We start from the raw sequence: 56,577 nt of genomic DNA, 5'->3' as shown, positions 1-56,577 counted from the left end.
GAAGTCATCTATGACCGGGTCTGAGGGGCACACAAGATGGACGACCAGCCTTTGGACTTCACACGCGACGCTGCCGGCGAGACGGCCCTTTCGGGGGACGACGGACACTTTGCCACTGCCGCCGGGTGCCATGGTGGTGTCGAACTGTCGCGTGCCGCCGCCCGTGCGGCCGGCAATGACGAGGTGATGGACCGGCTGGAACGCGATTACCCCAAGGGGCCGCACGACCAGCCGCAATCCATGTGCCCGGCCTTTGGGTCATTACGGGTGGGCCTGCGCATGCGGCGGGTGGGTACCATTCTGTCGGGCTCAGCCTGCTGCGTCTATGGCCTCACCTTCACCTCGCATTTCTATGGCGCCAAGCGCTCCGTTGGCTATGTGCCGTTCAGCTCGGAGACGCTGGTCACCGGCAAACTGTACGAGGATATCGTCGAGGCGGTGCATCTGATGGCCGATCCGGGTCGGTTCGATGCCGTCATCGTCACCAATCTCTGCGTTCCCACCGCCTCTGGCGTGCCGCTGAAAATGCTGCCGAAGGAGATTGACGGGGTCCGCATCATCGGGATCGACGTGCCGGGTTTCGGTGTGCCCACGCATGCGGAGGCCAAGGATGTGCTGTCGGGCGCCATGCTGGCCTATGCACGGCAGGAGGCGGAAGCCGGGCCGGTGCAGATGCCACGTGCGGGCCTGAAGGACAAGCCGACGGTGACGCTGGTGGGCGAAATGTTCCCCGCCGACCCGGTGGTGATCGGCAGCATGCTGGACCCGATGGGGCTGGCCGTGGGGCCGACCATTCCGGTGCGCGAATGGCGCGACCTTTATGGTGCGCTGGACTGCGCGGTCGTGGCCGCCATCCACCCGTTCTATACGGCGACCTTTCGGGAATTCACCGCTGCCGGCCGGCCCATCGTCGGCTCTGCCCCCATCGGCCTGGACGGCACCGACGCCTGGCTGTCGGCCATCGGGCAGCAGTGCGGAGTGCCACAGGGCCGGATCGATCAGACCCGCAACGCCATGCGCGCTGCCATTTCGGCGGGCCTTGCCGCCAACCGCATCAAGGGGCGCATTACCCTGTCGGGCTATGAAGGGTCGGAATTGCTGGTTGGGCGCCTGCTGGTCGAACTGGGTGCGGACCTGCGCTATGTCGGCACGGCGTGTCCGAAGACGCCCTACAACAGTGACGATGCGGAATGGCTGGCGGCCAAGGGCGTGATCATCCGCTTTCGCGCCTCGCTGGAACAGGATTTGGCGGCGTTTGCGGAATTCAAGCCCGATCTGGCCATCGGCACCACGCCGGTGGTGCAGAAGGCCAAGGAGGCAGCAACGCCGGCACTTTACTTCACCAACCTGATCTCCGCCCGTCCCCTGATGGGTCCGGCCGGGCCGGGGTCCCTGCCGTCGGTCATCAACGCGGCCATCGCCAACAAGCCGCGTTTCGATGCCATGAACGCGTTCTTCGAAGGGGTCGGCACGGGCGATGCCGCCGGCATCTGGGAAGACGTGCCCCAGGACCGCAGCGCATTCCGTCGCAAATACGGCGCCCGTGTCAACCAATCGCGCAATGCGGTCGAGAATGGAGATAGCGTCGGATGCTGATCCTCGACCATGACAGAGCCGGCGGCTATTGGGGCAGCGTCTACGCCTTTACGGCGATCAAGGGGCTGCAGGTGATCATCGACGGCCCGGTGGGCTGCGAGAATCTGCCCGTCACCTCCGTCCTGCACTATACCGACGCCCTGCCCCCGCATGAGCTGCCCATCGTGGTCAGCGGCCTGTCGGAAGATGAGCTGGGCCGCCATGGCACCGAAGGGGCCATGAAACGGGCACGGCTGGCGCTGGACCCGAACCTTCCGGCCGTCGTCGTCACCGGGTCGATTGCCGAGATGATCGGCGGTGGCGTGACGCCGGAAGGGTCGAATATCGTTCGCTTCCTGCCACGCACCATCGATGAGGATCAGTGGCAGAGCGCCGACCGCGCCCTGAAATGGCTGTGGACGGAGTTCGGGCCGAAGGGCGGCAAGGTCCCTGCCCCGCGCCGCCGCCCGGAAGGGGCCAAGCCGCGGGTCAATATCATCGGCCCGATCTATGGCACCTACAACATGCCGTCCGACCTAGCCGAAATCCGCAGGCTGGTTGAGGGGTTGGGGGCGGAGATCAACATGGTCTTCCCCCTGGGAAGCCATGTGGATGATGTGCGTAAGCTGGCTGATGCCGATGCCAATATCTGCCTTTACCGCGAATTCGGACGCCTGCTGTGCGAAAGCCTGGACCGGCCCTATCTGCAGGCACCCATCGGCATCCATTCCACCACGGCCTTCCTGCGCCAGTTGGGCGAGATGCTGGGGCTGGACCCGGAGCCCTTCATCCGCCGTGAAAAGCACACGACGCTGAAGCCGCTTTGGGATTTGTGGCGTTCGGTGACACAGGATTTCTTCGGTACGGCCAGTTTCGCCGTGGTGGCGGGCGAGACCTATACGCGGGGCGTGCGCAATTTCCTGGAAGAGGAGATGGGCCTGCCCTGCGCCTTCGCGATACAGCGAAAGCCGGGGGTCAAGACCGACAATGATGCGGTGCAGGACATGGTCACGGGCAAGCCACCGATGATCATGTTCGGGTCGTTCAATGAGCGCATGTACATGGCCGAACGCGGCCAGCGCGGCAAGTTCATCCAGCTCTCCTATCCCGGCGCCATCGTCCGCCGCCATACCGGCACGCCGGTCATGGGCTATTCCGGGGCGTCCTGGTTGATCCAGGAGGTCTGCAATTCCCTGTTCGACATGCTGTTCGACATCCTGCCCCGGGCGGGAGAACTGGACGCCATCGAGCCCACGACGACACGTGCCGGCAGCGCGCTGCCCTGGTCGCCGGATGCCCAGGCGCTTTTGGAACAGCGGATCAGCGCTGAGCCCGTCCTGGTCCGGATTTCGGCGGCCAAGCGCCTGCGCGAGGCGGCGGAGCGCGAGGCGCGCCGGGATGGCGCGCATTTGGTCACGGTGGGCCATGTCAAAGGGGCCGCCAGCGTACACGCGTAAAGACGTAATCAAGATGCCGTCGGGGGACGGCAGCGGGAGGATGAGATGACATTCAGCATCGGACACGGCGCGGCAAGGGACCGCCAGTTGGAGCGCGTGGAAATGCGCCTCGTCTTCCTGATTTTCTACCCGCTCTGCCTGGTCGCCGCGATGATGGGCCGGATCACCCTGGTTTTCGACCGCGAAGGCGCACACCCCGCGCACTCTATCTTTGCCGAGGCCCGCTCGTCGGCCCACGCCGCCATCGGTTACGCGTTCAACGTGTAACTCCTTGCTTGCCGGTGTGCTCGACACCGTCAAAAACCCGGCAGCGCTGCTTCGGCGGCACCGCCGGAACCCCGCCGCGGGGGTGCCGCGGCATTCGAGACTAGGAGGTGAATTTGATGGCTGACTCATCAAACCTCTCACTTTCGGGTCTGACCGAAAGCGAAGCTCGCGAGGTCCATTCGTTCTTCATCCAAGGCTTCCTGATCTTCACGGTGATCGCGATCGCCGCGCATGTTCTGGTCTGGATGTGGCGTCCATGGATCCCTGGGCCGAATGGCTATGCCTCTCTCGAAGGCATTTCCCAGACGGCACAATCACTTCTGCCGATGATCGGCTAGGGAGAAAGCGACATGTGGAGAATCTGGCTGATGTTCGATCCGCGCAAGACGCTGGTCGCACTGTCCGTGTTTCTGTTCACGCTCGCCATCCTGATCCATTTCATCCTGTTGAGCACTGAACGGTTCAACTGGCTGGAGGGCAAGCCCCTCAAGACCAGCGCGATCGAACATTCGCTTTTCCAGGATGCGGATCAACAGAGCATCGGCTGAGACCCAGGACGGCAGCAGGCGTGGCCGGTGACGGCCCCGCCCGCCGCCAACCTTCATCAAAAGACATCGCCAACTGGATGACCAACTGGCTGGCCTCTCTCGGAGGGCACGTACATGGCGCTGCTCAGTTTTGAACGCAAATATCGCGTGCGTGGTGGAACGCTGATCGGCGGCGACCTGTTCGACTTCTGGGTCGGGCCCTTCTATGTCGGGTTCTTCGGCGTCACCACCGCCTTTTTCGCCACCTTGGGCACGGCCCTGATCCTGTATGGCGCGGCCATCGGCCCCACCTGGAACATCTGGCAGATTTCCATCGCCCCACCCGACCTCTCCTACGGTCTGGCCCTGGCGCCCCTGAAACAGGGCGGGCTCTGGCAATTGATCACCGTCTGCGCGCTGGGGGCCTTCATCTCCTGGGCATTGCGGGAGGTGGAGATCTGCCGCAAGCTGGGGATCGGCTATCACGTACCGTTTGCCTTCTCCTTCGCCATCTTCGCCTATACGACGCTGGTGGTCTTCCGCCCGCTGCTGCTGGGCGCCTGGGGGAACGGTTTTCCGTACGGCATCTTCAGTCACCTCGACTGGGTGTCGAATGTCGGGTACCAGTATCTGCACTTCCATTATAATCCCGCGCACATGATCGCCGTGTCGTTCTTCTTCACGACGACATTCGCGCTGTCGCTGCATGGCGGTTTGATCCTGTCGGCCGCCAATCCGGGTGCCGCCCTTGATGAACCGGGCGGCCAAGCCGAGGTGAAGACTCCGGAATATGAAGACACCTTCTTCCGCGACATCATCGGCTATTCGATCGGCACGCTGGGCATTCACCGGCTGGGCCTGATCCTGGCGCTGAATGCCGGGTTCTGGAGTGCGGTCTGCATCATCATCAGTGGGCCCTTCTGGAACAAGGGCTGGCCCCAGTGGTGGAACTGGTGGCTTGAACTTCCGATCTGGCGCTGAGGAGGACGTGTGATGGCACAATATCAGAACATCATCACCCCGATCCAAGTCAGCGGCCCGGCCGAAGAAGGCATGCCGCTGCCCCGGGGGGACAGTCCGCGTAGCGGAAAACCATTCTTCGTGCGTCTGTTCGGCATCATCGGCAATGCCCAGATCGGGCCGATCTATCTGGGATATCTGGGCACCCTGTCGCTGGTCTTCGGCTTCATCGCGTTTGAGATCATCGGTCTCAACATGCTGGCCTCGGTCGGCTGGGATCCGATTGAATTCGTCCGGCAGCTTTTCTGGCTGGGCCTGGAGCCGCCGGCGGCCAAATATGGGCTGAAGGTGCTGCCGCCCCTGGCGGAAGGCGGATGGTGGCTGATCGCCGGCTTCTTCCTGACACTGTCCGTGCTGCTCTGGTGGGTGCGGGTCTATCGCCGCGCCCGGCAGCTGGAAATGGGCACGCATGTCGCCTGGGCCTTTGCCTCGGCCATCTGGCTGTTCCTGGTGCTGGGCTTCATCCGTCCGCTGCTGATGGGCAACTTCTCAGAGGCGGTGCCGTTCGGCATCTTCCCGCATCTGGACTGGACGGCGGCCTTCTCAATCCGCTACGGCAATCTCTATTACAACCCGTTCCACTGCCTCTCCATCGTCTTCCTCTATGGCTCCGTCCTGTTGTTCGCCATGCATGGCGCGACGATCCTGGCGGTCGGCAAATATGGCGGCGAGCGGGAGCTGGAGCAGATCACCGACCGCGGCACCGCCTCGGAACGGGCTGCCCTGTTCTGGCGCTGGACGATGGGTTTCAACGCCACCATGGAATCCGTGCATCGCTGGGCCTGGTGGTTCGCCATCCTCACCCCGCTGACGGGCGGCATCGGCATCCTGCTGACCGGCACCGTGGTCGACAATTGGTACCTGTGGGGCGTCAACCACGGGCTTGTCTCACCGCTGCCCGACATGTGGCCCAACGTCGTCGATCCGGCGCAATAAGGGAGGGAGGACCATGAAACTCTGGTTACCATTCGCCACCTCCGCCGGCGCCTTGCTGGCCGTGGCCAGCTTCGTCGGCGCCGGCTGGGACGCACCGCCCGTGGCCAGCGAACAGATCGGTTTCCGCGGCACCGGCATGTACCACCATCGCGACGTGGAGACGGAGGCAGCCTTGAAGGCTGCCAATGTCGCCCCGCCCGCCCCATGGCAGGCCGATCCGTTCGGCGACAAGGCCTCCGCCCTTTATCAGAATGTCCAGGTTCTGGGCCATCTGTCCGGCGACCAGTTCAACCAGTTCATGGCCTCCATCACCGAATGGGTGGCACCGGAGGCGGGTTGCAACTACTGCCACAATCCGGAAAACCTGGCGTCGGATGAGGTCTATCAAAAAGTTGTCGCCCGCCGCATGATCCAGATGACCCAGTCGATCAATGTCGACTGGAAGGCGCATGTCGGCGAAACCGGCGTCACCTGCTATACCTGCCACCAAGGCAAGGGTGTGCCGGCGCAGGTCTGGAGCACCACCCTGGATCCGAAGCCGGCGGGCAACATGACCTCCAACCGCAGCGGCCAGAATGTCGTCGCGGTCAATGCCGGCAAAACCGCCATGTCGCAGAACGCCCTTTTGGACTATCTGGTGGGCGACAAGCCGATCCGGGTCCATTCAACCACGGCCCTTCCCACCGGCGGCAACACCGCCGGCACCAAGGAAACCGAAGAAACATGGTCGCTGATGCTGCACATGTCGGAATCCCTCGGTGTGAACTGCACGACCTGCCACAATACCCGCGCCTTCAATGATTGGGACCAGAGCCCGCCGCAGCGGGTCACCGCCTGGCACGGCATCAAGTTGGCCCGCCATCTGAATGTCAATTACATGCAAGGGCTAACCCCCGTCTTCCCCGCCAACCGCAAGGGACCGGAGGGTGATGTCCTGAAGATTGGCTGCGGGACCTGTCACAATGGCGTGCAGAAGCCGCTCTATGGCGTGTCCATGCTGAAGGACTATATCGACGCCGTGGCGGTCAAGGGCTCGACCGACGTGCCCAATTTCAGCACCTATATTCCTGGCAAAACCGAGATGCTGGGCGGCGGCGCCACAACGTCCATAACCCAGCCGTAAGGGACCTGCGGGCCGGGCCCGCAGCGACCCTGTCATGGGCCGCGTCGTTCCCCCATGACAGCGACAACTCCAAAGGGGGAGCCCCATGTGGCTCCCCCTTTTTTCTTCTTTGCAGGGCGCTTGTCAGGCAGACAACGCACAATGTCGTGCGGGTCCGGAACCTGTCCGGCTGACAGGTCTTCGGTTTTCATCAGGCGGGAATAGGGGCGATCAGGCTGCCTGATCGAAGGACAGGTCCGGAAACCGGTCCAGATAGATCCGCAGCCAGGGTGTGAAACGCTGCGGATCGCGCGCGATTTCGCGCCGAAGGTTGCTCAGGCTGATCCAGCGCGTCGCCTCAACCTCTTCAGGGTTGGGCGACGGCACCAGACGGGTGCGGTCAGCCGATGCGCTGAACAATGTCACCCGCTCATGCTCGCGCAGGCCGTCGCCGACATCGGCCTCATAATCGACGGTCAGGTGCCGGTTCAGCGGCAGCGAGATGCCCAGTTCCTCGTTCAGCCGGCGGGCGGCGCAATCTTCCACCGTCTCCCGCCAATGGGGATGGCTGCAGCATGTATTCGCCCACAGCCCACCGCAATGATACTTCCCCCGGGCCCGCCTCTGAAGCAGCAGCAGGTCGCCGTCAAAGACGAAGACCGAAACCGCCAGATGAAGCTGGCCCGTGATATGGGCATGCATCTTCTCGATCGGATAGAGCGATCCGTCGGCGGCCACCGCCGGAATGACGATCGGCCTCTCGATCATGCCCATGGCTGTCTCCCGTGATCAGGCGACTTGCCGTGCCAACGCACATTGCGACCAGAGCGACGACAGTGCATTGGCCAAGTGGCGAATGTCGGCGTCGGTATGCAGCGGCGTCGGCGTGATGCGCAGCCGTTCCGTACCCACCGGCACGGTGGGGTAGTTGATCGGCTGCACATAGATGCCGAACTGATCCAGCAGGATGTCGGAGATCCATTTGCACTTGGCGGCGTTACCCACCATCACCGGCACGATATGGCTGGGATTGGACATATGCGGGATGCCGCGGGCATCAAGGGCATGACGGACCTGGGCCACCACGGCCTGGTGGCGCGTGCGTTCGATCTGGCTTTCCTTCAGATGCCGGATGGCCACCGTGGCACCTGCCGCCAGTGCCGGCGGCAGGGCTGTGGTGAAGATGAAGCCCGACGCGAAGGAGCGGACGAAATCCACCAGAACCTCTGAACCGGTGATATAGCCGCCCATGCAGCCATAGGCCTTGCCCAGCGTGCCCTCGATGACCGTGATCCGGTCCATCAGCCCCTCGCGTTCGGCCACACCGCCGCCGCGAGCCCCGTACATGCCGACGCCATGCACTTCGTCCAGATAGGTGATGGCGCCGAACTCATCGGCCACATCGCAGATCTCGCGCATGGGGGAGATATCGCCATCCATGGAATAGACGGATTCAAACGCCACCATCTTGGGCAGCTTGGGATCGTCGGCCGCCATGAGTTGGCGCAGATGGCGGTAGTCATTGTGCCGGAAGACGCGCCGCTCACAGCCGGAATGCCGGATGCCCTCGATCATCGAGGCATGGTTCAGCGCATCGGAATAGACGATGATCCCCGGAATACGCGACAGCAGGGTGCCCAGTGCGGCCCAGTTGGAGACATAGCCGGAGGTGAAGATCAGCGCCGCCTCCTTGCCATGCAGGTCGGCCAGTTCCTTCTCCAGCTGGACATGGTAATGGTTGGTGCCGGAAATGTTGCGGGTGCCGCCGGCCCCCGCCCCGCATTTGGCGATGATCTCCGTCATCCGGGCCGTCACCTTCGGGTGCTGGCCCATGCCCAGATAATCATTGGAGCACCAGACGGTGACCTCCCCCGTCTCGCCCTCGGCCCGATGGACGGTCGCCCTGGGAAAGGCACTGCACTGACGCTCCAGTTCGGCGAAGACACGGTAATTGCCCGCTGTCTTCAAGTCGCGCAATGCCTGTTGCATGTGAGCGAAAACGTCCATTTTCAATCCCCTTTCCGTCCCTGTATCCCAGATTTATTGCCGTTTGTCGGCCGCCGGCCCGACGATGGGCGGGCGGCCATGTTTGCCCCCACCCGGCACCGCCCAGCGCCAGAGCGCCGTATCGGAAACGGGAAGGACAAGAACCAGATGTTCAAGGATGGCCAGCGCCATGAAGGTCGCCAGCAATGAGTGCCCGACCACAGAATGATCCTGTGTCGCCTCGTTGGCCGCGATGACCAGCAGCGTGAACAGGCCCACCGCCCCCGCCATCAGCAGGTAGAAAAGCGGTGTCAGGCGATCCGTCCTGAAATAGCTTTTCAGATGGGCGATGCGGCTTGGCATCAACTCACTCACCGCGTTGGGCGCACCGAAGAAGATCAGCAGCTTGGCGGAAATCCGCATGCCCCACAGCAGACCGAAGGCCGCCAGACCGAACAGGTTGGGGTTGTCTGCCAGCAGCAGCCAAAGCCCAAGCCCGGTGATCAGAATGGCGATCTCATGATCGCAGATCGCTTCCCACGCCGCCCGAAACCGGGCGAAGCCCGACAGGGCCGGCGGGCATTCGCCCGACCGTCCACCCATCAGCACGCCGGTCAGAAACGCCGCCTCATGCCAGGCCCACACCAGCAAGGCCCCGAAGAACCCGGCATAGGAGCCGAAGGACGTCATCTCCTGCGCGCCGATCCACATCAGGCCAATGCCGGCGACACCGAACAGTGTCATCAACGGCATCACCTGTCCCGGCCCCCAGTTGCCGCGCTCGGTCCGATGCACCATGGCCAGCACAAGCCCGGTCGACAGCCACCAGACCATGATGGCGATCAGCACAACGATGACCGGGTTGGTGATTTCCATGGCGCCCTACCAGACCGGCAGCAGGCGCGAGGTTGCGGGGATCGCGTTCGTCTTGGCCGGTATCGCATACATGCGCAGGAAGTTGATACCCGCCGCCGCCGCCCACCAGGCCTTACCGACCGCGCCCACCACGCCGCCGCGCTGCCTGGCGGCCATCATGCGGCGGTTGATGCGCTCCATGCGCCGGAACCCCTCGCACAGGGCCGGGCTGTCCAGATCCAGGACCAGCGGGAAGCATTGGCGCGAAATCTCCGACGTCAGGCGGAAGACCCGCATATCGTAATCATCGATATCCACGCCCATGGCGGCGTGAAAGGCCGGCCGCATATGGTCGCGCACATACATGGTGGCAAAGACGGCCAGCAGGAAGAACTTGATCCACAGCTTGTTGACCCCCTGCATATGCCGCGCATCGGAGCGGATGATCAGGGAGAAGGCCTCGCCATGTGAGAATTCGTCATTACACCATTCCTTGAACCACTTGAAAATCGGGTGGAACCGGCGGTCCGGGTTCTTCTCCAGATGGCGGAAGATGGTGATGTAACGGGCATAGCCGATCTTTTCCGACAGGTAGGTGGCGTAATAAATGAACTTCGGCTTGAAGTAGGTGTATTTCTTGGCCTTGGCCAGGAAGCCCATATTGACGCCGATGCCGAAATCCTTCAGCGCATCATTGATGAAGCTGGCATGGCGGGACTCATCCCGGCTCATATAGCCGAACAGCTCACAGATTTCTTTGTTGGTGCCCCGGCGCTTCATTTCCTTGTACAGCACGCAGCCGGAAAATTCCGATGTCAGGGAGGAAACCAGGAAATCGATCAGCTCTTCCCGAAGCGCCGGCTCAAGATCGTTGATATTGATATTGTCCCAATCGGCATTGCGGCGGAAATGTCCGCGGTTGGGGTCGCTGCGCATCTGGGCGATCAGGGCATCCCATTCCGCCCGCACCGGCTCCACATCGATCCGATCCATTTCGTCGAAATCGGTGGTGTAGAAACGCGGCGCCAGCATGGTGGAAACCAGCGCGCTGCGCGTGGTGTCGTTCACGGCCGCCAGCTTTTCCTCGATGGAGGATTCATGGTCCTGGAGATCGGCCTTCAATGCGTGGCTCATGACAATGCCCTCTCCGTGAAGTTGAATTCGCACAGTTCCAGCATGTCCAGGTCGCCCGTGGCCCGGGTCCAGGCCCGTTCCAGCGCGCCGGCCCGGGTGATGGTGGCCTGCCGGCGGAAGCTGCGGCTTTGGCCATAGGGGACCTGCACCGGTGCGCCATGGACCAGCACCTCGTCACCCGGATGGATGATGGTGCCATTGTCGAAGCGCAGATGCGCACCCAGCGCCTCGAAATTATTGTTGATCTCGACCGTGCAATCGACGATCTCGCGCCGTCGCATCAGGGCAAAGACAGGGTTCATGGCTTTGGTCCCCCTTGTTGCAGGCCCAGCAGGGCGGCAAACGCTGCTGCATTGTCGCGGCCGAAAGCGTCAAGATAGATGCGCTCACCCGTCGCCGTGTCAGACAGGCTGACCCGACCGGACTCCCACCGGATCAGACGGTAGGGCGCGTCCTTGGGTGCTGCGGCCACATCGCGCATCCGTTCAAAGGCGCGCAGCGATCCCCGCACGAACCCACCCTGGTCAACGGGATAATCGGCGATCACCGCCCCCGTTGCGGCATCCGTGACCATCACCCTGTCGCCCGGTGCGCGGGTGATGGTGATGTCACGGATGGCGACCGGGCGGCTGGCCTCCTCACGCACGACGCCGATCCCGGTCTCCTGACCGAACATCACGGCGGCAGTGGCGAAGATCAGAAGCGTGGCGGTGGACAGCAATATCCAGCGCGGGAACCGGTTCGTCCCCCGCCGCTTCCGGCTGTCGAGATAACCCAGGCTGAGCGCGGATCGCATCATCCCCTCCTATTCCGCATCGACAGTGTGCAGGACGGTAGCAACCGAATTGGCCGCCACCAGCAGGCGCGGATGGTCGGACCGGGCGCTGGCATGCCGGCCATAGGCCAGCGTCAGAATGGCGGCGACGGCTTCGGCATCGGGCAGGCAGATCAGGCTGGGTTCCGGCGAGGCGAAGCGCCAGCCGCGCACATGCGGCCATTGCACCATCCAGGACAGGCGGTACCCCTTGCGCAGGGCCATGGCGATGGTGCCGCTCCTGCCCCCCAGACGGCCCAGCGCCACCGTGCCGATCTGGGCGAAAGGCAGGTTCAGGGTCATCGACAAGGCGACGCCGAACCGCATCACTACGCGCTCGCTGGTCACGGTGTACAGCGTCGTCCGCTCCACCGCCCAGGCGAACAGTTCCAGCAGACCCAGCGCCAGTGCCGCCAGACCGATCAGGACGGCGACCGAAAACAGGATGCCGCCCGCCGGCTGGCCATCGGCCACACCGGCAACCGCGGCCCAGAGCGCCAGCACGACGAAATAGCCACCGATCCAGGTGCCTTTCAGCACATGCTTGACCACCAGCCGGGCCGATGGGCGCCCCTGCCAGAGGATGTCCTCCCCCGCTGGAAGATGCCCCGGCAGGCCGGGAACCGGCTCGATCTCATGTTCACGGGCGATGAACTGTTTCACAGCAGCGACTCCTGTCTGTCACTGACAGCGTACAGCAGACCGGCGCCGTAATAGGCGGCGATCTTGTCTTCCTCCCGCAGGGTCACGGTCGCCGCCTGGGCCGTGGCCGGCACGTCGGCGAACTGTGCCGCCGTGATGGCGTGGACATAGAGCTGACGGCGGTTGCCGCGCCCGGTCCGGATCACCACGAAATTGTTGGGCAGCAGCACGGTGTGCGGCACACCGCCTGAAACGACCGCCACCTCGTAATAGCGGATCAGATGCTCGGACCGGTCCACCCAGACATCGCTGACGGTGCCGGCCACCTGGCCGTCGCAGGCGATGACCGACAGGCCGCGCGGGTCGGTCTGCCCTGGCGCGATGGCAAAACCCTCGGCATGGCGCAGCGGCACGATACGGGGATCGCCATGGGCGGTCATGTCGGGCCGTTCCGCCCGCTCCGCCCAGGAACCGGGGCCGATGCCGGCCAGCAGCGGGTTGCCCACGGGCTCCACCGGATAGCCGGGCGCCTTGGCAAAACGCTTGGCCGACAGCGGCCGTGTGTCACGCACAAAGTCCGGCGCCTGCTTGGTGCCCTGACCATGCGGCAAGACGAAGGTCTTCTTCGGCGGGATGAACAGGAACGGCTTCTTGTTGTACCGCCCGGTCGCATCCTCCTCCAGCGGGTAACCCTCCCGCCGGTCCTCCTGGCGGAGATACCAGAGGAGGCCCGCGAAGAAAATCCAGAAGGCGTAGAGCACCATCTGCGCCACATCAAGGTTGCCGCCGAGAGAACCGGTCATGTTTTTCCCTCCATTGATGGCGCAGGTACCGGCGGTCAGCCGGGCATCTCCACCAGGCCCAAACGCATGTCACCAGAATTGCTGGCCCGATAGCGCAGCCCCGTCAGGGGGCCGATCACGGCCAGGCAGACGAACAGAAGCACGATTTCAAACGCATAAACGGTGAGATAGCCCGCCGCCCGGGTCACCATCGCCTCGCCCAGACGGCCATCCAGGGCCAGGGCATTGACGCCGTTCTTGATGATGCCGCCAGCCAGCAGGCTGCAGCCCATGGCCGTGGCCTGAACCGCCCCCCAGGCACCCACGACAATGCCGCTTTCCGATCGCGCCGACAGCGCCATGGCGCCCAGCAGCGTGCCCACGGAAAACAGCCCGCCGCCCAGGCCGACAGCGGCAGCGCCCCCATAGAACAGGCCACGCATCCCCAGCGGTTCGGCCAGGATGATCAGGGAGAAGGCGGTGATACCGATCAGCAGGCCGCGCGCGGCGATACGGTACATCTCCCCACCCGCCTGCAGGCTGTGCGCGGCCCAGGCGAAGCCGGCCATGGTGCCCGCCGCCCAGAAGCCGGTCAGCAGCGTGGTCCGCCCCACCGACATGCCCAGGATTTCACCGCCATAGGGTTCCAGCAGGATATCCTGCATGGAAAAGGCCGCCGATCCGACCGCGACGGCCAGCAGCAGGCGGACGGTGCCCGGATCGCTGCGATACTGGCCTAGCGCTTCCCAGAAGCCGGCGCGGGTGCCGCGCTCCGCAATCCGGGCGGGGTTGCGCGCCTCCTGCTTCCAGATGGCAATGACGTTCAGCGCGATGGTGAAGACCGCCGTCCCCTGGATCACCTGGATCAGGTGCATGGCGGAGAAATCCACCAGTGCTACGGAGTAGAAGGCCGATGCGCCGATCATCCCGACCAGCAGCATGACATAGAGCAGCGCCACCACCCGTGGCCGCTTTTCCGCCGGGACCAGATCGCTGGCCAGGGCCAGCCCCGCCGTCTGGGACATATGCATGCCGAACCCGGTCAGCATGAAGGCCAGGAAAGCCCCAGCCGCCCCTGCCCATTCCGGCCCCACCGTCTGCGATTGCAGCAGCAGCAGGGCAAACGGCATGATGGCCAGCCCCCCGAACTGCAACAGGCTGCCCAGCCAGATATAGGGGACACGCCGCCAGCCCAGCACCGACCGGTGCGCATCGGACCGGTAGCCGAAGAACAGCCGCAACGGGGCCGCCAGCACGGGAATGGCGATGGCGGCCGAGACCAGTTCCACCGGCACACCCAGTTCAACGATCATCACCCGGTTCAAGGTGCCGTTCAGCAGCACCAGCACGCAGCCGACCGAGATCTGGAACAGGGCCAGCCGCAGCAGGCGCGACAGCGGCATGTCCACCGACGCCGCATCCGCAAACGGCATATAGCGGGTCCCCAGCTTCTGCCAGAGGCCGATCATTCTGCGGTTGGCGGCGCCCATGCTCATGGCCGGAAGATCTCCATCGCCTGGGATTTGTAAAATCCGATGGAGACCCGCTCCGTCCGCCCGACCAGCCAGCCCTTCATGTCCGGTCGGGCAACAAGGGCCTCGACCAGATCGTCGGTATCCACCGGATAGATGGAGGGGGAGCGGTTGCCACGCGGGAAGGCGCGGCCCGCCGCCAGCATGGTGCGCAGGAAGCGCGACCCAGGCGCCAGAGTGAAAACCATCTTGCGACCGGTACGCGATGCCAGCTGTTCCAGCACCTGCGTGGCATGTGCGGCGTCATAATGGATCAGCACATCCATGGCCACCACGGCATCGAACCGGCCATGGCGCGCATCCAGCATGTCGCCGCTGTCGAACCGCACCGTGCCCCCGCGCGCGCCGGCGGGGCGATGGTCGGCCGCGCGCTGACGGGCGAAATCCACCATCTGGGCCGACAGGTCGATGCCCAGCACATCGGCGCCACGATCCATCAGTTCCAGCGACATCACACCCGACCCGCAGCCCGCATCCAGGATGCGCCAGCCCGTCAAATCCTTCGGCAGCCAGCCCATCAGGTTCTGGCGCATCGTGTCGCGACCCCGGCGGACCGTCGCACGGATGCCGCTGACCGGCTGTTCACCCGTCAGCTTCTTCCAGGCGTCCAGCGCGGTGCGATCGAAGTAATGTTCGATCTCACCGGTCCGGCGTATATGGTCGACTTGCATCATCGCGGGCTCCCCGTCACTCGAACCCAAGGAAATCAAAGATCTGCCGATCCTTCATCGGCTCCACCAACAGCCCCGGCGTTCCGGCCCACAGCGTCTCGGCCAGTTGCAGATATTCCTGCTGAATGGCCAGGATCTCCGGGCTGTCCCCCATCTCGAACAAAGTGCTTTTCTTCAGGCGGCTAAGGCGCACCTGATCGCTGTCCGGGATATGGGCCAGGCGCCTCAACCCGATGGCGGCGTTGTAGCGGTCGATCTGGTCGGTTTCCCGCGACCGGTTGGCGATGACACCGCCCAGCCGGACCTCGTAATTTTTTGACTTGGCCTTGATGGCGGCCACGATACGGTTCATGGCGAAGATGCTGTCGAAATCATTGGCCGCCACGATCACGGCCCGTTCGGCATGTTGCAGCGGTGAGGCAAAGCCGCCGCAGACCACATCGCCCAGCACGTCGAAGATCACGACGTCGGTATCATCCAGCAGATGATGTTCCTTCAGCAGCTTGACCGTCTGCCCCACCACATAGCCGCCGCAGCCGGTACCCGCCGGCGGTCCGCCCGCCTCGATACATTGCACGCCGTTATAGCCCTGGACCATGTAATCCTCGGGCCGCAGCTCCTCCGAATGGAACCCCACCTTCTCCAGCACGTCGATGACGGTGGGGATCAGGCTTTTGGTCAGGGTGAAGGTGGAGTCATGCTTGGGATCGCAGCCGATCTGCAACACCCGCTTGCCGAGCTTGGAGAAGGCCACCGCGAGGTTGGAGGAGGTGGTGGATTTGCCGATCCCGCCCTTGCCATAGACGGCAAAGACCTTGGCGCCGTCGATCTCCATGGTCGGGTCGAGATGGACCTGAACGCTGCCCTCCCCGTCCGCGCGTTCGCGCAACGACTGGATCAGCCTTGCATCGCGCTCCACGGTCTTTGTGTTGATCTGTATGTTCATTCGGCAGCCTCCCTTGCCACGCCTTCCAGACGGTCCTCAAGCTCCTCACCGGCCCGTTTCAGGGCGGCGAGGGTCTCGGTGTCCGGCTGCCAGTAATTGCGCTCATGCGCCTCCATCAACCGGGCCGCGACGCGGGCCGTGGAGGCGGGGTTCAGGCTCGACAGACGCTGGCGCATCTGGGGGTCGAGCACGAAGGTCTCGGTCATCTGTTCATATACCCAGGGGTCCACGCCGCCGGCGGTCGCCGACCAACCCAACGTGTTGGTCACCTGCGCCTCGATATGACGCACGCCTTCGTACCCGTGCTTCAACATACCCTCGAACCATTTCGGGTTCAGGGTGCGGGTGCGGGTTTCCAGGGCCACCTGTTCACCCAGCGTGCGGACCTTGCCTTCGCCCTGCGTCTGGTCAGAGATGAAGACCGGCAGGGTGGCATCACCCTTGGCCCTTGAGACCGCCTTGGTCAGACCGCCCAGCGTATCGAAATAATGTTCGATGGTGGTGACACCGACCTCAACAGAGTCGAGATTCTGATAGGCCATGTCCACGTCGCTGAGGATGGAGTCCAGCACGGCCGCCTGGTTGCTGGTCTTGCCCTTGTGGTTGATGGCGAAGCTCTTGCGCTGGGTATAGGTCTCGGCAATCTCCTCATCATCCGTCCAGGCGGATGAACCGATCAGCATGTTGACATTGGCGCCATAGGCCCCTTCGGCATTGGAGAACACGCGGTAGGAGGCCGCCTCCAGCACGCAGCCATGCGCCGCGCAATAGGCCAGGGCATGTTTGCGGATATAGTTCATCGATACCGGCTCATCCGCCGTGGCGGCCAGATAACTGGCCTCCGCCAGCATGCTGGCCTGGACCGGCAGCAGGTCGCGGAAGATGCCGGACAGGGTCATGACGGCATCGATGCGGGGCCGCTTCAACTCCGCCAGCGGGATCAGTTCCGCCCCGCACACCCGGTTATAGGCATCCAGCCGAGGGCGCGCACCCATCAGGGCCAGAGCCTGCGCCATGGGCGCACCGCCGGTCTTCAGATTGTCCGTCCCCCACAGGACGATGGCGACCGTTTCCGGCAGGCGCCCATCAATCTGACGGTAACGCTCCAGCACCTTCGCCGCCTGCCGTTCCCCATCCTGCATCGCATAGGCACTGGGGATGCCGAACGGGTCGAAGCCATGGATATTGCGGCCCGTGGGCAGCAGATCGGGCGTGCGCAGCAGGTCGCCCGAGGGCGACGGCATGATAAACCGCCCATCCAGGGCGCGGACCAGCCCGTCCAGTTCCTCATTGTGCAGCAGGCCCGCATTCAGGACCGACAGGCGGGCCACGGTGGCGCTCCGGGCGTCATTCGCACCGCGCAGCGCCCTGTCGATGGCGCTTCCATCCTGGTCCACAATGGCGGCGGCCAGGGCCGGATCGTCGCGCAGGAACGCCGCATCCTCCATGCCGGCGGCGACATGACCCAGCAGTTCCAAGCGTTCCGCGCGACCCATACCCTGGCCCGCGACATGCAGCCCATGCGGGATCAGCGCATATTCAAGCTCCATCATCTGCTGCATCAGATATTGCACCACCTGCGCCTCGTCGGCGTCGGGCGGGGCGGGGCTGAGGTCCAGTTGTTCGGCCTGCACCCGGATCAGGGCCATCATGCGGCTGCGTTCGGCCACCGCATCGGGCTCTGTCGCGCGATAACGGTCCAGGCCGGCCTTCAGCTCCGACAACCCCTTGTACAGCCCGGCCTGGGTGATGGGCGGGGTCAGGTAGGAGACCAGCGTCGCCGCCGACCGGCGCTTGGCGATGGAGCCTTCCGACGGGTTGTTGGCGGCATAGAGATAGAAATTAGGCAAGGCGCCCAGGATACGATCCGGCCAGCAGGTGGCCGACAGGCCCGTCTGCTTGCCCGGCATGAATTCCAGCGCGCCATGCGTGCCGAAATGCAGCACGGCATCGGCGCGGAACGTTTCGCGCAGATAGGTGTAATAGGCGGCAAAGGCATGGTTGGGGGCGAACCCGCCCTCAAACAGCAGCCGCATCGGGTCGCCCTCATACCCGAAGGAGGGTTGCAGCCCGACCAGCAGATTGCCGAACTGCCGGCCCAGCACGAAAATGCCGCGCCCATTGCTGAGGATGCGGCCCGGTGCGGGCCCCCATTGCGCCTCGATATCGGCCAGATGGCGTTCGCGGCGCACATGGTCGTCCGCCGTCACGACGGCATGGACATTGGCCTCCATCCCGTGAAAGACGGCATTGCCTTCCAGCAGCAGGGTGCGCAGCGTGTCCACGCTGTCGGGAACCGTAACATCATAGCCTTCGGCGGAAAGCCGCTTCATCGTGGCATGCAGGCTTTCGAACACGGCCAGGAAGGCGGCGGTGCCGATGCTGCCGCTGTTGGGCGGATAATTGAACAGGGTGACGGCGATCCGCCGCTCCCGCCGCTGCTTGCGACGCAGATCGACCAGGGCGGCCAGGCGGTCGGCCAGCAGGGACACACGTTCCTCATCCGGCTGCATGCAGGCGCGGGCGGCGGGGCATTCGCCCAATTGCCGGGCGCAGGTGCAGGGCTTGGCCTTGGCTCCGCCTTCGGACCGACCGCCTATGACCATGGCGCCCGTGGCCCCATCCAGTTCCGGGATCGCCACCATCAGGGTGGTTTCGATGGGGGTAAGGCCCTGGCTCGACTTCTGCCAGCCTTCCTTGGACTGGAACTCCGTCACGAAGGCCGAGAGATAGGGCACGTCCAGCTTGCCCAGCGTGCGCGCGGCTGCGGCACTGTCGCTATAGGCAGGGCCGCCCACCAGCGAAAACCCGGTCAGGGAACACAGCGCGTCGATGGATGTCCCGCCGCCAGCCCGGTCCATGTACCGGTCGATGGCGCCGCGCATATCCAGACCGGCGCAGAAGGCGGGCACCACACGGTATCCCCGCCCCTCCAGCGCCGCAATAACCCGGTCGTAATGCGCGGTATCGCCGGACAGGATGTAGGTACGCATCAGCAGCAGGCCGATTGTCCCCTTATGGGCCGGCGGCTGCGGCAGGCAAGACAATTGCGTGGTAACACGCGGCTTCAGGCGCGGATGGTACAGGCCGACATCGGGATATTCGACGGGATCGCCCACGGTGACCTTGCCCTGCAGGCCCTTGCGGTCGTCCTTGGCATATTTGGCGACCAGCAACCGCACCATGTTGGCCACATTCTCTTCCGAGGCGGCGATGCGGTATTGCAGGGTCAGGAAATAGTTGCGCACATCCTGTGCGGTGCCGGGGATGAAGCGCAGAAGCTGCGGCAGGCGGCGCAGCATGGCCAGTTGGCGTTCACCCGCTGTCTTGCCGCTGTCCTTGCCGCCGCGCGAACTGGACCCGCGCAGCTTTTTCAGCAGGGCCAGCGGGCCCTTCTGCTCACCGCTCATCCGGAAGCGGCCCATGGTGGTGAATTTCATGATCATGCCGACGGACATGCAGCAGACCATGGCGTCACATTCACCGTGCCGGGCCTCCAGCACGTCGGCGATGGCCTTCACATGCTCTTCCACGAAGATCATTGAGACGATGATGATGTCGCCCACCAGAATATCCGACCGGCAGGCAGCCAGCCGGCCCGCATTCTCCGCCCAATCGGTGGCGGCATGCACCGTCAGCGTCAGCCCCGGCAATTCCCGCGTCAGCGCCAGACGGGCGGCATCCACGGCCGCCACAATGTGATTATCCAGCGTGACCAGCACCACCCGAACCGGGGTGCTGTCAGCGGGCGAAATGGGCTTTCGCGTCATACAGCGTCTCCACGGTGATAGGGTGTATCCCCTTGCCCTTGGCAAAGAGCTCGGTATTGCGCCGGGCCTTGCCCCGGACAAAGAACGGAACCTTCTGCAGTTCCCTCTCGGCCTCCAGCGACCAGGTGGCGATGGCTCCAGTGGCGGCAGCCACGACTGCCGCCGGCTCGACGGCGGGTGCCTGCGGATGCAGGTGCGAGGCGGCGGCACCGTCATTGAATTCGAAATCGTCGCGGAACATCTGCAGCAGATGCTCCTCCAGCCCCATCATCAGCGGATGGACCCAGCTGTCGAAGATGACATTCGCCCCTTCGAACCCCATCTGCGGGGAATAGCGGGCCGGGAAATCCTGCACATGCGTGGGCGCTGAGATGACAGCGCAGGGCACGCGCAGCCGTTTGGCGATGTGGCGTTCCATCTGTGTGCCCAGCACCAGTTCGGGCCGGGCGGCAATGATGGCAGCCTCCACCTCCAGATGGTCGTCGCTGATCAGCGGCTCCACCCCGTATCTGGCCGCCGCGTCGCGCACATCGCGGGCAAATTCGCGCATATAGGTGCCCAGGCCGCAGACGCGGAACCCAAGCTCCTCCGACGCGATGCGGGCAGCGGCGATGGCGTGGGTGGCATCGCCGAAGATGAAAACCCGCTTGTTGGTCAGATAGTTGCTATCGATGGAGCGGCTGTACCAGGTCAGGCGGTCGCGGCATGGGGCCTGCCGCGCCGGCAGGCCGGCCAGGGCCCGCACTTCGGCCAGGAACTGTTCCGTGGCCCCCACGCCGATGGGAATGGTGGAAATGAACGGCATGCCATGCGCGGTTTTCAGCCAGCGGGCTGTGACATCGGCGATTTCCGGATAAAGGACGATGTTGAAGGCCGCTTCCGGCAGGCGGGCCAGATCGGCCGGCGTCGCACCCAGCGGGGCCACGACACGCACATCCAGCCCCTCCTCTGCCAGCAGCCGGACAATCTCCGTCACATCATCACGGCAGCGGAAACCCAGCGAGGTCGGGCCCAGGATGTTGCAGCTGTTGGCCGGAATGTTCTCCGGGCGCGGCGCACGGCCCACGAAGGCGCGGACCAGACGATAGAACGTCTCCGCAGCACCCCAGTTTTCCTTCTTCTGATAGGATGGCAGCTCCAGCGGCACCACCGGCACCGGCACATCCAGCGTGCGGGCCAACCCGCCGGGATCATCCTGCAGCAGTTCCGCCGTACAGGACGCGCCCACCAGCAGCGCATCGGGCGCGAAGCGGGCCACGGCCTCACGGCAGGCGGTCTTGAACACATCGGCCGTCGATCCGGCCAGATCGCGGGCCTGAAAGGTCGTGTAGGTGACAGGCGGACGCGATTGCCGCCGCTCGATCATGGTGAACAGCAGATCGGCATAGATATCGCCCTGCGGCGCGTGCAGCACATAATGCACACCCTGCATTGAAGCGGCGATGCGCATGGCGCCGACATGCGGCGGGCCTTCATAGGTCCACATGGACAGCTTCATCGCACCACCTCCCGACGGTCGCCGCCGCCATTGAGGATGGCGTTGCGCATCAGGGGACGGGCAAACAGCTCGGCCAGATCACCGGCCTGCTCAAAGCCCTGGATGGGCGTGAAGCTGAACTCGATGGACCATTTGCTGACCCGCCCCTCCGCCTCGAACGGGTTGGCCAGGCCGAGGCCGCAGACGATCAGATCGGGATTGGCATCGCGGCAGCGCTCGATCTGCCGATCGACATCCTGCCCTTCGGAGATGACCACACTCGCCGGCAGCAGGGCCAGTTCGCCGGCCACATGCTCGCGATGCAGATAGGGGCTGCCGACCTCGATCAGGTCCGCCCCCATCTCCCGCGACAGGAACCGGGCCAGTGACGGCTCCATCTGGGAGTCGGGGAAGAAAAAGACGCGGCGTGCTTCTAGCCAGGGCCGGTAGTGGGCCATGGCCTGCGCCGCGCGACGGCGCGGCTGTGCCGCCACGGCATCAAACCGCGCCATATCCACCCCGAAAGCGGTGCAGATGGCACGCAGCCAGGCCGACGTCCCTTCCGCACCCAGCGGGAAAATGGCATCGATACGCCGGGCCCCGCGCGCTTCCAGGGCGGCAGCCGTGGCCCCCAGATAGGGTTGGGCCAGGATGAAGCGGGTATTCGGCCCAATCGCCAGCCCCTTGATGGCGTCACGGCCCGGCAGGAACAACACGCCGGTCAGGCCCAGTTCGGCAAACAGGCGGGAGAACTGATCCTCCACCACATCTGCCAGACAACCGACCACCAGCAGTTTGGCAGGCGCGGCACCAGACGGCATCGCCGTCTTGTCGGCGATCAGGGCGGCCAGGAAATTATCCTCCCCCTGGGTGAAGGTAGTTTCGATGCCGCTGCCGGAATAGGCGATGACGCGGTGGCGCGGGGCGTGCGCGGCGTTGAGCCGGGTGGCGGCCAGTGTCAGATCAAACTTGATCACTTCCGACGGGCAGGAACCGACCAGCACCAACATGCGGATATCGGGCCGGCGTTCCAGCAGCCGGGCCACCACCGCGTCCAACTCGTCATGCATGTCGGCCATCCCGGCCAGATCCCGTTCTTCCATAATGGCGGTGGCGAAGCGCGGTTCGGAAAAGATCATCACGCCCGCCGCCGATTGCAGCAGATGCGCACAGGTCCGTGACCCCACGACCAGGAAGAACGCGTCCTGCACCTTGCGATGCAGCCAGATGATGGAGGTGAGGCCGCAGAATACCTCATGCTGACCGCGCTGGCGGATGGGCTGAGCGACGGCCGGCGGCTCGGTGCAGGTGGCAAGTTGGGGCAGGCTCATCAAACCCTCCCCGCCGCCGACAGGCCGGCAGCCATGCCACCGGCCGCTGCAACCGCCCGCCGCGCCGCATCCAGCCGCGCCAGCCGCAGTTTCCAGATAAACTGTCCAGCATTGACGATGTAGGTGGCATAGGCGGCGAGTGCCAACAGCATCAGGCCGCCAGCATTCAGCGCGCCGGCCCACAGCGCCACCAGATAGGCGGTGTGCAGAGCCAGGACCAGCATGGAAAAGACATCTTCCCAGAAGAAGGGCCGGGCGAAGAGATAGACGCCGAACACCTCCTTCTCCCAGATCGAGCCGGTGATCATGATGGCGTAGAGGGTCAGCGTCTTGACCACCACCGACATCTGCGCCATCGCCAGCCCGTCACCCGTCGACAGGTAGCGGGCGATCAATCCCAGACTGATCAGAAAGACCAGGAACTGGACAGGAGCCAGAACACCCTGAACCAGGGTCCATCCGCTCGCATCGCGCCGCTGCCTTTCCTCGTCACTGTAAAGTGCCGGGCCGGGACGCTGTTGCTGGATCGTGCCGATCACGCTCTCTCCTTCTCCCCGCCCGCATGTCGCAGGGTCATCGAGATGGATAAGAGTATCCTCGTCACGGCAAAAGTGTCAATCTAAGTTGACGTAAATATTTATTTACATCTCCCGTTAAGCCGGCCATTGTCTGAGGGCTCGCTCGTGTGTCGGCCGCACTCATCACGTCCGCACCTTGCGTCGCGCAAGCTCTGGGTTGATAGGGGGGCGTTCATGCGCGAGCAGATGGGCAGGATATTTGCCGACGCCAACGGCCACTGTTATGATCACACCTTCCTTAGGCTCGATGGACCGACAGGCGTGGTAAAGCTTGCCCGCCAAGGCCAAGAAGGGTACCTAGCATCAAGCGAACGGGAAGAACTCAGCCGCATCATCCAGAGGACCGTGGCTTCAATGACGGCCGAAAAGCTGGCAATGCGGTATGAAATGGGGTTGGAGCATGATCGTCGGTACGACACAGCTCTTTCGACCTTTTGTGCCCAGGTCGTCCAGCCGACGGCACGCGCCTCAGCCCTGCGCGCGCTGATGCGGCGCGAAATTCCGGCCGATCAGCCTGAAATCGTCTCGGTGCTTTTTATTGAAGCCGCAGCACGCCTGCTCGGTCAGAAATGGATCGATGACGATTGTAATTTCGTTGATGTCACCATCGGCTCTGCGCGTCTTCAGGAAATCATTCGGCTTCTTTCGTTTGAATTCAGGGGCAAGCGGTCGCACGCATGGACTCCCTTTGTCGTCATAACGACACCCGTGGGCGAACAACATACGCTGGGCCCGCATATTCTCGGGCTTCTTTTCGACTCCATGGGCTGGTCATGCCAAATCATTGACGGCACGGTATCTCAAGGAACGGTACTACGCGCTGCCCTCAAGCGCGCCGATCTGGTCTGCATCGGCTGGAGCAACCTACGTCTGAAAAAAGGATTCCAGGATGTTGTCGAGACGATCAGGTCCGTGACGCCCGGCGCGCGGCCACCCATCGTCGTGGGGGGCAGAGCCGCCTTGGATTCCATTGATTTTCTTGTAAGTTTGGGGATTGACTGCATTTGTGACAGTGTTTACTCCGCCTCAAGGATATGCGAGAAGTTTTGCGAACTTGAAGCGCACGGCCATAAGGCGGAAGCGGTTGGCCAACGGGTCGTTATCAATGCTGGAAGACCTGATTGGCTGATACAATGAAGCCCCCTAACGGTAAAAACGCAATGTATGGTGCCGAAGTTGCAGCCAGCCTGCTGAAGTCGCTGGATGCCGATTCAATTGTGGCTTTGGTCGGCCTCGGCGCCGATATCGTCCTGCTGATTGATCAAGACCAGAAGATTGCCCGAATCCATTATAACGATCCGGAAATTGGCCGCTGTGGCCTGGACAAGGCCGTCGGCCAGCGCCTGCAGGATCTGGTAACGATCGAGTCTGTTACGAAGGTCGATGCCATGCTTTGCGGCCGCGACAGCGCGCGGCAGGCCAGGGGATATCAGATCAACCACAGCTGTGAGGGCAAGCCTGACCTGCCGGTACTCTATTCCACTTTCACTGCCCAGGGCTTTGCCTATACGCTCGTCGTCGGTCGTGAACTGCGCCAGCAGATGCTGGATCAGCAGCGCCTGGTCGAAACCCAGATGGAACTGGAAGCCGACTATCGCGAGCTGCAGGAAGCCGAAGCCCGCTACCGTACCGCCTTTCGGGTGTCCGGTATCGCGCATGTCATGCTCGACGGGGAGCGCAAGACCGTTCTGGATGCCAATGCTGCCGCGCTTGGCCTGGTCGGCGGCGGGGCCAGTGGAATTGTCGGCAAGCCGTTCCGCGATCTTTTCCGCAAGCAGGACCGGGAGGCGCTGGGGGATGCAATCAGCGAGGCACGGCACAGCGCCAGTCCCGTCCGGCTGGATACGCTGAAAACGGCGAAGGGTGATGGCGTCTCGCTCAGCCTGCGCTCCTACCGTGAGAACGGCGTCACCAACCTGATCATTTCCGCCTGGCAGAGCGGCGATGCCCAGGAAGCGGGCCTCACGCAGGTAGAAAGGCGCAACGAGCGCCCGGTCGATCTCGCTGATGTCCCTGAACCCGCTATACAGACAAATGATCAGGGTCAGATCGTCGGCGCCAACACCTTCTTCCTCGACCTGACGCAGGCACCATCCATCTCACAGGTCGTCGGCCGCAGCCTGGGAACCTGGTTCTCCAAAACCTCGCTCGATCTGCATGTATTTTATTCCCGGCTGGCGGAAGAGCAGGTGGTACGGGGCTTTACGACGACCTTGACGGACAATCTCTCCGGCGACCGCCCGGTGCTGATGTCCGCCCGGCGCAATCCCGAAACCGGCCTTACCCAGGTGATCTTCGTCGCCCAGCCCGCCAATGTTGAGCGGCGGGCGATTCCGGCCCCCGGCTCACCCGATCAGGCCGACGGGTTTGCCAATCTGGTCGGCCGCGTGCCCCTGAAGGATCTCGTCCGCGAGTCGCTGGAAGTGATCGAGAAAATCTGTATCGAGGCAGCACTGGACCAGACAAACAATAACCGCGCCTCCGCGGCTGAGATGTTGGGCCTTTCCCGCCAGAGCCTCTATATCAAACTGCGCCGGCACGGTCTGGAAGATTACCGCCCGTCGAATTGACGTTGCTTTTCCGCCCCTTGGCAATCGTTTGGCTGTGTGCAGGCGCGCACGGCGATGGTGCGTGTTGTCGAGATAAGTGTCAATTTTAATAGTGTCAATTCAGATTGACACTTCCGGTGAGGCGGGCATAGCATCGCCTTATGGAGATCACCCACACCCACCCACAGAAGCGTGATTGGCCGGGCCCCTCCGCGGTGCTCGCGCTGCTGAAGCCCATCACCTGGTTCCCCCCCATGTGGGCCTATGCCTGCGGGGTGGTGTCGTCGGGTCAATCATTGAGCAGTGCCGCACTCGCGGCAGCGCTGGGTATTTTTTTGGCCGGTCCCTTGCTCTGCGGTACCAGCCAGGCCGTCAATGACTGGTTCGACCGGCATGTCGATGCCATCAACGAACCAGACCGGGTCATTCCCTCTGGTCGGATGCCGGGGCGCTGGGGTCTTTATATCGCCCTGCTGATGTCCATGCTGTCGGCCGCCGTCGCGGCCCTGCTGGGGCCGCTCGTCTTCATGGCGGCCCTGGTGGGACTGGCGCTGGCCTGGGGGTACAGTGCGCCGCCCTTTCGCTTCAAGCAGAATGGCTGGATCGGCAACAGCGCCGTGGGCTTAAGCTATGAAACGCTGCCCTGGATCACGGCGGCAACGGCCATGACGGGGCTGATGCCGGACACCAATCTGCTTCTGGTCGCCGCACTCTATGGCATCGGCGCGCATGGTATCCTGACGCTGAACGATTTCAAGTCGATCCGCGGCGACCGGGAAATGAACATTTCCACGCTACCCGTTCTGCACGGTGCGCCGGCGGCGGCGCGCATCGCCTGCATCGTCATGGCGTTGCCGCAACTCGCCGTGCTTGGACTTCTGGCCTCTTGGTCCCTGCCCTATCACGCGGTCGGCATAGCACTTTTGCTGGCTGTTCAATTGGCCTGCATGCGCCGTTTCCTGCGTGATCCGGTGGGTCTGGCTGTTTGGTACTCCTCGGTCGGCGTCGGTCTTTATGTCACCGGGATGATGGTGGCTGCCTTTGGCCTGCGCAACGTTGCGCTCATCAACTCTCTTGGTTGAGGACACCGTCATGAGCATCGATGCACGGGCAGTTTCCCACCGCGACGGTTTGCGGAAATCAAGCGCGGGCGTTGGGCTCGGCTGGTCCGACATCCTGCGCCTGGGGCTTGTGCAGGCAGCGCTGGGCGCGATCGTGGTTCTGACCAACTCCACCTTGAACCGCGTGATGATCGTCGAACTGGGACTGGCCGCTGTTATCCCGGGCTTGCTGGTCGGGGTGCATTATGGTGTGCAGATATCACGGCCCCTTTGGGGACATCGGTCCGATACCGGCGGGTCACGCACCATCTGGATTCTGATCGGTCTGGCGCTGTTGGCATTCGCAGGCACGCTGGCCGCGGCCACGACGCTGATCTTCACGCAAAGCCACGCGCTGGGGCTGGCCGTTGCGTTTATCGCCTATGTGCTGATCGGTATCGGCATCGGGGCCAGCGGCACCTCCCTGTTGGCGCTCATTGCGACCCGCACGTCACCGGAACGGCGCGCCACGGCGGCCACGATCACCTGGATGATGATGATCCTGGGCATCATTGTGACCTCGATCATCACCGGCATCGCGCTGGAACCCTATTCGCATCTGCGCCTTGTCGAGGTTACAGCGGCAACCGGCGCCGTCGCGTTCTGTATCGCCTGGCTGTCGGTGCGGGGTATCGAACGCAAACCGGCCATCACGCCGGCCCTGGCCGCCGCTGCGCCACCGGGGCGGTTCAGCGACAGCCTTCGCGAGGTTTGGTGTGACGGGGAGGCCCGCCTGTTCACCTTGTTTATCGCCATGTCGATGCTGGCCTATTCGACCCAGGACCTGATCCTGGAGCCCTTCGCTGGCATGCTGTTTGGCATGACGCCGGGCCAATCCACGCAGCTATCCGGCATGCAGCATGCCGGGGTTTTCGCGGGCATGGCTGTCGTCGGTCTCGGCGGTTTCTTCTTCAGCCGCCGGATGCCGGGCCTGCCCAGACTGTTCATCATCACGGGCTGTATCGGTTCCGCTGCCGCACTGGCGTTCCTCTGTATGGCGGCTGCGGCTGCCCCCCATTGGCCACTCAACCCGCATGTTTTCATCCTGGGCTTCGCGAATGGAATGTTCGCGGTGGCTGCCATCGGCACAATGATGCAGCTGGCGACACAGGGCAGGACGGGAAATGCTGGCATGCGCATGGGCGTATGGGGCGCGGCACAGGCGATCTCCTTCGGGCTTGGCGGCCTGTTGGGCAGTGTCGCGCTGGATATCGGCCGCGCGATCACGGGCAATGACGGCAGCGCCTTTGGCATGGTTTTCGCCCTGGAAGCCTTGCTCTTCCTGGCCTCCACGATTGTCGCCCTACGGATCGGACGGCAGCGCCTGCCATCGGTCGCGTTGAGGTCCGCACCGTCCGCCATCCAGGCAGCGGAGTAAATCATGGCCACCTCCCAGACCCAATCCAACCCGGCGGATGGCACCACCGTGTGGCCGGAGATGTATGACGTCGCCGTGATCGGCGGCGGTCCCAGCGGCGCGATGGCGGCGGAAAGTCTGATGAAGGCGGGTCGCAGCGTGCTGCTGGTTGATCCTGGCAACCGCATCAAGCCCTGCGGCGGAGCGATCCCGTCGCGCACCCTGCGGGATTTCGCCATACCGGAGGACATGCTGGTGGCCCGTGCCAATGCTGCCCGGATCATTGCCCCGTCCGGCCGCACGGTGGAGATGCGGATTGGTGACATCGGCTTTGTCGGAATGGTCGATCGGGCCAGCTTTGATCCCTATCTGCGCAGCCGGGCGGAACAGGCGGGCGCCCACCTGTTCAAGGGCAAACTGGTGGCGATGGAAGAGCGGGTTGACCGCACCTTGCAGCTGTCTATCGCGCAGGCCGACGCCGATCCCGCATCCCCGCCGCTGACCTTGTTTGCCCGGGTGGTGATTGGCGCGGATGGGGCCAATTCCACTGTGCGCCGGCTGATGTTTGCCGCAAACAAGCGCCCTCCCTATGTCTTCGCCTATCATGAGATTGTCGAAAGCCCGGCAGAGGGCGAAACCGGGGCCTTTGCCCCGGACTGCTGCGACGTCATCTATGATGGCCGCATTTCGCCGGACTTTTATGGCTGGGTCTTTCCCCATGGCAGCCATACCTCGGTTGGCTGCGGATCGGGTATAAAGGGCCATGATCTGCGCGGTGCTACGGCGGATTTACGACGCTCGGCCGGCCTCGCCGCCTGCAGGGTCGTTCGTCGGGAAGGCGCACCCCTGCCATTGAAGCCCATGCGGCGGTGGGACAATGGACGCAATGTCCTGCTGAGCGGGGACGCGGCCGGCACGGTCGCCCCGGCCTCCGGGGAGGGTATTCACTATGCCATGCTCTGCGGCCGGCTCTGCGCCGATGCCATCGATTCCTTCTTGAAAACCAGCAAGCCTTCCGACCTGAAACAGGCCCGGCGCCGTTTCATGCGCGCCCATGGCCGCGTGTTCTTCATCCTGGGCATCATGCAGGCTGTCTGGTACCGCAATGACCGCTTTCGGGAAAAATTCGTCGCCATGTGCGCCGACCCGGATGTGCAACGTCTGACCTGGGAATCCTACCTGAACAAGGCGCTGGTGCGGCACGATCCACTGGCGCATGTCCGGGTGTTTTTCAAGGACCTGCGGGCCTTGCTGGGCTTTCGGGCGAGTGGACATGACCCTGTTGCTTGACGCGCTCAACCATGGCTGGGTCTGCCTTTTCGCCACTCTGGTGCTCTGGGTGGAAACAGCGGTCCTTTCGCTGCGGTCCAGCGCCCCGCTGCGGCGCTTTCGTGACCTATGCGCCAATGCCGGTTCCGGGACCTGCCTTCTCGCCGCCCTGGGACTGGCCCTGCGCGGACAGGGTCCCATTTGGATACTGGTCCTGCTGGCCGCGTCCCTTGTGGCGCATGCCATCGACATCGTGACGCGCGGACCCGCTCAGGAACGGCTGTTCAGCCGGAGGACGGAGTAATTGAGCAGCCCGGCAATGGTCACCCATACCAGATAAGGCAGGAAAAGGAGGGCAGCAGTTTCTGAGACCGGCCAAGAGGTCAGGATGAAGCCCAGGATCGACGCCCACAGCGCGATGATATCCCCCAAGGCCAGGCGCATCCGGCGTAATCCGAAAAACATCCATGACCACAGGGCGTTGACGATGATTTGCATGCCCCAGAATGCCATCGGCAGGGACCAGCCCGACAGGGTCCAAACCCGCCAGCCGGCATAGGCGATCGCCGCGTAAAGCAGGGTCCAAACAACCGGAAATGCCCATTTTGGGGGTGTCCAGGACGGTTTGCGTAGCCCCTCATACCATTCGCCGGGCTTGAAAATGGCCCCGCTGGACGCGGCGATCACGACGATACCAATGAAGACAAGGACCGCCATGAAATTCTCCTTCGACCCGATGGGCAGTTGAGACACTAAACGAATGGACGCAATCCGCAATGATCTCGCCGGTCTATGCGGCGTCACACAGTCAGATCCAACTGACTGCTTCTGCTCAATCGATTGGAAAACTTATAACTTCTCCACGGGAGGTAAGCATGTTTAGATTCCTGACGCTCGCCGGCTTCATGGCGCTCATCGCCTTGCCAATGACGGCCCATGCTGAGGAAGGTGACGCGACAGCGGGCAAGCTGGTGTTCAACAAATGCATGGCCTGCCACAACGCCGATAATGAAAAACCCAAGGTTGGGCCATCGTTGTTGGGGCTTTTCGGCCGACAGCCGGGAACGGTCGCAGGCTATACATACTCCAAATCAATGGTGGAGTTTGGTGTAGGCAAGATCTGGGACGAGACGCTGCTGAAAACGTATCTTCCCAATCCCAAAACCCTGGTCACCGGCACCAAGATGGCCTTTCCCGGCCTGAAAACGGACAAGGAGATCATCGACCTGATCGCCTATCTCAAACAATTCAGTCCCCGGAAGTGAAACGGCTTTGGTGCCGCTCGGCAAACCGATCAGCACCAAAATCCCTGAAAGTGTAAATAAAAGTTTACACTCTAGCCCGTTTCCCCGACAATCAATCTTGACACGCCCTACCGGAATGGCTGGGGGCACCCATAGAGAATGACGGCAGGGATCACCTGCGGGCGCATGCTCATGCGCGGGAGGGTACGCAATGGGCCAGTTATCCATATCTTCATTGACCCCGTTGCTGGATGGCATCCGGGAGCCGGAGAATCTCCGCACATTGTCGGATGATGATCTGGTGCGCCTTGCCCAGGAGCTTCGGTCGGAAACGATCTCCATCGTCTCCGAAACCGGCGGGCATCTGGGGTCGAGCCTTGGTGTGGTTGAATTGACGATCGCGTTGCACGCCGTCTTCGACACGCCGCATGACAAGCTGATCTGGGATGTCGGCCATCAGTGCTATCCCCATAAAGTGCTGACAGGCCGTCGCGATGCGATGCGCAAGTTGCGCAAGAAGGACGGGCCTTCGGGGTTCACGCGACGGGCCGAAAGCGCACATGATCCGTTTGGTGCCGCCCACTCCTCCACCTCCATTTCCGCTGGATTGGGCTTTGCGGTGGCGCGGGAACTGGGCGCTGACATTGGCGATGTCATCAGTGTCATCGGTGACGGTGCCCTTTCCGCCGGCATGGCATTCGAAGCCATCAACAACGCGGGCGCGCTTGGTCATCGCCTCTTTGTCATCCTCAATGACAATGCCATGTCCATCTCGCCCCCCACCGGCGCCCTGTCCACCCATCTGGGTCACCTCGCCGGGGCATCCCGGCCCGGTACCGGTGATGGCGCACCAACGGGTGTGACCAGCCTTTTCGAACAGATGGGCTTCTCCTATCATGGTCCCGTGGACGGCCATGATTTGAAAGGGCTGCTTGACACACTGCGCCGTTTGAAAAGCGATTCTGCCGGCCCCGTCCTTTTGCATGTGCTGACCAGAAAAGGGGCCGGCTATATCCATGCCGAAAGGGCAGAGGACAAGCTTCACGGTGTTTCCCCTTTCGATATCGCCACCGGGACCCAGGCAAAATCCCCCAGTACAGCACCCAACTTCACCAAAGTTTTCGCCAACGCGCTGATCGCGGAGGCCAAGCACGATAGCCGCATTGTCGCCATCACCGCCGCCATGGCGGCGGGGACAGGCATCGATATCTTCGCCCGATCCTTTCCAGATCGGACTTTCGATGTCGGTATCGCCGAACAGCATGCGGTTACCTTCGCCGCCGGACTGGCTGCCAGCGGCCTACGGCCCTTCTGTGCGATCTACTCCACCTTCCTGCAGCGGGCCTATGACCAGATCGTTCATGATGTGGCCCTGCAAAGACTGCCCGTGCGGTTCGCCATCGACAGGGCCGGCCTTGTCGGCGCCGATGGCCCCACCCACGCCGGGGCTTTCGATATCGGCTATCTTGCCAATCTTCCCGGCTTCACCGTGATGGCCGCCAGTGACGAGGCTGAACTCGTCCACATGGTCGCCACGGCGGCCGCCCATGATGCCGGGCCGATCGCGTTTCGGTATCCGCGCGGTGAGGGCTCCGGCGCCTCGCTGCCCGCACGCGGGAAGATCTTGCCGATCGGTCGGGGACGGTTGGTGGAAAACGGATCAACCGTCGCCCTTCTGTCCTTCGGTGCGCGGCTGGGCCAGTGTTTGGCGGCGCGGCAGGCACTCGCATCCCGGGGTATCTCCGTCACCGTGGCGGACGCCCGTTTCGCCAAGCCCCTGGATTCTGCCCTCATTGAAGATCTCATATCGCGGCACCGCCTGCTCGTGACGATCGAGGAGGGGGCGACCGGGGGATTTGGGGCACTTGTCCTGCATCACCTCGCGGCACGCGGGATGCTTGATGGCCGGTGCGGATTGCGCACCATGACGCTGCCCGACAGCTTCATGGCACACGCATCACCTGAAGAAATGTACAGGATGGCCAGTCTGAACGCCGAGCATATTGAACGTCTGGTCGTCAGCGCCCTGGACCTTGGCGATAGAACCCGCGCATCCCTCCTGCCCTTCTCTGCTGGGGAGGGACAAGGGTCCGATGCGCGCGGCATCGCAGCGGAATGACAATCACAACCGGGTCAATGACACGTATCAATCAGCGATGAAAAAAATTGCAGAATCGTAGGGATGGGGTAATCTCGCGCCATGAGGAAGCCATACTTCCCAGGCCAATCACCAGGGGGGGACATGGCCAACAAAGATAACAAGCGGCCAGGCGGGTTATCAAACTCTGCACGGCATCCGGCGTCACGACACACGAAATCTTCGGCTGAAGAAGCCCACCTGGACACTAATGATCACCGCATGCTGGAGCGTGCGATCAGGAGTTCCGTGTCGAGCATCGTCGGTGCAAGCCATTCAGACACGGCATCCAACCACCAGGACCTGCATTCGGGTGGTGGTGAGGATCTGATGCTCTATCCAGAACATCACCCCCTTGCCCGCCAGATGCCAGGAGTGGATCAGGCGATCGGTTATCGCAGCAGCCTGTTGAGCTGTTTGATCGCCCCGGATCCACGCAAGCATCGTGGCATCACCGAAGAGCTGATACGCGCCTCCATTCCCGTCCGAACGCTTGCCGTACATCTGTTCGCCCCCGTCGCAGTGCAGCTTGGTAATCGTTGGTGTTCGGATGAAGCCGATTTCATGCAGGTGGCTGTCGCCTCCACACGGCTGAGCATGATCGTAAACCATGTCTCCCACGCCGGAGCCGCATCGTCCGTCAACCTGAGTACGCAGCGGCGCATCCTGCTCGCCCGTACGCATGGCGCTCAGCACACCCTGGGTGTGTCGATCGTTGCTTCCTGCTTTCGCGACATGGGCTGGATGGTCGATGGTGGCAGCGATCTTGAGGTTGATGAGGGTCTGTATAAGCGGCTTTCCAGTCAACCCTATGATCTTCTTGGGATTTCCGTTAGCCGTGTCGACGAGGTTACGACCTGTTCGGAGGTTGTACGCCGCGTTCACGCAATCCCCAAGGGTCGGCAGATAAAAATTGCCGTTGGCGGCCCCGCCGTCATCGCAGCACCGTCGGCCTTCAAACGCATCGGGGCAGACTTCGTTACACGCTCAGCCCTCGACGTCATGCAAATCGCAAGTCACGTATAAGGGTTCTTTGCGCTTGGATTATGCGCCAGGCCGACTTTTAGATGGTTCCCTGCATTTCCCAACAGCAGTTTGCCTTCCACACAACCGGTTCCCGCGCGGGAACCGGCCCGCTTCATGGCGTGGCTGAGCCCCTCCTTGGTCAGCAGGAGCCTGTTTTCACAGCGGATACAGTTTGACCTGCTCCCATCTGGTCAGCCCGGTGGGCCGATGGGTCGCCCATTCCGTGACAACGCGTAGCGAGCTTTGGAAACCCTCCTTCCTCAGCCGTTGGTCCCCCTGCATCGGTAGCAGCACGGCCGCAACCTGGGCAGCGTTCAGCGCCTAGGACGGCAAAACACCTGGATCAAAGTGCCGTAGCCAGATCCCGGTGATCGCTGGTACGACCTGATCGGCAGCCCCACCCTGGCCGATACCATCCTTTGCGGTCCAGCCGCAACTTCAGCCACCTCGGACATCCCACGCTCTCTCATAACTCCACAAGCCCGGCCAAGCGATTGCCGATGATGGCTTCCGCTTCCGCCATGATGCGGTCCAGCAGTTCCCGCACCGTGGGCACGTCATGGATCAGGCCTTGGGCCATGCCGGCCCAGAAGATTCCCTGTGCCATATCGCCGGTCTTCAGCAGTTCACGGCCCTTGGCACCGGCGACCAGTTCCGCCACATCCTGGAACACCGCCTCGGGGGCTGACAGGCGGCGCACCACCTCGTCGGAAACGGCGTTCTTGCCGACGCGGGCCGTATTATGGAACCTGCGGAAGATCAGGTTGGTGCCGCGTTCGTCATTGTCCAGATAGGCCTGCTTCACGTTCGGATGGATCGGCGCCTCCACGGTGGCACAGAAGCGCGTGCCCATATTGATGCCCTCCGCACCCAGGGCCAAAGCCGCCACCAGGCCGCGCCCATCGGCGAACCCACCCGACGCGATCAGGGGGATGCGCACCTTGTCCGCGGCGGCCGGGATCAGGATCAGGCCGGGTATGTCATCCTCCCCCGGATGGCCCGCACATTCGAACCCGTCGATGGAAATGGCATCGACCCCCTTGCGTTCGGCCGACATCGCGTGACGGACGGAAGTGCATTTGTGCAGGATCTTGAGGCCATTGGCCCTGAACATCTCCCATATCGGCGCCACGGCCGAGGTACCGGCCGTTTCCACCACCGTGACTCCGCTGTCGATGATGGCCTGGGCATAGGCCTGGTAATCGGGGGAGCGCGTCGTGGGGAACACGGTCATGTTCACGCCGAACGGCTTGTCCGTCATGGAACGGCACCGCGCGATCTCGACCGTCAGCGCTTCCGGCGAGGGTTGCGTCAGGGCGGTCAGGATGCCAAGGCCGCCAGCGTTGGACACGGCCGCCGCCAGCTCGGCATAGCCGACATTCTGCATGCCGCCTTGCACGATGGGGCGTTCGATGCCCAGCAGTTCCGTCAGTCTCGTCTTGATCATCTCGCGTTCTCCTTCACTGGTTTGCCGTCCGCCCCGCGCGCCTCGACAATGGTCAGGCGCAGGGCGGAGGCATGATTGTCATTATGGAAAACTTCCTGCCGGGTCGGCATCAGGTCGGTAGCGGTGGCCAGCGGCCCCTCCGTGCCCTTGTTGCGGGCAAAACGCGGATGGGCACCGCCGGCGATGATCAGGCGCAGCCTGTGCCCGCGCCGGAACCGCCATGCCGTGGGCCAGCAGGAAACACTGATGCGGCGCATGCCCGATCCGTCCCCCACCAGGGCGTCCGGGCGCAGGCGCAGATAGCCGTCGGACACCTGGATCGACCGGCCCTTCGGATCGACATCGCAGAGACAGGCGAAGAAATCTGCCTGTACCCGGTCCGCGCGGACATGCAGGTCCACCGTTACCGGGCCGATCGCATCCATGTCGCCCTGCAAGGGGGCACCGGTATGGACCAACACGTCGCCCCGCCGTTCCAGCGCCGACATCTCGCGCACTCTGGTGCCGCCGATGGTGCGGGGTCCGTGAATGTCGGGCGTCGGATCGGCCGGATCATAGGTGAAACAGCCGCTCCCCTCGCCGGCTTGCGGCGGCTGCCGATCCAGCCCCCCGCGGGCACGCAGAAAGAAATCAACGCCAAGCGCTGCCGGCGGCGGCCAGGATGGATAATCCCGCCATTCCCCCGGCCCCTGCAGGTAAAGCCGCACGGGAGCCCGGCCACCATTCGCCCGATCACCCGCCGCCAGCCGGGCAAACATCGCCAGCGACAGTTTCAGCCCCTCGAACATGCCGCGCATGGACGCGTGCTGCCATGGCCCGATGGTCAGGAAGGCGGGCTTGCCGGCCGCCTGCCGTGCCTCGAAATCCTGGATCTGATAGGGCAGGAACACATCCTGCCAGCCACCGACCATGGTCACGGGCGCGTCCAGCCGCGTCACCGCCCCGGAAAAATCGACCGCCCGCCACCAGGGGTCGGTCGTGTCCTCATGCAGGACCCAGTCGCGCCACCAGGGTATGGGTTGGCCGAACGCCGCCACATCCAGGGTGCCGACGGGCAGGCACCCGTGCACCGCGTCCAGGCTGCCCTCTTTCGGACGGCGCATCTTCCGGCCAGGAACGGGATCGGTCATCTGCCGCATCAGCTCCGCCCAGCCCAGGGTGAACGCCTGGGAGAAGCCGCCGCCATGCAGGATATGGTCACGGAAATTGGACAGGGTCATGGCCGTGCCCATGCCGTCCAGCCGATCCCCCGCCACATCCGCCATCGCCCATTGCACCGTGCCCAAATAGCTGGGGCCAAAGGTGAAGAACGGGCCCTTGAACCAGGGCTGGGCGCGCAGCCAGTCGATGGTGGCGGCTCCGTCATTGCGTTCCTGGCGCAGCGGGTCGAAGACCCCGCCCGATCCCATGGTACCGCGCACGCACTGCACGACGACCGCAAAGCCGCGTTCAGCCAGCAGGCCGGCCATCAGCCCGAACAGGGTCCCCTTGCCATAGGGGCTGCGCATCAGCACGGTGCCCAGCGGCACCCGGCCTTGCGGGAAATGCCGGTCGGCCAGCAGGATGCTGCCATCCGGCATGGCAACGGGCAGGTCGCGCTCTACGCGGACCCGTCGCGTCTGCCGGGGTGGCAGGCCGAAAATCTTCCCGGCGATCCAGCGGGCCACGCCCCAATCTGCCATGACACCTCTCCGGCGGATGATGCATCCGGTCCCGGCCGGCGCGGTTCCTTCCATAAGGGCAGGGTCCGTCCGCTGCCAAGATCGGGAGGGAGGGCCGGCCCCAGCCATCGCGGCCACGATGGCTGGATGGGTACCAATAGCGGCATGCGCGCGGCCCAATCCAGGCAATCAGTCTGAATGATGCAGCACCTGCCCGCCGATCAGCGTCGCCGCCACCTGTCGCCCCTCCCCGTCGCCCGACAGCAGGCAGAGATCAGCCGGCTCTCCTTGACGCAAGCGCCAGCGCGGCTGCCCCGGATTATCGGGCGTCCCTAGATAAAGGCCCAGGGCAGCGCGCAAGCCCAGCCGTTCACCGGCACCCAGCAAAGCCCCTTCCCTGGTCCGCCGCGCCATCGCGGCCCGGACACCGTCCAGCGGCGCCAGCGATCCATAGGGCGCATCGGACCCGGCGGCCACGGCGATGCCACCGGCCCGCAGGCTGCCCAGCCGATAGAGATCATCCGTCTCCGCCGGATCAATCACCGTCCGGTACCGATCGCCCCGGTCATGGATGAAACAGGGCTGGGTCACGACGGTGAGCCGCCTTTCGGCGATCTCCGTGATCAGGCCCGCCGGGATGATCCCGCCATGTTCGATACGGTCACCGGCCCGGGCGCCACCGGCCTGATCCAGGGCCGCCAGATAGACGACCAGTTCGGTCAGAGTCACGCAATGCGCCGCCACCGGCCGGCCGGTCTGTCGCGCGGTCCGGATGCGGTCGGCGACATGCTCCACCGGTGGCAGGTCGCGCTCATCATAGGCGATCTTCACCGGCCCCAGCCGGTACCCTTCCCCCGGCGGCAGGTCGGCCTTGCCCATCAGAGTCAGGCGCTGGGTCAGGCCGGCCGCCGACAGCAGGGCTGCCTCCGCCGCCCCGTTGCCGGCCCCGGCATCGCTGACACCCGTGATCCCGGCCCGCAGCATGGCTTTGCCCAGGGGGGCAAGGTCCGGTACCTGTCCGCCCAGCCGGTCGCGAAGCCAGCCATCCTCCCGCCAGATACGGCCAGTGGGCGCCCCGTCGGCATCCCGTTCCACGCCCGGCGCAAACGGTGCCGGCCCCAGCCGGTCCAGCCCGGTCCGGTTCAGCATCCACAGCGCGCCCGTCCGGTCCTGTAGACGCAGGGGCCGGTCCGCCATCCAGTGTGTCAGCCGGTCCGCATCGGGCAGTCCCGCCGCGCGCTCGTCATATCCGACGGCCCGCAGCCAGCGATCGGGTGCCTGCCCTTTGTCCGCAGCCCGCAGAGCGGCGATGACCGCATCCTCCGTCACCAGCCCCGTCAGGTCGACCGACGCCATCCGTGCCGCACTGGCCAGCAGGTGCAGGTGATGATCGTGGAAGCCAGGCAGCAGCAAACCGCCCCGCCCATCCAATTCCGGCCCTGTCCACCCCGCCCCGTCACCCCAGTCGGCGACCAGCCCGTCCCGGACCACCACCGTCAGGGCCTGCCCGTCAATATCGCGCGTGTTGCGGATGACGAGGTCGGCGCGGGTCATGCGCATCCCCGCATGCGCGCCGCCACCCATGCGGCACTGCCGGCCAAGGACACATCCAGCAGCCCGGCGCGACCGTCGCGCACCGCCTCAAACGTTGCCAGCGCCGCGATCAGGCCGGTGCAGGGATCCGCCAGCGCATCGCCCAGGAAACGCGGAACACCGTCTTCCCACGCCAGCAACCCGCCCGCCGCCGCACAATCATCCCCGAACCCGACCCGCGCCGCCCCCTCCCCCGCCCAGCCATGGGCCGTGACAGCGACCCACAGCAGGCCGGGTTTCAATGCAAACAACCTCTCCGGCGTCAGGCCAACGCGGGCCAGCGCCCGGGGCCGGGCCGACGTGACCAGGACATCCGCCCCGGCGATCAGCTCGATCAATGCCGGATCGTCCAGCGCCATCACCAGCCGCCGCTTGCCCCCGTTCAGCCGCCGGTCCAGGTCCGGGGTGCGAATGGGCGTGGGGTCGGGCCGGTTAGGGCCTTCCACCTTCACCACCTCCGCGCCCGCCGCCGCCAGCAGCCCGCCCGCCAGCGGCCCGGCCCACAGCGCCGAAAGATCAACCACCCGGCGCAGTCTGCCCCACCCCTGTCCGGGCTGGCGCAGTTCCGGCCAGGACGCCAACACTTCCCCCACACATGCCACGGGCAGATGCAGAAGCACGGCGCGCTCCTGCAGCGCCACCTTGTGGCGGACTGGCAGAATCTGTTCAACGATACGCCATGGATTGCCGCCTGCATCCACTTCCAGCCAGGCCGGCACCGTCTCCCGATCGTCCGGCCTGGCCAGGTTGACGGCCACCCAGCCATCCAGCGCCCGGACCAGTCGGCAGTGGCCGTTGGGGGAGGACCGGCCGGGTGGCTGCAAACCCAGCGCCCCATCCCGGCGCAGCAGGGTCTCCGGCTCGACAGGTACCGTCAAGCGTCGGCCCAAGTCCCGCAGGACCGTATGCAGCGCTGCCTTCATGCGGGCAGCACCTGCTGCACCAGCCCCCAGGCCAGCGCCCGCTCCGCCGGCAGGCGGGCGCCCGACAGCACCATCCACACCGTCCGGTGCCGGCCGATGGCGCGTGACAGGCTGACGGTGCCGCCCGCACCGGGGATCAGGCCCATGCGAAGTTCCGGCAACTGGAACCAAGCGCCCGCCCGGGCCACACGCCGGGCCGCGGCGGCGGGCACCTCCAGCCCGGACCCGATGGCGCCGCCATGGAACACCACTTCCAGCCTGTCGCCCAATTCATGACAAAGCCGCGCATTGGCGTGCAGCGTGCGCACCAGATGGGCGGCGGCCGGGTCGCGGGCCGTACCGAATTCCGCCAGGTCCCCTCCAGTGGAAAAGCATTTGCCCGACGCCACCAACCGCACGTCGGGCACACTGGGGTCGGCCAGTGCATTGGCGAGCGCGGTGTAGAGCGCATCGCGCATGCCGGCATTCATGGCGTTGCGGCCGGCGGGATCGTCCAGGGTCAGCATCAGCATATCCTCTTCGCGCTCCACACGCACCCGCTCACCCGCGGGCTGAGGGGGGACGGGCCGCGGTCCGCGGCGCGCCAGCCAGGCCTTGAACGCCGCCCCGCCCAGCAATGTGGAATAGGCAAGAGACTCAACCGTCAGCCCGTCATTGAACGGCAACCGTTCCACCAGCCGCATTGTCTGGCACAGGATCGTCGCCGCCATGGGGAACGAGGCCACCTGCCCGGCCAGCCGCTCCACCCCCTTTACGCAGGACGTCCCCCCGACCCAGGGTGCAGGCGGGTCAGGGGCACTGGTCAGCAGCAGGTCGAAATCTCCCGGATCGACGGACGGCAACGCGCCGCCGGGATCGGTGCCGATCACCACCGACTGGATGGGAACGCGCCCGCGCCGGAAGCGGGCGGCATCGACCACCAGGCAGGGCCGGGCGCCAAGGGCCGAGAATTCGGCGATATCCAGGGGGTCGGGATCGATCATCGGCGCCAGCCTATCCCGGCCGCACCACCCGTGAAAGCCGCCTGCACGACGCCCTGGCGATATGAGCGGCCCCCGGCCCCGATCGGCATTGCCAGTTGCGCCCGATCCCGAAAAACATGGGCGCGCGTCAAGCGGGAGAAGAAGAAATGGCCAACAGCGCCTTCGATGAGATCGTGGATTTCCTGGTGGTGGGCAGCGGTGGCGGCTCCATGTGCGCCGGGCTGGTCCTGCGCGATGCCGGCAAGTCCGTCCTGATCCTGGAGAAGGCTGCCCTGGTGGGTGGTACGACGGCCAAATCGGGCGGCGTCATGTGGATCCCCGGCAATCCCTTCCTGAAACGTGACGGCATCCGGGACAGCGCCGAACAGACGCTCACCTATCTGGACAATGTCGTGGGTGACGCCGCAGACGCGCCGGGTGCCACCCGCGAGCGGCGGGAAACCTATGTGCGCCAAGCCCCGCGCATGGTGGAATTCCTGGTGGCCAAGGGCATCCGCCTGACCCGCGTCGGCCAGTGGCCGGATTATTATGATGAACGGCCCGGCGCCTTGAAGCAGGGCCGCACCGTGATCGCGGAGTTGTTCGACATCAACGAACTGGGCCCCTGGAAGCACAAGCTGCGCCCTGGCTTCATGCCCGTGCCGGCCACATTGGAGGAGGCGTTCCAGATCCCCTGGATGCGCAGGAGCTGGGCGTCGAAGAAGGTCATCGGCCGCGTCATCCTGCGCGCCATCCGGGCAAAACTGACCGGTAAACAATATGTCTCCGCCGGGGCGGCGCTGCAGGGGCGCATGCTGCAGGCGGCGTTGAAAGCCGGGGTGGAACTCCGCACCGACAGCCCGGTGGACGAACTGCTGATCGCGGATGGGCGCGCCGTCGGTGTGGTCACCATCCGGGACGGCAAGCCGTGGCGCGTGGGCGCGCGGCTGGGCATCCTGGTCAATGCTGGCGGCTTCGCCCGCAACCAGGACATGCGCGACCGGTACCAGCCCGGTACCCGCTCCGACTGGAGCAACGCCATCGAGACCGATACGGGCGGCATGATCCTGGAGATGGCGCGCCACGGCGCCGCCCTGGCGCAGATGGAGGAGATGGTGGGATACCAGACCACCATCCCGCCGGGCCAAGAGGCAGCTGACATCAAGCCCCCGGCCCAGAGCCTGACCGCCAAGCCGCACGCCATCCTGGTCGACCAATCAGGCGTGCGGTATCAGAATGAGGGCGGGTCCTACATGCAATATTGCCGCAACATGCTGGCCCGTAACCGGACCGTGCCCGCCATCCCCAGTTGGGCCATCTTTGACAGCCGCTACATCGCCGATTACATGCTGGCCGGCACCATGCCGGGCAAGAAGAAGCCGGCCGCCTGGACCGAACGGAACTATCTGCGCCAAGCCGGCAGCATCGCGGAACTGGCAGCCCGCATCGATGTGCCCGCAGAGGCGCTGTGCGCCACCATCGACCGGTTCAACGGCTTTGTGGATCAGGGGCGGGACACGGATTTTCACCGGGGGGAGCGCGCCTATGATGACTGGCTGGGCGATCCGTTCCACGCCCCGTCCAAGTCGCTAGGCCGCATCGACCAGGGCCCCTTCTATGCGGTTCCCGTGGTGCCCGGCGATGTCGGCACCTATGGTGGCGTCGTCACCGATACCCATGCCCGCGTGCTGCGCGACGATGGGTCGGTGATCGAGGGGCTGTACGCCACGGGCGTTTCCACCGCTTCGGTCATGGGCCGCGCCTATCCGGGGGCGGGGTCCAGCATCGGCCCCTCCTTCACCTGGGGCTATGTCGCGGCCCTGCATGCCGTGGGGGCGTAGCGTAAGCGCTACACCCCCTTGTTCCTTTCCTGCGCCGCCGCGATATCGGCGCGGTAATGGCGGCTGGCCATCAGGTAGGACAGCAGGGCCGGCACCGCCAGCAAGGTGGCGGACAGCAGCGCCCAGCGCAGCGATTCCTCACCATAAACGGGGCGCAGCAGATCGCTGACGATGCCGATGAATTGCGGCCCCAGCCCAACGCCTAGCGAACTGATGATCAGGAAGATGCAGGCGGACGCGGTGGCGCGGGCCTGGACCGGTGCCAGGGTCATGACGATGGCCACCATGGGACCGGCGATCAGGCCGGCCAGCATCACCTGACACGCCAGCAGCCAGAAGACCTGCCCGATGGGGGCCTGGAAGGCGGCGGCGGCCAGCAGGCCCGCCGTGGGCACCGTGATCATCGGCACCCAGAAATGCCAACGCAGGTCGCGCTTGCCCAACAGGTCCAGCGCCGGGCCGCCCACGATATGCCCGATCAGCGACCCCGTGCCCAGCGCCAGGCCCAACGACGCCCCGATCTCCGATTGGCTCAACCCGTGGGAGCGCAGCAGGAAGGCCGGCACCCAGCTGGATATCCCCATGCTGAGCAGTGCCGTCAGCGTACCGGCCACCGTCAGATAGGGGATGGTGCGGATGGCGAACAGCTGGCGCAGCGTGGCGAAGAAGGAAAGCGGCGGCAGCTCTGCCCGCACCCCGTCAGCCATGCCCTTGCGGACCTTGGGGAAGGTCAGGAAGACCAGCGGCCCCAGGATCAGCCCCGGCAACCCGGCCAGCAGGAAGGTGGCGCGCCAGCCGAACTGTTCTACCGCCCAGCCGCCGAACAGCAGGCCGGTGCCGATGCCGATGGGCGAAGCCAGCAGCAGGATCGACATGGCCGTGGCGCGGCGCTGCCGGGGGAAGATGTCGCCGACAATGGCCTGCGACGGGGCGTTGCCGCCCGCCTCCCCAAACCCGACACCGACGCGGGCCAGGAACAGCTGCAAGAAGCTCTGCGCCGTCCCGCACAGCACGGTCATGACGCTCCACACCGTCACGGCGATGGCGATGACGCGCGGGCGGGACCAGCGGTCGGCCAGACGTGCCGCCGGAATGCACATCACCATATAGGTGGCGGCAAAGGCCAGACCGGTCACGAAACCGATCTGGCTGTCGCTCAGCGACAGGTCGCGGCGGATGGATTCGATCAGGATATTGATGATCTGCCGGTCGATGATGCTGACGCTGCCGACCAGGGCCAGCACGATCAGCATGTACCAGCGCCTGGCCGCGGAAATCTCGTCCACGGGCCCGCCGGCCGACGGTTCTGGAATGCCCTTGTCCACGCTGCCTCCCCCATATTCTTTTTAAGGTCACCTGCCGCCTGTCGCGGCGCCCGGCCCACTATTCGGTGCCGGCACCATGACGGCAATGGTCCAAACCCCACTGGGCACTCACGGGCAAGCCTTGGTGCATGCACCACCCTCAGGGCCCGAAATTCTCCACCGGTGCCGGGTCGGGAACCGGGTTGGGGCGGATGGACCCGAAGGGCTGTTCCAGACGGCGGCGCACGCGCGGCCGGTCCAGCGGCAAGGTCAGGGCGTCGGCAGCCTTCTGTGCCACAATGTCGGCCTGGGTGAAGCGGGTGCGCAGGCGCAGATAATCGCCCCAGGTCGGGCAATGATAGCGCTCCGTCCATATCTCCGGATCGCTGATATCGCGGGCCAGCGACCAGTCGAAACCGCCATTGCGCAGCCGCACATGCGCCAGCTTCAGCATGGCGTCATAGAAATCCCCCACCTTTTCTGCCCGCACCTTATAATCCAGCTCCACCACGACGGGGCCGGAGCGCAGGGCCAACTCCAGCGCCACTTCCGGGTCACTGCGGATGTCGGCGGGGGCCAGATCGGCATAGGCATTGCGGATCAGCGGGAACAGGCGGCCCACCAGCGGCAGCACGCCCATCAGGCCGGCCGAGGCGTAAAGCGCCATATCCACGCCGAACCTTGCCGCCACCATCCCCCACAGCGCCGCACCCAACGCGATGCCACCCGTCAGCGCGCATTGGAACAGGGACAGCGCACGCCCCGTCACCCAGCGCGGGGCCGCGAACTGCACCGTGACGTTCAACAGCGCGATGGTCAGGATATTGGTCGCCCCCACCAGGAACAGAGCCCCACAGGACAGGGCCAGATGCCGGCTGAAACCGGCCAGGACCAGTGCCACAACCGACAGGCAGGCGCAGAGGCTGACCGCACCTTCGATCGACAGACGCCGTTCCACCCGCCCCACCATCAGGGCACCCGCCACCGCCCCGACACCGCTGGCCCCCAGCAGCAGGCCGAAGGCGGCGGCATCGCCGCCCAGCAGGTCGCGCGCCACCAGCGGCGCCAGCGCCAAGGCCGCCGCCCCTGCCACCCCGAACAGGAAGGCACGGGCGTGCACGCGGCGGATGGGCTGCGAATAAAGCGCGTAGCGGACACCCGCCACCACGGCCCGGTCCAGCCGCTCCGGCGGCAGGGCGGATGCGGACGCCGGACGCCGCCACAGCAGGAAGGCCAGGAACAGCGGTACATAGCAGACCATGTTCAGCCCAAAGGCCGTCCCTGCGCCCAACGCCATGACGACGCCGCCGCCAATGGCCGGCCCGACGCTGCGCGCAATATTATAGCTGATGGTGCCCAGCGCCACGGCGGCCGGCAGGCGGGGCGGGTCCACCAGGTCCGGCAAGGTGGCCTGCCAAGCCGGCGCGTACAGGGCCACGCCCACCCCGATCAGGCTGGCGAAGCCCAGCAGCAGCCACGGTGTCGTCAGCCCCAGCAGCGACAAACCCGTCAGCAGCGCCGAGGCGCAGATGGCGAAGCCCAGCCCCGCCAGCGCCACCAGCCGCCGGTCGAACATGTCGGCGATGGCCCCGGCCGGCACGGCGACCAGCATCAAGGGCAGCATCAGGGCCGTTTGCACCAGCGCCACCATGGCCGGCGACGGCGACAGCCGCGTCATCTCCCAGGCCGCCCCCACGCCCAGGATCAGTTGCCCGAAGTTTGAGAGAAGGCTGGCCAGCCAGACCCGGCGGAAGGCCACCACCCCCAGGGGCGCCAGGATGCCGCCCCCCTTCCCCGACGCGCTTTCCCCATCAGCCACACGGCACCCCCATCCCCGGCAACCCCGCCAATCTACCGCCCGCACCAGCGCCCGCCAGACATGTCGGGCGCAGTGCCGCATCAATCGCCCCGGCGATTGGTGGTTTGCCGACGCACATGCGATATCCGCTGAAACCTGACATTGAGGGGGAGAAGGCCATGGCCGAGGCATTCATCATCGACGCCGTGCGCACACCGCGCGGCATCGGCAAGATGGGCAAAGGGGCATTGTCGCACCTGCATCCCCAGCATCTGGCCGCCACCGTCCTGTCGGCGCTGCGCACCCGCAACGATCTGGACCCGGCATGCATCGACGATGTGATCTGGGGCACCAGCGCGCAGATGGGCCTGCAGGGCGGCGACATGGGACGCATGGCGGCGCTGGATGCCGGCTTCGACGTCACGGTCAGCGGCGTCACCCTGGACCGGTTCTGTGGCAGTGGCCTGACCGCCACCAGCCTGGCCGCCGCCCAGATCATGGCGGGGATGGAGGATATGGTGATCTCCGGCGGCACGGAGATGATGTCCTATGTCACCCAATATGGTCAGGATCTGCGCGCGGCGGGCGTGAAGTCGCCGGGCGGCCTGGGCAGCGGCAACGAGCGGCTGGCAGCCAGGCACCCGCAATCCAACCAGGGTGTGTGCGCCGACGCCATCGCCGCGCTGGAGGGGATCGGCCGCGCGGCACTGGACGCGTTCGGCGCCGAAAGCCAGCGCCGCGCGGCCCTGGCCATCGCACAAGGCCGCTTCGCCCGGTCCCTGATCCCGGTGGTCGGCGATGACGGTGCCGTGATCCTGGACCGCGACGAACATCCCCGCCCCGGCACGACGGTGGAGCAGTTGGCAGCCCTGGCCCCTTCCTTCGCCGCCATCGCCGATATGCCGGCACAGGCCGACGGCACAACCTTCAAGCAGCTGGTCAACCTGAAATATCCCGATCTTGACATCGTGCCGCTGCACCATGCCGGCACCTCGTCCGGCAATGTCGATGGGGCAGCGGCCCTGCTGCTGGCGTCGGAAGGTGCCGTGAAGCGCAGGGGATTGAGACCGCGCGCCCGCGTGGTGGCCACGGCCAATATGGGCGGCTGCCCGACCCTGATGCTGAACGCGCCCGTGGCGGCCGCGCACAAGGTGCTGGCCAAGGCCGGCCTCACCATCGCCGACATCGACCATTGGGAGGTGAACGAGGCGTTCGCGGTGGTGGTGGAGAAAGTCATCCGCGACCTCGGCCTGGACCGGGCTGCTGTGAACCCCAATGGTGGCGCCATCGCCCTGGGCCACCCGATCGGTGCCACGGGCGCGGTGCTGATCGGTACCGCATTGGATGAGCTGGAGCGGACGGGTGGGCGTTACGGACTGATCACCATGTGCGCGGCCGGTGGCATGGCGCCTGCCATCATCATCGAGCGGCTGTGACCCTGCCCGTTTGCAGCTTTCTTTTGCGCACCCGGTCGCTATCTTGTCGGCCGATGGAGGATCTTGGATGACGAACCAGATGTTCAGGGGCAGCGGCGGCGGTATCCGGCGTGATCTTTCGCTGAAGATCATCGCGACGGCGCGCACCCTGCGCAAACGCTTCGACCAGCGGGTGGCCGACCTGGGCGTGACGCGTTCGCAATGGACCATGATCGCCGCCATCGCCCGCTTTCCCGGCATGACGCAGCGGACCATCGCGGAAACGCTGGAGATCACGGAGGCGTCGGCCGGCCGGCTGATCGACAAGCTGTGCCAGGAAGGCATGCTGCGCCGCACCCCGCGCAACGATGACCGCCGCGCCTATAATGTGGAGGTCACCGAACGCACGGAACCGTTGCTGGCCCAGCTGGGCGTGCTTGCCGAACAGCTGGAGAAGGAGACGTTCCACGGCCTGACGGAGGCGGAGCTGACCCAGCTTTACGCGCTGCTGGGCAAGATCGCCGACAATGTCGCGGAGCCCTGGCCGGCGGAGCTGGAAGTCTGATCCCCATTCCAGGAACGCCTTGTGGACACGGCCCAATGTCAGCGGTATGTCGCCACCGCCCTCAGCGCGGCTGCATGCGGATGGCACCGTCCAGGCGGATGGTGGTACCGTTCAGATAGGCATTGCGCACGATCTCCAGCGCCAGTCCGGCATATTCACCGGCATCGCCCAGGCGCGACGGGAATGGCACCATGGCACCCAGTGCCTGCTTCATCTCCGCCGGCATCCGCGCCATGGCGGGCGTGTCGAAGATGCCGGGCTGGATGGTGCAGCAGCGGATGCCCTCACGCGCCAGGTCGCGGGCGATGGTCAGGGTCATGCCGACAATGCCGGCCTTGGCGGCGGAATAGGCCGCCTGCCCAATCTGCCCCTCCGTCGCGGCGGCCGACGCGGTGTTGATCAGCACGCCGCGTTCGCCGTCGATCGGGTCCAGCGCCATCATCCCCGCCGCCGCGCGCGTGATGCAGCGGAAGGTGCCGACCGTGTTCAGCCGCAGCACCCATTCAAACTGTTCGGCCGGGAACATCTTGATCTCGCCCGTCGCCTTGTCGCGCCGCACCGTAGGGATGGCGTTACCGCCGCCGGCACAACAGACCAGCACGCGTTCCTGGCCGTTGGCCGCCCGCGCCACCGCAAAGGCCGCATCAACCGAGGCATCCGACAGCACGTCGCAGGTCACGAAGACGGAGCCGGTCTGTGCCGCCGCCCTGGCCCCCGCCTCCGCATTCATGTCGAAGATGGCGACCCTGGCGCCGGCCGCGCGCAGGGCCTGGACCGTCGCCAGGCCAAGGCCGGAGGCACCACCGGTCACCACCGCCGCAACGGAGCTGTCGATTTTCATGGGCTTTACTCTCACCGGAATGGAAATGCGTGGGGGCCGCATAAGGCCCTTCCTGGCCCGGAGCATTCCCCGGTCCCCCGTTCCGCTCAACAGCGCAATGCGTTGACGCACCGTGATATCGCCGTGGCGTTAGCTCGGGCGCCAAGGCCCCGAACCGCCCCATCGCGCTTGCAAATGACTGTTTCGTGCGACCATTTTTCGCCACGAACTTGAGGGGACCAGCGGCATAGGCGCCGCCAAGCTTCACCCAGTAAATCCGGAGAAATGGACGGCGATGACACAGGTGATGAAGGGGATCAGGGTGCTGGAGGTGGCGCAGTTCACCTTTGTGCCCGCCGCCGGCGCCATTCTGGCCGACTGGGGTGCAGACGTGATCAAGGTGGAGCATCCCGAGCGCGGCGATGCACAACGCGGCTTCATCAATCTGGGTGGGATGAAGGTCGATCCTAGGCGCAACACCATGATGGAGCATCCCAATCGCGGCAAGCGCAGCGTGGGCGTGGATGTCGGCACCCATGAGGGCCAGCAGGTGATCTATGAGCTGGCGAAAACGGCCGACGTTTTTCTGACCAACTATCTGCCCGGCGCGCGGCAGAAGCTGCGGATCGACGTGGAGCATATCCGCGCCGTGAACCCGAAGATCGTCTATGCGCGCGGCAGTGCTTATGGCGACAAGGGGCCGGAACGCAATGTCGGCGGCTTTGACGGCACCGCCTTCTGGTCACGCAGCGGCATCGCCCACAACATGTCGCCGGCCGAACTGGATGGACCCTTGCAGCAGGGCATCCCGGCCTTCGGCGACAGTATCGGGGGCATGAACATCGCGGGTGGCATCGCCGCCGCCCTGTTCCATCGTGAGCGCACGGGCGAGGCGCTGGAGGTCGATGTCTCGCTGCTGTCCACCGCCTGGTGGGCGTCGGGCACATCGATCGACATGTATCTGGAAACCGGCACGGTCATGCGCAACCGCATGCCGCGGTCCGGTGCCAGCCCCGGCAACCCCTTCATGGGCAATTTCCGCACCCTGGATGGCGGCACCATCAATCTCTGCACGTTGCAGCCGGGGCCGCATGCGCGCAGCCTGTTCACCCATGTCGGCCGGCCGGAACTGGCCGATGACCCGCGCTTCTGCGAGGTCCGGGCATTGATGGAGAACTGGGCGGCGGCCAGCGCCATCCTGGTGGAGGCGTTCGCGGCCAAGCCGTTCGCGTATTGGCGCCAGCACCTGAAGACCTATTCCGGGCAATGGGCGCCGATCCAGAGCCTGCTGGACCTGACGGCCGACGAACAGGCGCTCGCCAACGACATGCTGTTCGAAGTGGAGGCCGCCGACGGCGGCAAGCCCCTGCGGCTGGTGCGCGGGCCGGTGCAGTTCAACGGTGCTGCCGTCACCACCACGCGCGCACCGGAGGCATCCGAACATACCGAAACCGTGCTGATGGAGATCGGCATGGAATGGGAACAGATCAAAAAGCTGAAGGGCGTCGGCGCCATCGCCTGATGCCCCGGTGACAGGAATGACGACATGAAACCGGGTATGAAACTGAAGAGCGCGGCCTGTGACACCGAATTGATGGTGATCAAGTGCGGCCAGGGCAGTGTGGAATGCGGCGGTGCGCCCATGGCGGCGGACAGGCCGGCCAGCCCGGCCGCACTGGACCCCGCCCATGCCGGCGGCACCCTGATGGGCAAGCGCTACGTCGATGCCACCGGCACCTTCGAACTGCTCTGCGTGAAGCCGGGCAAGGGCTCGCTCAGCGTCAACGGCACGGCGCTGTCGGTGAAGGACGCCAAGCCGCTGCCCGCGTCCGACTGACTGACGGGGTATCCATGAACATCTCCCTGATTTTGCAGATGGCGGCGGATGCCGCACCTGACCGTGTCGGCCTGGTCTGCGGGACCGTGCGCTGGACCTATGGCGAGTTGCTGACCGCCGCGCGCGGCGCCGCCGACCTGATCACGACCGGCGGTGCCGCCCATGTCGCCCTGCTGGATGAAAGCAGTGAGGCGGCGGTCATCGCGCTGTTCGGCGCCGCCCTGGCGGGTGTGCCCTATGTGCCGCTGAATTACCGTCTGGCCGACGCCAATCTGGGTCCGCTGGTCGACCGCATCGCGCCGGCCTTGCTGATCGGCGACGGCGACCGCGCCGCGCGTGCCGCCACCCGCAGCGACCTTGTCACGCAGACGCGCACGGGTTTCGTGGCCGAAGCCCTGTCGCGCGGCGCCAGGGTTGAGGCGGCGGAGGGACCTGACGGCGAAACCATCGCCATCCAGCTGTTCACCAGCGGCACGACGGCGGCACCCAAGGCCGCGATCCTGCGCCATTCCAACCTGTTGTCCTATATCCTGGGCACGGTGGAGTTCGCATCCGCCGGGGAGGGCGAAGCGGCCCTGGTCAGCGTGCCGCCCTACCATATCGCCGGCATCGCAGCATTGCTCAGCTCCATCTATGCACAGCGGCGCATCCTGCTGCTGCCGGCCTTCGACCCGGCGACCTGGCTGTCGCTGGCGACGGTGGAGGGCGCCACCAACGCCTTCGTCGTGCCGACCATGCTGGCCCGCATCATTGAGCATATGGACAAGGCGCCCGGCGCCGGCGTGCCCGGCCTGAAGGCGATCGCCTATGGCGGCGGCCGCATGCCGCTGGAACTGATCCACCGCGCGCTCGACCTGTTCCCGGCAACGGGCTTCACCAATGCCTATGGTCTGACGGAGACCAGTTCCACCATCGCCATCCTGGGGCCCGACGACCATCGCGCCGCGCACGGATCGGATGATCCAGTGGTGCGCGGCCGACTGGGTTCCGTGGGCCGCCCCCTGCCCACCGTCGAGATCGAGATCCGCGACGAGGAAGGCCGCGTCCTGCCTGTCGGCGAACGGGGCGAGATCTATGTGCGCGGCGATCAGGTGTCGGGCGAGTATCGCGAACGGTCGGCGCTGGATGCCCGGGGCTGGTTCCCCACCCGCGATGCCGGCTGGCTGGATGATGCGGGTTACCTGTTCCTGGCTGGAAGGGCCGACGATGTCATCGTGCGCGGGGGCGAGAACATGTCGCCCGGCGAGATCGAGGATGTGGTGCTGGAACATCCCGCCATCACCGATGCCTGCGCCGTCGCCATCCCGTCGGTGGAGTGGGGAGAGGCCGTAGGCCTAGCCATCACCATCCGCGACGGCCAGGCGGCACCCACGGATGCGGCCCTGTGCGATCTGATCCGCAACCGCCTGCGGTCGTCCCGCATACCCGAGCGCATCCTGATCGCACCGTCACTGCCCTATAATGAGATGGGCAAGCTGCTGCGGCGCGAAGTGAAGACCTGGTTCAAGGACTGACCTGCCGACAATCGGCCGCCGCGCCGCACAAGGCCGCCCCTGACGCCGGCCACCCCATCCCGAGGGATCACGGCAAATAATTGTTTGCCGGCAGCAGCTTCGCGCCCGGTATATCGAACCGGCGTCATCACCGCGCCTGCGCGACTTATTTTGCGCTGCACCAAAAAATGAGACCATATCATTTTTAATTGACAACCTGCCCGATCCAGACGAATATCCAGGAAAGCACGGGAGGAGTTCAAAATGTCCAACATCCAAAATGGCAACAAAGCAAAAATCGCCAAGCGAGTTGTCGAGATTTTCGAATTCATCGATGAAGAGAACCGCGAAGTTACGGTGATGGATATTGTCCGCCGGTATGACTGGCCGCAATCCAGTACCTCTGAACTTCTGGCAAGCCTTGTCGATCTTGGCCTTCTTTACAAAAATTCCTTCTCCAGAACTTATACCCTGTCGCAGCGGGCGGCCATGCTGGGGTCCAGCTGCCAGCCGGCCATCGTCCGCGACGGGCGCCTGACCCACATGATCGACCGGCTGGTGGTGCAGACGGGCCTGAATGTGGCCACGTTCGGCATCGTCGGCGTGCGGTCCCAGATTTTCTCCTGGCGGGCCGGGGTGGCGGGCCAGATGTCCGGCCCCTCCTCCCTCTATGGCGGCATGCAGGAGCGGCTGACGGATTCCGCGACGGGCTGGCTGCTGCTCTCCACCATCGCGCAGCCGCGCCGCGACGGCATGGTCCGCCGCCTGCTGGCCGACATGCAGGAAGAGACCAAGCCCAGCTTCGCCGACATGACCGCCCGGATCGCCGTCTGCCGCGACCGGGGCCATGCCACCGGCCCCGTCGGCTGCGGTTCCAGCGCACAGGTGACTGCCCTGCTGCTGCCGGGACAGCCGGAAGGCCGCCCGCTGGCCATCGGCTTCGTCTATGAACCGTCGGCCGTGATCGAGGAGGCGGCCCTGCTGCGCTGCCTGCGTGACGCCATTACCGCCCATGTCGAGTTGGACAATACACCAGCCCCGCTTTCCTTCATCCGAACCTCCCGCATGGGGTTTCCCGCTGAGCCTGAACGGATGGCCGTGTGATCCCATGTGGCGCCGCTGCCTCGGGCTTGGGGCCGGCGGCGTGAACTGACGGGCGGTCTTCGGACCGCCCATTTTTTGTGCCTGCCCCATCTTTGCCATCCCCCCCAAGCAAAAGCCCCCGCCGGTCGCCCGGCGGGGGATACGCCATCAAGCCGCTGTCTGCTTGGTCGCGTGGTGCTTGAACATCTTCATCAGGTCGCCCGAGGTGATGGGGCGGCTGACCCCCTCCTCCACCGGCCGGGCACCGCCGGACGGCTTGGGCGTCACATCCACGCCCTTAGCCGCCGCCGCCGCGCGCAGCGCACCGACGGTCAGGTCCTCGCGCCGATGGTGCTTGAACGGGTCGAAGCGGAAGAAGCGGGCGGCGTTCTGGTGAGTGACCTTGTCGATCTGCGTCGGCGTCAGGTGCCTGATGCTGTCCCACAGATGTTCGGGCACTTCCGGCCACAGGCTGTCGGAATGCGGATAGTCACATTCATACGCCACGTTATCCTCGCCGATCGCGTCCAGATTCTTCAACCCGAACCGGTCATCGATGAAGCAGTTCAGGAAATGACGCTTGAAGATGTCACTGGGCTTGGTCTCACCCTGGATGACGGTGTTCGTCCAGGCCCGGTGACGCCAGTTGGAGAAGTCGGCGCGCTCCATGAAGTACGGGACCCAGCCGATGCCGCCTTCCGACAGGGCGACGCGCAGGGTCGGATAGTCGTGCAGCGCCTTCAGCTGCAGCCAGTCGGCGGCACCCGTGGAGATCGACATGGGCATGGTAGTGATCCAGGCCTCGATCGGGGTCTCCATCGACGCATGCGGTGCCGGATTGCCGGCGCCGATATGGGTGCAGATGGTGATGTCATGCTCGACGATCGCCTTCCAGAACGGCGCCCAATATTCATTGTGGATGCTGGGCAGGCCCTGGGAGGTCGGGTTGTCTGAGACGGAGACGGCAGTGCAGCCCATGGAAGCCACGCGCGCGATCTCCTGCACGGTCGCCTCCATGTTCCAGGTCGGCAGGATGGCGCAGGGGATGAAGCGGCCGGGATAGGCACCGCACCAGTCCAGGATGTGCCAGTCATTATAGGCCCGCAGATGCAGCAAGGCGGCATCCTTGTCCGGCGCCTTGTGGAAGCGGTTGCCGTCGAAGCCGACGCAGGAACCAAAATTCAGCGAGGCGGCGATGCCGTTGACATTCATGTCGTCGACGCGGGCATGCACGTCGAAGCAGCCGGGGCGCAGCTGTTCCAGCGCCGTCGGCTCCATGCCGTATTCCTCCATCGGGCGGCCCACCACCGCGTTCAGCCCCACAGACGGCAAATACATGCCCTGATAGGACCAATAGCTGGTGCCGTTCTCCGCCACGCAGAATTTCGGCGCGCTGGCCAGCGCGTCGCCCTTCAGGTGGCGGTCGAACATGTCCGGCGGTTCACTGATATGATCATCCACGCTGATCAGGATCATGTCGTTCATTTGCATGGGTCGTCTCCTCTGATTTTACTAACCTTGTATAGTATTTTTCAGTCCCTGGCGAGCAGCAGGGCCGCCGCCATCGGCCCGCCCCCCGACGTCGCGACCGCCACGCGCGGGCTGCCCGGCACCTGCCGATTGCCACCCTGTCCGCGCAGTTGCACCACGGCTTCGTGCGCCATGCCGAAACCGTGCAACCGGCCGGCGCCCAGCTGGCCGCCACCGGTATTCATGGGCAGCTCCCCATCCAGCGCGATGCGGTGGCCGCCTTCCAGGAAGCGGCCGCCCTCGCCCAGGTCGCAGAAGCCCAACCCCTCCAGCCAGGTGATGGGCTGGAAGGCAAAGCCGTCGTAGAACTGCACCAGATCGACATCGGCCGGCCGGTAATCGGTGTTTCGCCAGAGGTCGCGGCCCGTGGCATAGGCCCCGGCCCATTCCGCCTGGTCCCAGCTGTAGCGGTCAACGGACCCGGCCGTGGCCGCAATACGCACCGGCACCCATGCCGACGCCACCTCGTCCAGCGCATCACCGGCCGACACGATCAGGACCGTGGAGGCGTCGGTGAACCGGTCACAATCGTAAAGGCACAACGGCGTGGAGATCATGCGCGCCGCCATGTATTCGTCCATGGTCAGTGGTTTCTTCACCAGCGCCCGCGGGTTGCGCACGGCATTGGCATGGCCGTTCAACGCCACCTGCGCCAGCTGCTCCCGCGTCAGGCCATAGCGCTTCATGTGCCTTGTCGCGTACTGCGCGGTCCAGTTGGCCGCCGACAGGGCGAAGAACGGGGCGGTCCATTGCGAGGATCCGTCCACCTCCTTGCGGCGCAGCGGCGGAAACTCCTCCGGCCGCGCCAGGGCCGCCGCCTCATAGACGGTGCGAAAGCAGAGGACATGCCGCGCTTGGCCAGCCTGTACAGCCGCCGCCGCCATGGCAACCGCCCCCAGCTGCGCCGTCAACTCCCCGCCCCCCACATGCCAATGCGTTTTCAAGCCCAGCGCCTCGATCAACTCGTCCGTACCAACGGGCGAGAAACCCAGGAAGGTCGGCATGCGGCCGGGATATGTGGCCACCCCGTCGATCTGGTCGAAGCCCAGGCCCGCATCGGCCAGCGCCTCGCGCACGGCGTCAACGGTCAGGCCCAGGGGGGAACGCGCCAGGCGCACCCCCACCTCCGACATGCCGATCCCAGTGATATAGGCTTCGCCCCGTGCCATGGTCAGGCCGCCTTTTCGAACAGGGGGAACCAGATACCGTCCTGTTCCTCGAACCGCACCCGCACGCGGTCACCGACATCCACCTCCTCCACGGGACAGCCCACGATATTGGTGGTCAGGAACACGCCGGGAGCCGCGTCCAACGCCACGCGGGCGATGACGAACGGCACTGCCAGCCCCGGCATCCAGGGCTGGTGGTTGATGGTGTAGCTGTCGATGATGCCGGTGCCGGCCACCGGGGTCGGTGCCACCGCTTCCGACCGGCAATGCCGACAGACCGGCCGGGGCGGATGCGTATGGCCACCACAATCGGCGCAGCAGGTGATGTAGAGGCGGCCTTCCGCCCCCCCCGTCCAGAAGGCGCGATTGTCAGTATCCAGTTTCGGCCGGGGCCGTGGCACGCTCATGACCTGCGGCCCCCGCTGGTCCCCTGACGGTCCGGCGTCATTGGCGAATTCTCCGATAAAGGCTGGGATGTCCGGCAATCATGTTGTCGCCCCACCCCAGGGATGGCAACGCAGGGGTCGGGTGCGGGGCGACATATCGCGCGGGCGATTGACGGGGTGGGGACCGGCATCGCCCCCGCGATCAAGGGCGGCCACCGGTTGATCACCCCGGGGCGCTGATGTTTATTGGGGTCCGACCGGGTGGCGGGCGATGGCCCCCACGACTGCTGTGACAGGAGCGCATCCATGAAAATCCGCATCCGGAAATCCGCCTGCGTGGGCAATGCCCGCTGCGCGGCGGTATCGGAGGTGCTGTATAAGCTGGATGATGAAGGCTATATCGCCACGGACGTCATCGACGTGCCGGAAGGCATGGAATTGCTGGCCAAACGCGGCGCGCGCGCCTGCCCGGAACGCATCATCACCATCGTCGAAGACGACAAGGCCTGAGCGGCAGCATCTGTTCGGCCCCCCTTTCCATCCGCCCAAGGAATGAAAACAAGATGTCAGACACTCTCGGCTACAAGGGCAAGCGCGTCATCGTCAGCGGCTGCTTCTCCGGCATGGGGGAGGCGACGGCCCGGCTGCTGCTGGACCTGGGTGCGG

54 protein-coding genes (2 of these 54 running past the window's edge) are annotated in these 56,577 nt (G+C 64.9%); 27 read left to right on the top strand and 27 right to left on the bottom strand.

What is annotated here, in order from left to right:
- The 9 genes from AC1Q7F_RS15180 to pufC form a co-directional block, all read left to right on the top strand.
- Positions 1-24 carry the end of a chlorophyllide a reductase iron protein subunit X gene (locus AC1Q7F_RS15180; protein ID WP_492508357.1) on the top strand. 948 nt of this gene lie to the left of the window's left edge, so the window shows 24 of its 972 coding nt (coding positions 949-972); its start codon lies off the left edge, out of view; the stop codon is at positions 22-24.
- A 12-nt stretch (positions 25-36) separates the two neighbouring features.
- Positions 37-1,596, top strand: coding sequence for a chlorophyllide a reductase subunit Y (bchY, locus tag AC1Q7F_RS15175; protein ID WP_492508252.1), 1,560 nt, complete (start codon positions 37-39; stop codon positions 1,594-1,596).
- Complete coding sequence (gene bchZ, locus AC1Q7F_RS15170) at positions 1,590-3,032, top strand: chlorophyllide a reductase subunit Z (protein ID WP_492508250.1); 1,443 nt, start codon at positions 1,590-1,592, stop codon at positions 3,030-3,032. The genes bchY and bchZ overlap by 7 nt, the downstream gene beginning before the upstream one ends.
- 45 nt (positions 3,033-3,077) lie before the next feature.
- Complete coding sequence (locus AC1Q7F_RS15165) at positions 3,078-3,299, top strand: hypothetical protein (RefSeq protein WP_492508248.1); 222 nt, start codon at positions 3,078-3,080, stop codon at positions 3,297-3,299.
- 116 nt (positions 3,300-3,415) lie between these two features.
- A complete protein-coding gene (pufB, locus tag AC1Q7F_RS15160) occupies positions 3,416-3,637 on the top strand; it encodes a light-harvesting antenna LH1, beta subunit (RefSeq protein WP_492508246.1) in 222 nt (73 codons plus the stop codon).
- 12 nt (positions 3,638-3,649) lie between these two features.
- The gene (gene pufA, locus AC1Q7F_RS15155) at positions 3,650-3,847 is read left to right on the top strand and encodes a light-harvesting antenna LH1, alpha subunit (protein WP_492508244.1); all 198 of its coding nucleotides are present in this window, start codon (positions 3,650-3,652) and stop codon (positions 3,845-3,847) included.
- Positions 3,848-3,961: 114 nt separating this feature from the next.
- Entirely contained in the window at positions 3,962-4,807 is an 846-nt protein-coding gene (gene pufL, locus AC1Q7F_RS15150; protein ID WP_492508242.1) for a photosynthetic reaction center subunit L, read from the top strand.
- Positions 4,808-4,819: 12 nt separating this feature from the next.
- Positions 4,820-5,782: a photosynthetic reaction center subunit M gene (gene pufM / locus AC1Q7F_RS15145; protein WP_492508240.1), complete on the top strand. Its 963-nt coding sequence runs from the start codon at positions 4,820-4,822 to the stop codon at positions 5,780-5,782.
- Between the two features lie 13 nt (positions 5,783-5,795).
- Positions 5,796-6,905, top strand: a complete 1,110-nt coding sequence (gene pufC / locus AC1Q7F_RS15140; RefSeq protein WP_492508238.1) for a photosynthetic reaction center cytochrome PufC — start codon at positions 5,796-5,798, stop codon at positions 6,903-6,905.
- Positions 6,906-7,115: 210 nt separating this feature from the next.
- Here pufC and idi read toward each other — a convergent pair whose 3' ends face one another.
- The 15 genes from idi to bchF all read right to left on the bottom strand — a co-directional run bounded on the left by idi (position 7,116) and on the right by bchF (position 23,363).
- Positions 7,116-7,658 (bottom strand): isopentenyl-diphosphate delta-isomerase, encoded by a 543-nt coding sequence (gene idi / locus AC1Q7F_RS15135; RefSeq protein ID WP_492508236.1) that lies wholly within the window; start codon positions 7,656-7,658, stop codon positions 7,116-7,118.
- 15 nt (positions 7,659-7,673) lie between these two features.
- Positions 7,674-8,891 carry a 5-aminolevulinate synthase gene (gene hemA / locus AC1Q7F_RS15130; protein ID WP_492508234.1) on the bottom strand — a complete coding sequence of 406 codons (1,218 nt, stop codon included), beginning with the start codon at positions 8,889-8,891 and terminating at the stop codon, positions 7,674-7,676.
- A gap of 33 nt (positions 8,892-8,924) precedes the next feature.
- Positions 8,925-9,746 carry a putative photosynthetic complex assembly protein PuhE gene (gene puhE / locus AC1Q7F_RS15125; protein WP_492508232.1) on the bottom strand — a complete coding sequence of 274 codons (822 nt, stop codon included), beginning with the start codon at positions 9,744-9,746 and terminating at the stop codon, positions 8,925-8,927.
- A 6-nt stretch (positions 9,747-9,752) separates the two neighbouring features.
- Positions 9,753-10,859, bottom strand: a complete 1,107-nt coding sequence (gene acsF, locus AC1Q7F_RS15120; RefSeq protein WP_492508230.1) for a magnesium-protoporphyrin IX monomethyl ester (oxidative) cyclase — start codon at positions 10,857-10,859, stop codon at positions 9,753-9,755.
- A complete protein-coding gene (locus AC1Q7F_RS15115; RefSeq protein WP_492508228.1) occupies positions 10,856-11,161 on the bottom strand; it encodes a hypothetical protein in 306 nt (101 codons plus the stop codon). The genes acsF and AC1Q7F_RS15115 overlap by 4 nt, the downstream gene beginning before the upstream one ends.
- Entirely contained in the window at positions 11,158-11,655 is a 498-nt protein-coding gene (gene puhC / locus AC1Q7F_RS15110; RefSeq protein WP_492508226.1) for a photosynthetic complex assembly protein PuhC, read from the bottom strand. Before puhC ends, AC1Q7F_RS15115 begins: the two co-directional genes overlap by 4 nt.
- Before the next feature lie 9 nt (positions 11,656-11,664).
- Positions 11,665-12,336, bottom strand: a complete 672-nt coding sequence (gene puhB / locus AC1Q7F_RS15105) for a photosynthetic complex putative assembly protein PuhB (protein WP_492508224.1) — start codon at positions 12,334-12,336, stop codon at positions 11,665-11,667.
- The gene (gene puhA / locus AC1Q7F_RS15100; RefSeq protein ID WP_492508222.1) at positions 12,333-13,118 is read right to left on the bottom strand and encodes a photosynthetic reaction center subunit H; all 786 of its coding nucleotides are present in this window, start codon (positions 13,116-13,118) and stop codon (positions 12,333-12,335) included. Before puhA ends, puhB begins: the two co-directional genes overlap by 4 nt.
- Positions 13,119-13,153: 35 nt before the next feature.
- Complete coding sequence (locus tag AC1Q7F_RS15095) at positions 13,154-14,593, bottom strand: BCD family MFS transporter (protein ID WP_492508220.1); 1,440 nt, start codon at positions 14,591-14,593, stop codon at positions 13,154-13,156.
- The gene (gene bchM, locus AC1Q7F_RS15090) at positions 14,590-15,303 is read right to left on the bottom strand and encodes a magnesium protoporphyrin IX methyltransferase (protein ID WP_492508218.1); all 714 of its coding nucleotides are present in this window, start codon (positions 15,301-15,303) and stop codon (positions 14,590-14,592) included. The genes AC1Q7F_RS15095 and bchM overlap by 4 nt, the downstream gene beginning before the upstream one ends.
- A 13-nt stretch (positions 15,304-15,316) precedes the next feature.
- Entirely contained in the window at positions 15,317-16,135 is an 819-nt protein-coding gene (gene bchL / locus AC1Q7F_RS15085; protein ID WP_492508355.1) for a ferredoxin:protochlorophyllide reductase (ATP-dependent) iron-sulfur ATP-binding protein, read from the bottom strand.
- A gap of 107 nt (positions 16,136-16,242) precedes the next feature.
- The gene (locus AC1Q7F_RS15080) at positions 16,243-20,016 is read right to left on the bottom strand and encodes a magnesium chelatase subunit H (protein WP_492508216.1); all 3,774 of its coding nucleotides are present in this window, start codon (positions 20,014-20,016) and stop codon (positions 16,243-16,245) included.
- Positions 19,988-21,514: a ferredoxin:protochlorophyllide reductase (ATP-dependent) subunit B gene (gene bchB / locus AC1Q7F_RS15075; protein WP_492508215.1), complete on the bottom strand. Its 1,527-nt coding sequence runs from the start codon at positions 21,512-21,514 to the stop codon at positions 19,988-19,990. The genes AC1Q7F_RS15080 and bchB overlap by 29 nt, the downstream gene beginning before the upstream one ends.
- Positions 21,511-22,824 carry a ferredoxin:protochlorophyllide reductase (ATP-dependent) subunit N gene (locus AC1Q7F_RS15070; RefSeq protein WP_492508213.1) on the bottom strand — a complete coding sequence of 438 codons (1,314 nt, stop codon included), beginning with the start codon at positions 22,822-22,824 and terminating at the stop codon, positions 21,511-21,513. The genes bchB and AC1Q7F_RS15070 overlap by 4 nt, the downstream gene beginning before the upstream one ends.
- Positions 22,824-23,363, bottom strand: coding sequence for a 2-vinyl bacteriochlorophyllide hydratase (gene bchF / locus AC1Q7F_RS15065; RefSeq protein ID WP_492508211.1), 540 nt, complete (start codon positions 23,361-23,363; stop codon positions 22,824-22,826). The genes AC1Q7F_RS15070 and bchF overlap by 1 nt, the downstream gene beginning before the upstream one ends.
- Positions 23,364-23,576: 213 nt before the next feature.
- Here bchF and AC1Q7F_RS15060 point away from each other — a divergent pair, with 213 nt between their 5' ends.
- From AC1Q7F_RS15060 to AC1Q7F_RS15035, 6 genes are all read left to right on the top strand, one after another.
- Complete coding sequence (locus AC1Q7F_RS15060; protein WP_492508209.1) at positions 23,577-24,539, top strand: cobalamin B12-binding domain-containing protein; 963 nt, start codon at positions 23,577-23,579, stop codon at positions 24,537-24,539.
- Positions 24,524-25,972: a transcriptional regulator PpsR gene (gene ppsR / locus AC1Q7F_RS15055; RefSeq protein WP_492508207.1), complete on the top strand. Its 1,449-nt coding sequence runs from the start codon at positions 24,524-24,526 to the stop codon at positions 25,970-25,972. The genes AC1Q7F_RS15060 and ppsR overlap by 16 nt, the downstream gene beginning before the upstream one ends.
- A 140-nt stretch (positions 25,973-26,112) precedes the next feature.
- Positions 26,113-27,033 (top strand): chlorophyll synthase ChlG, encoded by a 921-nt coding sequence (gene chlG, locus AC1Q7F_RS15050; protein ID WP_492508205.1) that lies wholly within the window; start codon positions 26,113-26,115, stop codon positions 27,031-27,033.
- A gap of 10 nt (positions 27,034-27,043) precedes the next feature.
- Positions 27,044-28,429: a BCD family MFS transporter gene (locus AC1Q7F_RS15045; RefSeq protein WP_492508204.1), complete on the top strand. Its 1,386-nt coding sequence runs from the start codon at positions 27,044-27,046 to the stop codon at positions 28,427-28,429.
- Positions 28,430-28,432: 3 nt separating this feature from the next.
- Positions 28,433-29,698, top strand: a complete 1,266-nt coding sequence (locus AC1Q7F_RS15040) for a geranylgeranyl diphosphate reductase (RefSeq protein ID WP_492508203.1) — start codon at positions 28,433-28,435, stop codon at positions 29,696-29,698.
- Positions 29,682-29,981, top strand: coding sequence for a hypothetical protein (locus tag AC1Q7F_RS15035; RefSeq protein WP_492508201.1), 300 nt, complete (start codon positions 29,682-29,684; stop codon positions 29,979-29,981). Before AC1Q7F_RS15040 ends, AC1Q7F_RS15035 begins: the two co-directional genes overlap by 17 nt.
- On the opposite strand, the gene AC1Q7F_RS15030 is transcribed toward AC1Q7F_RS15035, so the two are convergent.
- The gene (locus AC1Q7F_RS15030; RefSeq protein ID WP_492508199.1) at positions 29,948-30,394 is read right to left on the bottom strand and encodes a TspO/MBR family protein; all 447 of its coding nucleotides are present in this window, start codon (positions 30,392-30,394) and stop codon (positions 29,948-29,950) included. The genes AC1Q7F_RS15035 and AC1Q7F_RS15030 overlap by 34 nt on opposite strands.
- 158 nt (positions 30,395-30,552) lie before the next feature.
- On the opposite strand from AC1Q7F_RS15030, the gene AC1Q7F_RS15025 reads away from it, so the two are divergent.
- The 3 genes from AC1Q7F_RS15025 (at position 30,553) to AC1Q7F_RS15015 (ending at position 34,084) form a co-directional block, all read left to right on the top strand.
- A complete protein-coding gene (locus AC1Q7F_RS15025) occupies positions 30,553-30,942 on the top strand; it encodes a c-type cytochrome (RefSeq protein ID WP_492508198.1) in 390 nt (129 codons plus the stop codon).
- Between the two features lie 190 nt (positions 30,943-31,132).
- Positions 31,133-33,040, top strand: coding sequence for a 1-deoxy-D-xylulose-5-phosphate synthase (locus AC1Q7F_RS15020; protein WP_492508196.1), 1,908 nt, complete (start codon positions 31,133-31,135; stop codon positions 33,038-33,040).
- Positions 33,041-33,163: 123 nt separating this feature from the next.
- Complete coding sequence (locus AC1Q7F_RS15015) at positions 33,164-34,084, top strand: cobalamin B12-binding domain-containing protein (protein ID WP_492508194.1); 921 nt, start codon at positions 33,164-33,166, stop codon at positions 34,082-34,084.
- A 466-nt stretch (positions 34,085-34,550) separates the two neighbouring features.
- On the opposite strand, the gene AC1Q7F_RS15010 is transcribed toward AC1Q7F_RS15015, so the two are convergent.
- From AC1Q7F_RS15010 to AC1Q7F_RS14990, 5 genes are all read right to left on the bottom strand, one after another.
- The gene (locus AC1Q7F_RS15010) at positions 34,551-35,531 is read right to left on the bottom strand and encodes an NAD(P)H-dependent flavin oxidoreductase (protein WP_492508192.1); all 981 of its coding nucleotides are present in this window, start codon (positions 35,529-35,531) and stop codon (positions 34,551-34,553) included.
- Complete coding sequence (locus AC1Q7F_RS15005; protein ID WP_492508190.1) at positions 35,528-37,213, bottom strand: CocE/NonD family hydrolase; 1,686 nt, start codon at positions 37,211-37,213, stop codon at positions 35,528-35,530. Before AC1Q7F_RS15005 ends, AC1Q7F_RS15010 begins: the two co-directional genes overlap by 4 nt.
- 168 nt (positions 37,214-37,381) lie before the next feature.
- A complete protein-coding gene (locus AC1Q7F_RS15000) occupies positions 37,382-38,746 on the bottom strand; it encodes an amidohydrolase family protein (protein WP_492508188.1) in 1,365 nt (454 codons plus the stop codon).
- Entirely contained in the window at positions 38,743-39,708 is a 966-nt protein-coding gene (locus AC1Q7F_RS14995; RefSeq protein WP_492508186.1) for a CoA transferase, read from the bottom strand. The genes AC1Q7F_RS15000 and AC1Q7F_RS14995 overlap by 4 nt, the downstream gene beginning before the upstream one ends.
- Complete coding sequence (locus AC1Q7F_RS14990) at positions 39,705-40,691, bottom strand: enoyl-CoA hydratase/isomerase family protein (RefSeq protein ID WP_492508184.1); 987 nt, start codon at positions 40,689-40,691, stop codon at positions 39,705-39,707. The genes AC1Q7F_RS14995 and AC1Q7F_RS14990 overlap by 4 nt, the downstream gene beginning before the upstream one ends.
- 146 nt (positions 40,692-40,837) lie before the next feature.
- Here AC1Q7F_RS14990 and AC1Q7F_RS14985 point away from each other — a divergent pair, with 146 nt between their 5' ends.
- The gene (locus AC1Q7F_RS14985) at positions 40,838-42,511 is read left to right on the top strand and encodes an FAD-binding protein (protein ID WP_492508182.1); all 1,674 of its coding nucleotides are present in this window, start codon (positions 40,838-40,840) and stop codon (positions 42,509-42,511) included.
- 8 nt (positions 42,512-42,519) lie between these two features.
- Here AC1Q7F_RS14985 and AC1Q7F_RS14980 read toward each other — a convergent pair whose 3' ends face one another.
- Together AC1Q7F_RS14980 and AC1Q7F_RS14975 are read right to left on the bottom strand one after the other, a co-directional pair.
- Entirely contained in the window at positions 42,520-43,836 is a 1,317-nt protein-coding gene (locus AC1Q7F_RS14980) for a spinster family MFS transporter (protein WP_492508180.1), read from the bottom strand.
- Between the two features lie 139 nt (positions 43,837-43,975).
- A complete protein-coding gene (locus tag AC1Q7F_RS14975; RefSeq protein ID WP_492508178.1) occupies positions 43,976-45,634 on the bottom strand; it encodes an MFS transporter in 1,659 nt (552 codons plus the stop codon).
- Between the two features lie 158 nt (positions 45,635-45,792).
- On the opposite strand from AC1Q7F_RS14975, the gene AC1Q7F_RS14970 reads away from it, so the two are divergent.
- The gene (locus AC1Q7F_RS14970) at positions 45,793-47,049 is read left to right on the top strand and encodes an acetyl-CoA C-acetyltransferase (protein WP_492508176.1); all 1,257 of its coding nucleotides are present in this window, start codon (positions 45,793-45,795) and stop codon (positions 47,047-47,049) included.
- 67 nt (positions 47,050-47,116) lie between these two features.
- The gene (locus AC1Q7F_RS14965; RefSeq protein ID WP_492508174.1) at positions 47,117-47,593 is read left to right on the top strand and encodes a MarR family winged helix-turn-helix transcriptional regulator; all 477 of its coding nucleotides are present in this window, start codon (positions 47,117-47,119) and stop codon (positions 47,591-47,593) included.
- A 61-nt stretch (positions 47,594-47,654) separates the two neighbouring features.
- On the opposite strand, the gene AC1Q7F_RS14960 is transcribed toward AC1Q7F_RS14965, so the two are convergent.
- Complete coding sequence (locus AC1Q7F_RS14960) at positions 47,655-48,434, bottom strand: SDR family NAD(P)-dependent oxidoreductase (RefSeq protein ID WP_492508172.1); 780 nt, start codon at positions 48,432-48,434, stop codon at positions 47,655-47,657.
- Positions 48,435-48,708: 274 nt separating this feature from the next.
- Here AC1Q7F_RS14960 and AC1Q7F_RS14955 point away from each other — a divergent pair, with 274 nt between their 5' ends.
- The 4 genes from AC1Q7F_RS14955 (at position 48,709) to AC1Q7F_RS14940 (ending at position 52,847) form a co-directional block, all read left to right on the top strand.
- Positions 48,709-49,935: a CaiB/BaiF CoA transferase family protein gene (locus AC1Q7F_RS14955; protein WP_492508170.1), complete on the top strand. Its 1,227-nt coding sequence runs from the start codon at positions 48,709-48,711 to the stop codon at positions 49,933-49,935.
- Positions 49,936-49,971: 36 nt separating this feature from the next.
- Positions 49,972-50,250: a hypothetical protein gene (locus AC1Q7F_RS14950; RefSeq protein ID WP_492508168.1), complete on the top strand. Its 279-nt coding sequence runs from the start codon at positions 49,972-49,974 to the stop codon at positions 50,248-50,250.
- 14 nt (positions 50,251-50,264) lie between these two features.
- Positions 50,265-51,764: a class I adenylate-forming enzyme family protein gene (locus AC1Q7F_RS14945; RefSeq protein WP_492508166.1), complete on the top strand. Its 1,500-nt coding sequence runs from the start codon at positions 50,265-50,267 to the stop codon at positions 51,762-51,764.
- Positions 51,765-52,007: 243 nt separating this feature from the next.
- Entirely contained in the window at positions 52,008-52,847 is an 840-nt protein-coding gene (locus AC1Q7F_RS14940) for a helix-turn-helix domain-containing protein (protein WP_492508165.1), read from the top strand.
- A gap of 147 nt (positions 52,848-52,994) precedes the next feature.
- Here AC1Q7F_RS14940 and AC1Q7F_RS14935 read toward each other — a convergent pair whose 3' ends face one another.
- The 3 genes from AC1Q7F_RS14935 to AC1Q7F_RS14925 are packed head-to-tail and all read right to left on the bottom strand — an operon-like array spanning position 52,995 to position 55,932.
- The gene (locus tag AC1Q7F_RS14935; protein WP_492508163.1) at positions 52,995-54,317 is read right to left on the bottom strand and encodes an amidohydrolase family protein; all 1,323 of its coding nucleotides are present in this window, start codon (positions 54,315-54,317) and stop codon (positions 52,995-52,997) included.
- Between the two features lie 41 nt (positions 54,318-54,358).
- Complete coding sequence (locus AC1Q7F_RS14930) at positions 54,359-55,525, bottom strand: thiolase family protein (RefSeq protein WP_492508161.1); 1,167 nt, start codon at positions 55,523-55,525, stop codon at positions 54,359-54,361.
- A 2-nt stretch (positions 55,526-55,527) separates the two neighbouring features.
- On the bottom strand, positions 55,528-55,932 hold the full coding sequence (locus AC1Q7F_RS14925; protein WP_492508159.1) for a Zn-ribbon domain-containing OB-fold protein: 405 nt from the start codon (positions 55,930-55,932) through the stop codon (positions 55,528-55,530).
- A 285-nt stretch (positions 55,933-56,217) separates the two neighbouring features.
- Here AC1Q7F_RS14925 and AC1Q7F_RS14920 point away from each other — a divergent pair, with 285 nt between their 5' ends.
- Both AC1Q7F_RS14920 and AC1Q7F_RS14915 read left to right on the top strand, forming a co-directional pair.
- Entirely contained in the window at positions 56,218-56,421 is a 204-nt protein-coding gene (locus AC1Q7F_RS14920; protein ID WP_492508157.1) for a ferredoxin, read from the top strand.
- A gap of 53 nt (positions 56,422-56,474) precedes the next feature.
- Positions 56,475-56,577: the 5' end (the start) of a coniferyl-alcohol dehydrogenase gene (locus AC1Q7F_RS14915; protein WP_492508155.1), read on the top strand. Its footprint extends 716 nt past the window's final position; the window shows 103 of its 819 coding nt (coding positions 1-103); the start codon lies at positions 56,475-56,477; its stop codon lies off the right edge, out of view.

Source organism: Niveispirillum sp. GW835-FHT14G11, assembly GCF_058793615.1.
This window is presented reverse-complemented; position numbering and strand designations above follow the sequence as displayed.

Excerpts from the sequence above, each read along its gene's own strand:
- puhA (WP_492508222.1), bottom strand. The coding sequence starts at position 13,118 with ATGACCGGTTCTCTCGGCGGCAACCTTGATGTGGCGCAGATGGTGCTC.
- chlG (WP_492508205.1), top strand. The coding sequence starts at position 26,113 with ATGGAGATCACCCACACCCACCCACAGAAGCGTGATTGGCCGGGCCCC.
- AC1Q7F_RS15045 (WP_492508204.1), top strand. The coding sequence starts at position 27,044 with ATGAGCATCGATGCACGGGCAGTTTCCCACCGCGACGGTTTGCGGAAA.
- AC1Q7F_RS15000 (WP_492508188.1), bottom strand. The coding sequence starts at position 38,746 with ATGACCCGCGCCGACCTCGTCATCCGCAACACGCGCGATATTGACGGG.
- AC1Q7F_RS15165 (WP_492508248.1), top strand. The coding sequence starts at position 3,078 with ATGACATTCAGCATCGGACACGGCGCGGCAAGGGACCGCCAGTTGGAG.
- AC1Q7F_RS15040 (WP_492508203.1), top strand. The coding sequence starts at position 28,433 with ATGGCCACCTCCCAGACCCAATCCAACCCGGCGGATGGCACCACCGTG.
- puhC (WP_492508226.1), bottom strand. The coding sequence starts at position 11,655 with ATGCGATCCGCGCTCAGCCTGGGTTATCTCGACAGCCGGAAGCGGCGG.
- AC1Q7F_RS15010 (WP_492508192.1), bottom strand. The coding sequence starts at position 35,531 with ATGATCAAGACGAGACTGACGGAACTGCTGGGCATCGAACGCCCCATC.
- AC1Q7F_RS15015 (WP_492508194.1), top strand. The coding sequence starts at position 33,164 with ATGGCCAACAAAGATAACAAGCGGCCAGGCGGGTTATCAAACTCTGCA.
- idi (WP_492508236.1), bottom strand. The coding sequence starts at position 7,658 with ATGGGCATGATCGAGAGGCCGATCGTCATTCCGGCGGTGGCCGCCGAC.
- AC1Q7F_RS14985 (WP_492508182.1), top strand. The coding sequence starts at position 40,838 with ATGGCCAACAGCGCCTTCGATGAGATCGTGGATTTCCTGGTGGTGGGC.
- AC1Q7F_RS14955 (WP_492508170.1), top strand. The coding sequence starts at position 48,709 with ATGACACAGGTGATGAAGGGGATCAGGGTGCTGGAGGTGGCGCAGTTC.
- AC1Q7F_RS14925 (WP_492508159.1), bottom strand. The coding sequence starts at position 55,932 with ATGAGCGTGCCACGGCCCCGGCCGAAACTGGATACTGACAATCGCGCC.
- AC1Q7F_RS15030 (WP_492508199.1), bottom strand. The coding sequence starts at position 30,394 with ATGGCGGTCCTTGTCTTCATTGGTATCGTCGTGATCGCCGCGTCCAGC.
- AC1Q7F_RS14920 (WP_492508157.1), top strand. The coding sequence starts at position 56,218 with ATGAAAATCCGCATCCGGAAATCCGCCTGCGTGGGCAATGCCCGCTGC.
- AC1Q7F_RS15005 (WP_492508190.1), bottom strand. The coding sequence starts at position 37,213 with ATGGCAGATTGGGGCGTGGCCCGCTGGATCGCCGGGAAGATTTTCGGC.
- AC1Q7F_RS15080 (WP_492508216.1), bottom strand. The coding sequence starts at position 20,016 with ATGACGCGAAAGCCCATTTCGCCCGCTGACAGCACCCCGGTTCGGGTG.
- AC1Q7F_RS14950 (WP_492508168.1), top strand. The coding sequence starts at position 49,972 with ATGAAACTGAAGAGCGCGGCCTGTGACACCGAATTGATGGTGATCAAG.
- hemA (WP_492508234.1), bottom strand. The coding sequence starts at position 8,891 with ATGGACGTTTTCGCTCACATGCAACAGGCATTGCGCGACTTGAAGACA.
- pufL (WP_492508242.1), top strand. The coding sequence starts at position 3,962 with ATGGCGCTGCTCAGTTTTGAACGCAAATATCGCGTGCGTGGTGGAACG.
- AC1Q7F_RS15095 (WP_492508220.1), bottom strand. The coding sequence starts at position 14,593 with ATGAGCATGGGCGCCGCCAACCGCAGAATGATCGGCCTCTGGCAGAAG.
- AC1Q7F_RS14935 (WP_492508163.1), bottom strand. The coding sequence starts at position 54,317 with ATGCAAATGAACGACATGATCCTGATCAGCGTGGATGATCATATCAGT.
- bchL (WP_492508355.1), bottom strand. The coding sequence starts at position 16,135 with ATGGAGATCGACGGCGCCAAGGTCTTTGCCGTCTATGGCAAGGGCGGG.
- AC1Q7F_RS14940 (WP_492508165.1), top strand. The coding sequence starts at position 52,008 with ATGTCCAACATCCAAAATGGCAACAAAGCAAAAATCGCCAAGCGAGTT.
- pufC (WP_492508238.1), top strand. The coding sequence starts at position 5,796 with ATGAAACTCTGGTTACCATTCGCCACCTCCGCCGGCGCCTTGCTGGCC.
- puhE (WP_492508232.1), bottom strand. The coding sequence starts at position 9,746 with ATGGAAATCACCAACCCGGTCATCGTTGTGCTGATCGCCATCATGGTC.
- pufA (WP_492508244.1), top strand. The coding sequence starts at position 3,650 with ATGTGGAGAATCTGGCTGATGTTCGATCCGCGCAAGACGCTGGTCGCA.
- AC1Q7F_RS15035 (WP_492508201.1), top strand. The coding sequence starts at position 29,682 with ATGACCCTGTTGCTTGACGCGCTCAACCATGGCTGGGTCTGCCTTTTC.
- AC1Q7F_RS14970 (WP_492508176.1), top strand. The coding sequence starts at position 45,793 with ATGGCCGAGGCATTCATCATCGACGCCGTGCGCACACCGCGCGGCATC.
- AC1Q7F_RS14945 (WP_492508166.1), top strand. The coding sequence starts at position 50,265 with ATGAACATCTCCCTGATTTTGCAGATGGCGGCGGATGCCGCACCTGAC.
- pufM (WP_492508240.1), top strand. The coding sequence starts at position 4,820 with ATGGCACAATATCAGAACATCATCACCCCGATCCAAGTCAGCGGCCCG.
- bchM (WP_492508218.1), bottom strand. The coding sequence starts at position 15,303 with ATGATGCAAGTCGACCATATACGCCGGACCGGTGAGATCGAACATTAC.
- acsF (WP_492508230.1), bottom strand. The coding sequence starts at position 10,859 with ATGAGCCACGCATTGAAGGCCGATCTCCAGGACCATGAATCCTCCATC.
- AC1Q7F_RS14930 (WP_492508161.1), bottom strand. The coding sequence starts at position 55,525 with ATGGCACGGGGCGAAGCCTATATCACTGGGATCGGCATGTCGGAGGTG.
- bchZ (WP_492508250.1), top strand. The coding sequence starts at position 1,590 with ATGCTGATCCTCGACCATGACAGAGCCGGCGGCTATTGGGGCAGCGTC.
- AC1Q7F_RS15060 (WP_492508209.1), top strand. The coding sequence starts at position 23,577 with ATGCGCGAGCAGATGGGCAGGATATTTGCCGACGCCAACGGCCACTGT.
- AC1Q7F_RS14995 (WP_492508186.1), bottom strand. The coding sequence starts at position 39,708 with ATGAAGGCAGCGCTGCATACGGTCCTGCGGGACTTGGGCCGACGCTTG.
- AC1Q7F_RS15070 (WP_492508213.1), bottom strand. The coding sequence starts at position 22,824 with ATGAGCCTGCCCCAACTTGCCACCTGCACCGAGCCGCCGGCCGTCGCT.
- AC1Q7F_RS14990 (WP_492508184.1), bottom strand. The coding sequence starts at position 40,691 with ATGATCGATCCCGACCCCCTGGATATCGCCGAATTCTCGGCCCTTGGC.
- bchB (WP_492508215.1), bottom strand. The coding sequence starts at position 21,514 with ATGAAGCTGTCCATGTGGACCTATGAAGGCCCGCCGCATGTCGGCGCC.
- bchY (WP_492508252.1), top strand. The coding sequence starts at position 37 with ATGGACGACCAGCCTTTGGACTTCACACGCGACGCTGCCGGCGAGACG.
- AC1Q7F_RS14965 (WP_492508174.1), top strand. The coding sequence starts at position 47,117 with ATGACGAACCAGATGTTCAGGGGCAGCGGCGGCGGTATCCGGCGTGAT.
- AC1Q7F_RS15020 (WP_492508196.1), top strand. The coding sequence starts at position 31,133 with ATGGGCCAGTTATCCATATCTTCATTGACCCCGTTGCTGGATGGCATC.
- AC1Q7F_RS15025 (WP_492508198.1), top strand. The coding sequence starts at position 30,553 with ATGTTTAGATTCCTGACGCTCGCCGGCTTCATGGCGCTCATCGCCTTG.
- pufB (WP_492508246.1), top strand. The coding sequence starts at position 3,416 with ATGGCTGACTCATCAAACCTCTCACTTTCGGGTCTGACCGAAAGCGAA.
- AC1Q7F_RS15115 (WP_492508228.1), bottom strand. The coding sequence starts at position 11,161 with ATGAACCCTGTCTTTGCCCTGATGCGACGGCGCGAGATCGTCGATTGC.
- AC1Q7F_RS14960 (WP_492508172.1), bottom strand. The coding sequence starts at position 48,434 with ATGAAAATCGACAGCTCCGTTGCGGCGGTGGTGACCGGTGGTGCCTCC.